We start from the raw sequence: 41,701 nt of genomic DNA, 5'->3' as shown, positions 1-41,701 counted from the left end.
AAGCCGCGCCCGCCTGGGCCGCCGGCGAGTACCGTTGGACCCTGGACGACCGCAACGGCGAACCGCCCTACACCTTGCGGCTGTACGTGCAGCCGCTGCCATCGGGCGACTACGCGCTGACCGGCAGCCTGCTGCTGGACGACGCCGAACTCGGCGCCCACGGCTCGGCGCGGCTGCGCGACGGCAAGCTGGTGCTGGACCTGATCGCCAGCGGCGGCGTGCTGCAGGCGCCGATGGACGAGGGCAAGCGCCGTCTCTATCCCAAGGGCAAGGCGCCCGCGCGGGTGGACTCGGCCGGCTTCGCGACGATGCGCGCGCTGCTCGATCCGCAATCGCTCGAAGGCGTGGTGCAGCGCTACCAGACCAACGTCGTCACCGGCCACCACGTGCAGGGGCCGATGTACGCCAACAGCGTGATCCGCCGTATGCCCTAGTCCGGCCGCGAGGCCGCGTCCGGTAAGGGAAAATACGCATGGCATGAGGCCGTGCGCTTCTTCAGAATGCCTTCCAGACGCAAGATCGTCTTCCAATTTTCGCCGACTGCCAGTGTTGCCAGTCAGGCGTGGGGCAAAAAGGCCCGAGCCGGAGTTTCCGGCTCGGGCCTTTTCGTTTTCCGTTTGCACATCGTCTTCTTTCGAATGGCGCAACGACGCGCCGTGGGCGGAGCTTTGCCCGAAGCAAGGTGCATGACGGTCGGACGGTTGTCGTCGTGATGTGGCTGCCTCTGGTGACCGCCCAATCCCGGGCGGCCAGGCCGCAGGCTTGCCTTCGGAAACGCACAGGAGCGTATCGATGAGCGCATACAACCGCCGCCGCTTTTTGCAGCACAGTGGTTCCATGGTCCTGCTGGGCGCCACGTCGGGGATGGCCGCATTGCCCCGCGCCGCGTTCGCGCAGGACGCCACCGTGAAACTTGGCCTGCTGCATTCGCTGTCGGGCACCATCGCCATCGCCGAGGCGTCGCTGGTGGATGCCGAGAAACTGGCGATCGAGGAGATCAACGCCGCGGGCGGCGTGATGGGCCGCAAGATCGAGCCGGTGGTCGAGGACGGCGCCAGCGAGAACGCCGTGTTCGCCGAGAAGGCGCGCAAGCTGCTGGACCGCGACAAGGTGGCGGCCATCGTCGGCTGCTACACCTCGGCCTCGCGCAAGGCGCTGCTGCCGGTGCTGGCGCGCAGCAAGGGCCTGTTGTACTACCCGACCTACTACGAAGGGCAGGAGCAGGATGCGCGCGTGTTCTACCCGTCGCAGGAGGCCACGCAGTCGGTGATCGCGGCGGTCGAGTGGATGGCGCGCGAGAAGGGCAAGACGTTCTTTCTGGTGGGCTCGGACTACATCTATCCGCGCACCTGCAACAAGATCGCCAAGCCGGCCATCGCGCACATGGGCGCCAAGGTGGTGGGCGAGGAATACGCGCCGCTCGGGCACACCGAGTTCTCGTCCATCATCAACAAGATCAAGGCCGCCAAGCCGGAGTGCATCTACAGCACGGTGGTGGGCGGTTCCAACGTGGCCTTCTACAAGCAGCTGCGCGCGGCCGGACTGGACGGCACGCGCGTGGTGCTGCTGTCCACCGTGGTGTCCGAGAACGAGATCGAGGGCATCGGCAAGGACAACGCGGCCGGCTACTACGCCTGCATGGGCTATTTCCAGAGCCTGAAGAATCCGGCCAACGAGAAATTCGTCAAGGCCTTCAAGGCCAAATACGGGCAGGACCGCGTCATCGGCGACCCGATGGAGGTGGCCTACAACAGCGTCCACCTGTGGAAGCTGGGCGTGGAGAAGGCCGGTTCGTTCGATCCCGACAAGGTCATCGCGGCCTCGGCCGGCCTGACGCTGGAGGCGCCCGAGGGCACGGTGCGGGTGCACGAGAAGAACCACCACGTCTGGAAGAAGGTGCGGGTGGGCCGCGCGCGGCCCGACGGCCAGTTCGACGTGGTGTGGGAATCGGCCGACCTGATCGAACCCAATCCCTTCCCGAAGCTGTAGGCCGGGCCCGCAGGACGCCGGCGGCCGCGCCGCCGGCGGTGGCAACGCGACATGGAACGCGATCATGAACATCGACATCGACATCGCCGCAATGCAGCTTTTCAACGGGATCAGCCTGTTCAGCATTCTGCTGCTGATGGCGATCGGCCTGGCCGTGGTGTTCGGCCTGATGGGCGTCATCAACATGGCGCACGGCGAACTGATGGCCATGGGCGCCTACACCACCTACCTGGTGTCGGTGGCGTTCCAGCACTGGGCGCCGGGGTGGATGGACATCTATCTGTTCGTGGCGATTCCGCTGGCGTTCCTGGTGACTTCGGCATTCGGCTACCTGCTGGAGCGCGGCTTCATCCGCTGGTTCTACAACCGGCCGCTGGACACGCTGCTGGCGACCTGGGGCCTGAGCCTGATCCTGCAGCAGGCCTACCGCTCGATCTTCGGCGCGCAGGAGGTCAGCGTGCCGCTGGCGTCTTGGCTGAGCGGGGCGTGGGAGCCGACGCCCGACCTGCAGTTTCCGCTGAACCGCATCTTCATCCTGGGCCTGACGCTGCTGGTGGCGATCGGCGTCTACCTGCTGCTGTACCGCAGCGCCTGGGGCCTGCGGGTGCGCGCGGTGACGCAGAACCGCGCCATGGCGGGGGCCGTCGGCATCAACACGCGGCGGGTCGACGCGCTGACGTTCGCGCTGGGCTCGGGCCTGGCCGGCATCGCGGGCTGCGTCTTCACCATGATCGGCTCGACCAACCCCGGCACGGGGCAGCTGTACATCGTCGATTCCTTCATCGTGGTGGTGTTCGGCGGCGTGCAGAGCCTGCTGGGCACGGCGTTCTCTGGGCTGGCGATCGCGCAGTCGCAGACCACGCTGGAATACCTGATGAGCGGCTCGATGGCCAAGGTCACCATCCTGGTGCTGGTGATCGTGGTGCTGTACTTCCGCCCCAACGGGCTGTTCGCCACCAAGACGCGAGGATGACGCGATGAAGGCATTGCACCGCAGGACCGAAGAGATCGCGCTGGCGCTGGTGGCGCTGCTGATCCTGGCCGTGTTGCCGCTGACGCTGGATCCGTTCCGGCTCAACCTGGTCGGCAAGTACATGGCGTTCGCCTTCGTCGCCATCGGCATCGTGCTGACCTGGGGCTACAGCGGCGTGCTGAGCCTGGGGCAGGGCATCTTCTTCGGCCTGGGCGGCTACATGATGGCCATGTTCCTGAAGCTGGAGGCGTCCGCGCCCGACCTGCCCGATTTCATGGTGTGGAGCAGCGTCGACAGCCTGCCGGTCTGGTGGCTGCCGTTCCATTCGCTGGGCTGGACGCTGCTGCTGATCGTGGCCTTGCCCGGGCTGGCGGCGTACCTGTTCTCGCTGGCGATCTTCCGCAAGCGGGTCAGCGGCGTGTACTTCGCCATCGTGACGCTGGCGCTGGCCATGACGCTGACGGTGCTCATCATCGGCCAGCAGGGCGACACCGGCGGCGCCAACGGCATCACCGATTTCCGCACGCTGCTGGGCTGGGACATCGTCGGCGATGACGGCAAGCTGGTGCTGTACCTGATCGAGGCGGCGGCCCTGACGCTGGCCATGCTGGCGGCGCTGGCGATCGTGCGCAGCCGGCTGGGCAAGATCCTCATCGCCATCCGCGACCGCGAGGACCGCGTGCGCTTCTCCGGCTACGACACGGCGCACGTGAAGGCCTGCGTGTTCTGCGTGGCGGCGGTGTTGTCGTCCATCGGCGGCGCGTTCTTCACCTTGCAGGTGGGGCTGATCTCGCCGGGGGCCATCGGCGTGGTGGCGTCGATCGAGATGGTGATCTTTGCCGCGGTCGGCGGCCGGCTGTCGATCCCGGGCGCGGTGGTCGGCGCGCTGCTGATCGGCTTTCTCAAATCCTATCTGTCCGAGACCTTCCCCGAGATCTGGCTGTATTTCCTGGGCGCGATCTTCATCGTTGTGGTGGTCGCCATGCCCAACGGCCTGGCCGGCGTGATCAGCCAGCTGCAGGCGCGCCGCGCCGCCGGAGGTGCGCGATGAGCGGCGCCCTGGATCTGACGGAGTCCCCCGCCATGGACATGCGCATCGACCGCCCCAGCGCCGGCGCCATCCTGAGCGTCGAGGACCTGACCGTGTCGTTCGACGGCTTTCGCGCCGTCGACGGCCTGAGCCTGAGCGTGGCGCAGGACGAGCTGCGCGTCATCATCGGCCCCAACGGCGCCGGCAAGACCACCCTGCTGGACATCATCTGCGGCAAGACCCGGCCGTCCGCCGGCCGGGTCATGTTCGAGGGCCGCGACCTGGTGCGCGTGGCCGAGTTCGACATCGTGCGCGCCGGAGTCGGCCGCAAGTTCCAGACGCCGTCGGTGTACGAAGACCTGACGGTGCTGGAGAACTTCGAGATCTCGCTGCCGAACGCGCATGGCGTGCTCCGTTCATTGCGGTTTCGCCGCACCGGCGAGGTGCGCGCCCGCATCGAGGCGATGGCGGCGCAGGTGTTCCTGGCCGACCGGCTGCTGGAAAAGGCCGGCCGCCTGAGCCACGGCCAGAAGCAGTGGCTGGAGATCGGCATGCTGCTGATGCAGGCGCCGCGCCTGCTGCTGCTGGACGAGCCGGTGGCCGGCATGAGTCCGCGCGAACGCGAGCAGACCGCCGAACTGCTGGCGCGCATCGCGCGCGGCAAGTCGGTGGTGGTGATCGAGCATGACATGGACTTCGTCAAGCGCATCGCCCACAAGGTCACCGTGCTGCACCAGGGCCGCCTGCTGAGCGAGGGCAGCGTGGCCGAGGTGCAGGCCGATCCGCGCGTGCTCGACGTATACCTCGGCCATTGACAGGGAGACCTCCGTGTTCCGCATCGACAAGTTGAATGTGAGCTACGGCGAATCGCATGTCATCCGCGACGTGAGCTTCGAGGTCGCGCCGGGTGAATCGGTGGCCATCATGGGCCGCAACGGCATGGGCAAGACCACCTTGCTCAAGGCGCTGATCGGCATGCTGCGTTCCGGTTCCGGCAGCATCCGGCTCGATGACGCCGAGCTGTCCGGACTGGAGAGCTACCAGCGGGTGCGCAACGGCCTGGCCTTCGTGCCGCAGGGGCGCATGATCTTTCCGTTCCTGACGGTCGAGCAGAACATCATGGCCGGCGCCGAGCGCAGCGGACTGAAGGCGGTGCCGGACTACCTGTACCGCTTCTTTCCGGTGCTGCAGGAGATGCGCCGGCGCAAGGGCGGCAACCTGTCGGGCGGGCAACAGCAGCAGCTGGCGATCGCCCGCGCGCTGATCTCCAATCCGCGGGTGCTGATCCTGGACGAACCGACCGAGGGCATCCAGCCTTCCATCATCAAGGACATCGCGCGGGCGCTGAACGCGCTGCGCGAGGAGCGCGGCTTCGCCATCGTCGTCTCCGAACAGATGCTGGGCTTCGCGCTCGACCTGGCCGACCGCTTCCTGGTCATCGACCGGGGCCGCATCGTGCACGAGGCCGGCCGGGCCGGCGTGGACCAGGACAAGATCAGGTCTTTCCTGACGGTATGACCGTCAACCAACGAGGAGCATTGTCATGAGACACGGAGATATCTCCAGCAGCAACGATTGCGTGGGCGTGGCCGTCGTGAACTACAAGATGCCGCGCCTGCACACCAAGGCCGAGGTGATGGACAACGCCCGCAAGATCGCCGACATGGTGGTGGGCATGAAGCGCGGCCTGCCCGGCATGGACCTGGTCATCTTCCCCGAGTACTCGACCCACGGCATCATGTACGACGCCAAGGAGATGTACGACACCGCCTCGGCCATTCCCGGCGAGGAGACCGCCGTGTTCGCCGACGCCTGCCGCCGCGCCAACGTCTGGGGCGTGTTCTCGCTGACCGGCGAGCGCCACGAGGAACATCCCAACAAGGCGCCCTACAACACGCTGATCCTGATGAACAACCAGGGCGAGATCGTGCAGAAGTACCGCAAGATCATGCCGTGGGTGCCGATCGAGGGCTGGTACCCGGGCGACTGCACCTACGTGTCGGAGGGCCCCAAGGGCCTGAAGATCAGCCTCATCATCTGCGACGACGGCAACTATCCCGAGATCTGGCGCGACTGCGCCATGCGCGGCGCCGAGCTGATCGTGCGCTGCCAGGGCTACATGTACCCGGCCAAGGACCAGCAGGTGATGGTGTCCAAGGCCATGGCGTGGATGAACAACGTCTACGTGGCGGTGGCCAACGCCGCCGGCTTCGACGGGGTGTACTCGTACTTCGGCCATTCCGCCATCATCGGCTTCGACGGCCGCACGCTGGGCGAATGCGGCGAAGAGGAAATGGGCATCCAGTACGCCGAGCTGTCCACCAGCCTGATCCGCGACGCGCGCAAGAACATGCAGTCGCAGAACCACCTGTTCAAGCTGGTGCACCGCGGCTACACCGGCAAGATCAATTCCGGCGAGGAGGCCACCGGCGTCGCCGCCTGCCCCTACAACTTCTACGCCAACTGGATCAACGACCCGGAGGGCACGCGCAAGCAGGTCGAGTCGTTCACGCGCTCGACCGTGGGCACGCCGGAATGCCCGATCGACGGCATTCCCAACGAGGCGCCGCAACACCGCTAGTTCCCTTTCGTTCGCCAGGTCCGGCCGCGCGCCGGCCGGACCGCTGCACAGGACCCGTACCGTGGCCGCTCCGCTCGACTCCTACCGGATTGCGCAAGAACCGTACTACCGTCCCAGTGGCCGGGAGGCCGAGCTGTACGCGCATGCCTATGCGCACCGGCTGCCGCTGATCCTGAAAGGCCCCACCGGCTGCGGCAAGACGCGCTTCGTGGAATACATGGCCTGGAAGCTCGGCCGGCCCCTGGTGACGCTGGCCTGCAATGAGGACATGACCGCCTCCGACCTGGTCGGCCGCTACCTGCTGGACGCCGACGGCACCGCCTGGCACGACGGCCCGCTGACGCTGGCGGTGCGCCACGGCGGCATCTGCTACCTGGATGAAGTGGTCGAGGCGCGCCAGGACACCACGGTGGTGATCCATCCGCTGACCGACGCGCGCCGCATCCTGCCGCTGGACAAGAAGGGCGAGGTGGTCCACGCCCATCCCGACTTCCAGCTGGTGGTGTCGTACAACCCCGGCTACCAGAGCAGCGCCAAGGACCTCAAGCCGTCGACGCGGCAGCGCTTTGTCGCGCTGGATTTCGACTATCCCGACGCCGAGCACGAAGCGGCGATCGTGGCGCACGAGGCCGGCATCGACGCCGGCCTGGCGCGCCGGCTGGTGCGCATCGCGCACAGTTCGCGCGAGCTCAAGCACCATGGCCTGGACGAGGGCGTGTCGACCCGTATGCTGATCTACGCCGGCGTGCTGATCCGCGACGGCGTCAGTCCGGCCGAGAGCTGCGACATGACCATGACCCGCGCCCTGACCGACGATCCCGACATGGCGGCGGCGTTGCGGGCGCTGATCGACGCCAACCTGGAATGACGATGCGCGGCCTGCATTCGCCGGGGCAAGGGGAGGGCGCGGCGGTCGCGCGCGTGCGTTCGGCCGCGCGAGATCCCGCCGAGCCGGAACTGTCGTGGCTGTTGTGCGGCCTGGCCGGGCGCGCCATGGCGGTCGAGTCGCTGGATCCGGCGGCGGCCGGCGCGTCGCCGCGGCCGGTGCTGACGGCCACGCATCTGTTGCTGCCGGCGGGCGCGCCGGGTGAGCCGGTGGCGGGCGCCACGGCGCGCGTCGATGCGCCGGACGCCGCCGCGCTGCGCCGCGCCGCCGTGGCCCACGCGGCCGCGCACCTGCTGTATTCACCGGCCGCCCAACCCGTGGCCAGCCTCAAGCCGATGGGCCTGGCGGTGGTGTCCGCCGTCGAGGACGCACGCGTGGAGCGCGTGCTGGCGGCGCTGTATCCCGGCGTGCGGCGCTGGTTCCGTCCGTTCATCCCGCCGCCGCCCGATCCGACCGATCTGAGCTTTACCGCGCTGGTGCGGCGCCTGTGCCGCCTGCTGATGGATCCCGCGCTGCGCGACGACAACCATTGGGTCAACAAGGCGCGCGACCTGTTCGAGGCGCAGGCCGCGGCCGACCTGGCGGACATCGCCGCCTTCCGCCGACTGGCCTCGCTGCTGGCCAACGACCTGGGCCAGATGCGGGTGCGCTTCAACCCGCTGCAGTACGTGGTGCCGGTGGCCTACCGCGACGACAACAGCTACCTGTGGGACTACGGCGACGCCGCCGAGCCGCCGCCCGCGCTGGCCCTGGGCAGCCAGGGCGCGGCGCCGCAGGCGCGCGAGGCGGCGCCGGGCGAGACCCAGGCGGAATCCGATGAGGACGTCGAGCTGGGCCGCTACGGCTATCCGGAATGGGACTACCGGCTGGCGCGCGGCCGGCCGGACTGGTGCACCGTGATCGAACGCCTGCCCGGCTGGCGCGCCGACGCCGCGCCGTTGGCGGGATTGCGCCCGCCGCGGCTGGCGCTGCCGCGCGCGCGCCGCCTGGACCGGGCGCGGCGCCTGCGGCGGCAATGGGAGGGCGATGACATCGACCTGAACGCCGCCATCGAAGTCATGATCGACCGGCGCCTGGACCTGGCGCCGGACGCGCGTTTCTTCCAGCGGCCGGGCAGCCAGCCCGGCGTCTGCAGCACGCTGGTGCTGCTGGACCTGTCGGCCTCGGCCAACGACCCGGCGCCGCAGGACGGCGTCACCGTGCTCGACCTGGAAAAGCGCGCGGCCGCGCTGCTGGTGGGCGCCGTGGCCGAGAGCGGTGACCGCATCGCGGTGCACGGCTTCTGTTCGGACACGCGCGCGGCCGTTCACTACTACCGCCTGCTGGATGCCGGCGCGCCGCCCACGGACGCGGCCCTGGGCCGCATCGCGGCGGCCCGGGCCCGCTATTCCACGCGCCTGGGCGCGGCGCTGCGCCATGCCGGCGAGCTGGCGCTGCGCGCGCCCGGCGAACGCCGCGCCCTGATCGTCGTCACCGACGGCGCGCCGTCCGATATCGACGTGCACGACCCGCGCTACCTGGTGGAAGACGCGCGCGAAGCGGTGCTGGCGCTGCGCCGCCGCGGCCTGCGGGTGCAATGCGTGGCGCTGGACGCGAAAGCCGAACCCCAGTTGCGGGCGATGTTCGGATTCCGCGGCTACCGCATCGTGCTGAACGCGGCCGCGTTGCCGGCCGCGCTGGCCCATGGCTACAGCCGCGCGACGCTTGGCTGACCCCCAGGAATCCACGTGTTGACGCCGCGCGCGCCTATGCTGAAACTGATCACCTCGACCGATTGACCTCTGTGCGGCGGCTGCTCCGACCATGGCAAACAAAGATCCTATCCGCGTGGGCGTGTTGTTCTCTGAAACGGGGGCCACATCGACCATAGGCCGTTCCCAGTTGCAGGGCACGCTCCTGGCGATCGACGAGATCAACGAGGCCGGCGGCGTCGACGGCCGCGAGATCGTGCCGGTGCGCTACGACCCGCGTTCCGACCCGGCCACCTACAGCGTGCTGGCCGAACGGCTGATCACCCAGGACCGCGTCAACGTCATCTTCGGCTGCTACATGTCCAGCAGCCGCAAGGCGGTGCTGCCGGTGGTCGAGAAATGGAACCGGCTGCTGTTCTACCCGACGCTGTACGAGGGCTTCGAGTTCTCCAACAACATCATCTACACCGGCGCCGCGCCCAACCAGAACAGCGTGCAGCTGGCGGAATTCATGACCGCCAACTTCGGCGCCCGCGTCTACCTGATCGGCTCGGACTACATCTATCCCTACGAGTCCAACCGCATCATGCGCGAGCTGGTGCTGCAGCGGCAGGACAGCGCCAAGCTGGGCGAACGCTATGTGCCGCTGACCGCGACCGAGCGCGACTACCGCGAGATCCTCGACGACATCCGCAACAAGCGGCCGGACTTCATCTTCTCGACCGTGGTGGGCAACTCCACCGCCTGCCTGTACCGCGCCTACGCCGACGCCGGCTTCGATCCCAAGACCATGCCGATCGCCAGCCTGACCACCTCCGAGGCCGAGATCTCGCAGATGGAGCCCGAGGTGGCCGCCGGGCATTTCACGTCGGCGCCGTATTTCCAGTCGATCGACTCCGAGGTCAACCACCGTTGCCTCGAACGGCTGCGGCGGCGCTTCGGCCAGGACTGCGTGCCCAACCTGTGCTGGGAGGCCGCGTACTTCCAGATGCACATCTTCGCCAACGCCTACCGCGACACCGGCACCGACGAGATCGCGCAGATCCTGCCGCGCGTGCTGCAAAGCGAATTCCAGGCGCCGCAGGGCCGCGTGCGCATCGATCCCACCAACCACCACACCTGCCTCTATCCGCGGGTGGGGCGGGTCAACGGCAAGGGCCAGTTCACCATCGTGCGCGAGGCCACCCGGCCGGTGCATCCCGATCCGTACCTGGTCACCCATTCGCTGGGCGACTGGACGGCGACCCTGAGCTCGCTGGAGATCTGACGGTGGAGCCGGCCAGCCGCCTGCGCGTGATGCGCGCGACGCCTTCGTTGCTCAAGGACCTGCGCACCCTGCGTATCGCCGTCTACCACCCGGACGACGCCGATGGCAGGCAGCTGACGCAGCAGCTGCAGCGCATCGGCTGTCAGGTGCAGACCTTCTGGCCGCCCGCGCCGACCCTGCCCGAGGGGCTGGACGCGGTGTTCCTGGCGGTGCGGCCGGACGTCATCGACCTGGGCTTCGAATGGGCCAAGAGTGACGACGCGCCGATGGTCATCGCCATCGTCACCTACGAGAACCCGACCATCGTCGAGGCGGTGCTGCGCATCGGCGCCAAGGCGGTGCTGCCGTCGCCGGTGAGATCGTTCGGCCTCTTGTCCACCCTGGTGGTGGCGCGGCAGGTCGACGACGACATCCGTTCGCACGCGCGCCGGCTGCGCAAGCTCGAAGGCAAGCTGCTGGGCGCGCGCCGCATCGCCGAAGCCAAGAGCATCCTGATGCGCACGCGCAACGTGACGGAAGGGCAGGCCTACGACCTGATCCGAGAACAGGCCATGAACAAGCGCGTCACCACCGAGGAAATCGCCGGCGCCATCGTCAACGCCAACGAGATCCTGTCGCTTGGCAAATAGCGCTCAGTACTTGCCGGTCAGCAGTTCGCCGGCGTCGGGCACGCGCGTTTCCAGGTCCAGCACCTTGAGCATGCGATAGACCGTGGCCGCGGCGGCGGTCACCACCGGCAGGCCCAGGCGGTCCTGCACCGGCTGGATCGACGCCAGCGACGGCATCTGCACGCAGGCCGACAGCACCACGGCGTCGACGCCGCGCGTGTCCAGGCGCGCGACATGGCTGGCGGGCGCCATCGGGTCCTGCGCGCCCACTTTCAGGTTGTCGGCGATCTCCAGCGACAGGCTGTCGTGCACCTCGATGCCTTCGTGCTCGATGTAGTCCACCACCAGCTTGGTCAGCGGCTTCATGTAGGGCGTCAGGATCGCGACCTTGCGCGCGCCGATGGCGTGCAGGCCCTCGACCAGCGCGCCGGCGCTGGAGACGATGGGCGCGGGCGCGCCGTTGTCCACTGTGGCCTGGTGCAGCCGTTCCTGCGAGGCGCGGTGGTAGCCCAGGCCCTGCGCCATGATGGCCACCAGGCAGGCGTAGCCCAGCACGTCGACGCGCGCGTCCGACAGTTCCTGCGCGCAGCGGTCGGACTCGCGGTCCATCGAGGCCAGCTCGGCCGCCGTCACCTGCTTCATGCGCATGCGGCTGGAGTGGAAGGTGAAGCGTTCGGGCGCGATGGTCTCGCGCCGGCGCAGCATGGCGGGGATCTCCGTTTCCATGGTGGTGTTGGAACTGGGAACGATCTGGCCGATGCGCAGGACGCGGGGCGACTGGGTCATGGCGGGTCTCCGGTAAGCGTTGTCTGCGCCCGGGTGGACGCGAGAAGCCGATTCTGCTCGCCGCGAACGATAGTTTCCAATATAGTTTTTGTCTGGTTTCATATCTTTCGCAAATCATTGGCCGCCATGGAAATCCGCCAACTCCGTTATTTCGCCGTGCTGGCCGAAGAGCTCAACTTCACCCGCGCCGCCGCCCGGCTGCATATCTCGCAGCCGCCGCTGAGCCTGCAGATCGCCCAGCTCGAACGCGAGCTGGAGGTCAGGCTGTTTGACCGCACCAACCGGCGGGTGACGCTGACCGAGGCCGGCGCCGCGTTCCTGAACGACGTGCGCGCCACGCTCGCCGGCCTCAAGGACGCCACGGTGCGGGCGCGCGCCGTCGACCAGGGCAGGGCGGGGCGGGTCGAGATCGGCCTGTCAGGCTCGCACTTCCTGGGGCCGGTGCCGGCGCTGATCGCGCGTCATGCGCAGACCCACCCGCAGGTGTCGGTGCTGCTCAACGAGATGAATCCCGCCGCGCAGCTGGACGCGGTGCGCGGCCACCGGATCGACGTCAGCATCTCGCGCACCGCCGTGGACGACGACGAACTGCAATCGCTGGCGCTGTGGCCCGATCCGGTGGTGGCGGCCCTGCCGCCCGGGCACCGCCTGGCCGGGCGCAAGCGCCTGGCGCTGGCCGACCTCAGGCAGGACGCGTTCGTGATGCTGCGCACCGAGACCTCGGCCTTCGCCCGCGAGTTGGCCGATACCTGCGCCCGCGCCGGCCTGTCGCAATCGGTGGCGCAGCGCGTGGCCGAAGTGCCGGCGCAGCTGGCGCTGGTGGCGGCCGGGCTGGGCGTGGCCCTGGTGCCGGCCTCGGCGTGCGGCCATTTCGGCGCGCGCATCGTGGTGTGCGCGCTGCCGGCCGCGGTCGGCAGCGGCACGGTCTACGCGGTCACGCGGCGCGACGACGGCAACCGCGCGCTGCAGGCGTTCCTGCGCACGGCGGCGCAGATCGCGGCACGCCCGCCGCGCTGAAACGATGCGCTCTTTTGCGCAGGCGAAGCCGCTCCTCCAGATTCCGGAATAGGCATTTCGCGGCATCGCGGCCACACTCTCCCGCACAAGTTGATTCGCACCAGGATCACGCAGGGAGACAAGCATGCCGCACCCGCAACGCTGGCTGGCCGCCAGCGCGCTGTCGCTCGCCATGGCGGGTCCCGCCCTGGCGGCGTGGCCCGAACGGCCCATCACCCTCATCGTGCCGGCTTCGCCCGGCGGCACCACCGACATCGCGGCGCGCCTGATCGCCGACAAGCTGGCCACGAAGCTGGGCCAGCAGGTCATCGTCGAGAACCGCGCCGGCGCCGCCGGCATCATCGGCGCGCAGACCCTGGCGCGCGCCAAGCCTGACGGCTACACGGTGCTGATGGGCAACATCGGCCCCAACGCCATCAACTACGCGCTCTACAAGACGCTGCCCTACAAGCCGGCCGACTTCGCGCCGGTGACGCTGGTGATTTCCGTGCCCAACGTGCTGGTGGTCAACGAGGCCTCGCCCGCGCACAGCGTGGCCGACCTGCTGGCGCTGGCGCGGCGGGACCCGGGCAAGGTGTCGTTCGGCAGCTCGGGCAGCGGCCAGTCGCCGCACCTGTCGGCCGAGCTGTTCAAGCAGCGCGCCGGCATCGGCGGCACGCACGTGCCCTACAAGGGCGCGGGCCCGGCGGTGGCGGCGCTGCTGGGCCAGCAGTTCACCTTCATGATCGACAACCTGCCCAGCTCCATGCCCTATATCCAGTCGGGCAAGCTGCGCGCGCTGGCCGTCACCAGCGCGCGGCGGCTGGCGGAATTGCCCGACGTGCCGACGATGGCCGAGGCCGGCGTGCCCGACATGGTCGTCACCGCCTGGTTCGGCCTGGTGGCGCCGGCCGGCACGCCCGCCACCGTCGTCGACACGCTCTATGCCGCCACCCGCGACGTGGTGCGCAGCCCCGATATCGCCGAGCGCTTCCGCGCCATGGGCGGGCAGGCCGGCGGCAACACGCCGGCCGAGTTCGCCGCCTTCATCGACCAGGAACGCACGCGCTGGAAACAGATCGTGGACGCTGCGGGCATCGCGCAGGAGCAATAAGTGATCGACAAGATTCAGGCTTGCATGAGGGACGCCGTGGCCGTCATTCCCGACGGCGCCAGCGTGCTGGTGGGCGGCTTCGGCGAGGCTGGCGTGCCGTACGAACTGCTGCACTGCCTGGCCGAGCTGGGCCGGCGCGACCTGACCCTCATCGCCAACAACGCCGGCACCCATGACCGCGGCATCGCCGCGCTGCTCAACCGGCGGCAGGTGCGCAAGATCATCTGCTCGCATCCGCGCCCGCCCAATTCCGAGGCCTTCGCCCGCGCCTTCCGCGCCGGCGAGGTGGAACTGGAATGCGTGCCGCAGGGCACCCTGGCCGAGCGCCTGCGCGCGGCCGGCGCCGGCCTGGGGCCGTTCTACACGCCCACCGGCTACGGCACCGAGCTGGCGCAGGGCCGCCGCCAGGAGGTGATCGACGGCGTCGGCTACGTGCTGGAACAGCCGCTGCGCGGCGACTACGCGCTGATCCGCGCGTACCAGGGCGACCGCTGGGGCAACCTGATGTACCGCCATGCCGCGCGCAATTTCAATCCGGTGATGTGCATGGCCGCCGGCCACGCCATCGCCCAGGTCGACGAGGTCGTGCCGCTGGGCGCCTTCACGCCCGAGCACATCATGACGCCCGGCCTGTTCGTGAAAACCGTGGTGCGGGTGGAGACCTGACATGCCGACGATCACCCCCATGACCCGCCAGCAGGTCGCGCAACTGCTGGCCGGCGATATCCCCGACGGCTCGGTCGTCAACCTCGGCATCGGCATGCCGACCCTGGTCGGCGACTACCTGCCGCCTGACAAGGACATCCTCTTGCACAGCGAGAACGGCATCACCGGCATGGGGCCCGCCGCGGCCGGCGACGCCGTCGATCCGGACCTCATCAACGCCAGCCGGCAGCCCATCACCCTGCTGCCGGGCGCTTCCATCACCGAGCACACCGTGTCGTTCGCCATGATGCGCGGCGGCCACCTCGACTACGCCGTGCTCGGCGCCTTCCAGGTCTCGGAACGCGGCGACCTGGCCAACTGGAAGACCGACGCGGCCGACGCCATTCCCGCCGTCGGCGGCGCCATGGACCTGGCGGTCGGCGCGCGCCAGGTGCTGGCCATGATGGAACACCGCGGCCGCGACGGCGCGCCCAAGATCCTGCGCCAGTGCCGCTACCCGTTGACGGGCGCGGGCGTGGTCACCCGCATCTACACCGACCTGGCCGTGATCGACGTCACGCCCGACGGCCTGCGCGTGCACGCCATGCTGCAGGGCGTCAGCGCCGAGGCGCTGCAGGCCGCCACCGAAGCGCCCTTGCGGTTTGCCGACACGCCATCGGTCATCGCGCTCGATGCCGCCGGCGCGCCGCGCTACGTCAGGGGCTGAGGCAACCCGCCCTGTCCGAGCCATTCCGGAGTCCGCCATGCACCGTCCCGTCCTAGCCGTCCTGGCAACCGCCAGCCTGTTGTTCGCCGCGGCGACGACCGTCCGCGCACAGCCCGCGGCGGCAACACCCGCCGGCGCCTACCCCGACAAGCCCATCACGCTGCTGATCCCGTACCCGCCCGGCGGCAGCGCCGACATCCTGGCCCGCCCGCTCGGCGCGGCCCTGCAGAAGAAATGGAACCAGCCCGTGGTGCTGGAATACAAGCCCGGCGCCGGCGGCGCCATCGCCTCGTCGCAACTGGCACGCGCCAGGCCCGACGGCTACACCCTGCTGATGGTCCTGGCCGCCCACGCCATCAACCCCAGTCTCTACCCCTCGCTGCCCTACGACACCCGCCGCGACTTCGCCCCGGTCTCCCTGGTGGCGACCCTGCCCATGCTGGTCTCGGCCCCGCTGTCCACGCCCGCCAACAGCATCCCCGAACTCATCGCCTACGCCAAACAGCATCCCGGCAAGCTCAGCTTCGCCTCCGCCGGCAACGGCAACACCAGCCACCTGGCCGCCGAAATCTTCAAGCACCGCACCGGCACCGACATGCTGCACGTCCCCTACAAAGGCAGCGGCCCCGCCGTCGTCGCCCTGCTGGGCGGCGAAGTCTCGCTGATGTTCGACAGCATCTCGACCTCGCTGCCCCAGGTCCAGTCCGGCAAACTCAAGGCCCTGGCCGTCACCGGCGAACACCGCTCCCCCTTGCTGCCCGACGTTCCCACCGTCGCCGAAGCCGTCCCCGGCTTCGTCATCAACGGCTGGTACGGCATCCTGGCCCCCGCCGACACGCCACCCGCCATCCTCGACACCCTCAGCACCGCCATCGCCGCCGCCATCAACACCCCCGACCTGAAGGCCCAGCTGAACAGCTACGGCTACGAAACCGTAGGCTCCACCCCCGCCGCCTTCGCCGACCACATCGCCAAGGAACTCGACACCTGGAAACAAGCCGTCGAAGTCTCCGGCGCCAAACTGAACTGACCCGGCAGGGCGCCTGGCGCCCACCGCGCGCAACCGGAAAAACCACCGCGCGCGCGACAGCGTCATCACAAATCGCAAGACACCACGTAAGCCGCAAAAGGCCGCCCGCGCGGCCGTCTTGCGGCGGGCCCCGCAAGACCCTCTCACCCCGCACCTTGATGGCAAAAAACGCCAAGCAAACAGCTCGCCCCAACAGCGGCCGTTAAGTCTCAACGCGAGCGTGTGGCGGGGCAGGCGGGGGAGGGCGGGGCGTGTAGATGCGCCCGAGGGAATCCGTAGGCAGCCGAAGGCGGACGAGGATGACAACGGGGCAGTCCGGAGCGAACGCTCCGGACCGCAATCGTAGCCCCGTCCTCCCCCGCCTGCCCCGCCACACGCGCCTCAAGAACCCCACCGCCCCAATACAAAAAGGGCCTTCCCAAAAGAAGGCCCTAAAAAAACAACCTACCCAAACGACAACACACAATCCAGCGCCTCAGGCTCACTCAACCGAACCTGAAATCCCCTCAACTCATCCCGCCTGAACACATGCACGTCGACGCGATCCCCCGCCCGGTACTGCCCCAGCAGCACCTCCACGCCGGCAGCCCCTTCGACCTTCAGCCCATCGATCGCCACCAGCACATCCCCGGCTGACAACCCACCCTTGTGTCCCGCGCCACCTTCCAGCACCGTCGCCAATACCAGCGACTCGCCCTGCTTGCGCGTGCGCACATCCAGCGAAGGAATATTGACCGAAGGCTTCCACTGCAGCTTGATTCCCTGCGGCGCCAGCAGCTCCGCCAGCGGCACATCCGCCGTTCCATAGGCATGCCGCGCAATGAAGCGCCGCGCGTCCACGTCCGTCGCCTCCTTGATCAGCGCCGGCAGCCCATCTTCCGCCAGCCCCTGCGCCTTGCCGCGATAGAAATCGCGCCCATAGCGCTGCCACAGCAGGCGCATCACATCATCGAGCGAATGCGTGCCCGCCGACTCCTGCCGGATCAGCAGGTCCAGCCCCAGCGCCACCAGCGCGCCCTTGGTGTAGTAGCTCACCAGCGCATTGGGCGAATTCTCGTCCTGCTTGTAATAGCGCGTCCACGCGTCGAACGAGCTTTCCGCCACCGATTGCTTGTGCCGCCCCGGCGTGCGCGCGACGCTGGTGATGGTCTTGGCCAGCAGGCGCAGGTAATCGTTCTGCGTGATGGCGTTGGAACGCAGCAGCAGCAGATCGTCGTAATAGGACGTGAAGCCTTCGAACACCCACAGCAGCCGCGTCAGGTCCGGCTGCGCCAGGTTATAGGGCACGAACGCCTGCGGCTTGATGCGCTTGACGTTCCAGGTGTGGAAATACTCGTGGCTCACCAGCCCCAGGAAGCCGCGGTAGCCTTCGCCCTGGCCCTGCTGGCCCAGCACCGGCAGGTCCTTGCGCGCCGTCATCAGCGCCGTGCTGGCGCGGTGCTCCAGGCCGCCGTAGCCATCGCCCGTCACCATCGTCATGAAGACATAGCGGTCGGCGCTGTCCAGGAACGGCGCGCGCTTGCTGCGCGGCTCGAAGAAGGCGATCTGGGTTTCGCAGATCTTGCGCACGTCGGCCGTGATGCGGGCCAGGTCCAGGTTGGGCGCCACGCCCGTGAACACCAGTTCGTGCTCGGCGCCATGCGCCGTGAAGCTGGCCACCTGCGGCGTGCCCATCTCGACCGGATGGTCGATCAGCGCGTCGTAGTCCGGCGCCAGGTACAGGCCGAAGCCGTGGCGCCGCGCCGCGCCCTTGTGGCCGCGGGCCTCGGGCAGGCTGGTGTAGACCTTCCAGCCCTCGATGCCGCGCGGCGGCGCCAGGTCCACCAGGCAGGGCAGGTGGTCCTGGCCATGCACGCGCAGGAACACGCTGGTGCCGTTGAAGAAACCGTGGGTCTCGTCCAGGTGCGCGCCGCGCACCGACAGGTCCCACGCATAGACCGTGTACTCGATCCGCAGCGGGCCGTCGCAGGGCGCGGCCTGCCAGGTGTGATTGTCTATTTTGTCGACAACCACGCGCCGGCTGCCCGAATAGGCCGCCACCGACTCGATCTGGCGCGAGAAATCGCGGATCAGGTAGCTGCCCGGAATCCAGGCCGGCAGCGATAGCCGCTGGCCTTCCGGCGCGGGCGTCTGGACGGTTAGGGTTATCCGGTAGCGGTGGCCGGCGGGGTCGTGCGGCGCAAGGCGGTAAAGTACGGGGAAAGACACGGGGAAAGCGGCAGTTTTTTCCATCCGTATATCTTATTTCATCCCATCCTCTGGAGACAGGTAATGAGCGAGTCGTTTGTGCTGGTCGAAACCCGCGGCCGCGTCGGTCTGCTGACGCTGAACCGCCCCAAGGCGCTCAATGCGCTCAACGATCAACTGATGAACGAGCTCGGGGCGGCGCTGCTGGCTTTCGAGGCGGATGCCGACATCGGCGCCGTGGTCATCACGGGCAGCGAAAAGGCCTTCGCCGCCGGCGCCGACATCGGCGCCATGAAAGACTGGTCCTACATGGACGTCTACGGCAGCGAATACATCACGCGCAACTGGGAAACGCTCAAGCGCATCCGCAAGCCCGTGATCGCCGCGGTCGGCGGCTACGCGCTGGGCGGCGGCTGCGAGCTGGCCATGATGTGCGACATCATCATCGCCGCCGACACCGCCAAGTTCGGCCAGCCGGAAATCAAGCTGGGCGTCATCCCCGGCGCCGGCGGCACGCAGCGCCTGCCGCGCGCGGTGGGCAAGGCCAAGGCCATGGACATGGCCCTGACCGCCCGCATGATGGGCGCCGAGGAAGCCGAGCGCGCCGGCCTGGTGTCTCGCGTGGTGCCGGCCGACAAGCTGATGGACGAGGCCCTGGAGGCCGCCACCGTGATCGCCTCGATGTCGCTGCCGTCGGTCATGATGGCCAAGGAATGCGTCAACCGCGCCTTCGAGGGATCGCTCAACGAAGGCCTGCTGTTCGAGCGCCGCGTGTTCCATTCGCTGTTCGCGACCGAGGACCAGAAGGAAGGCATGGCCGCTTTCACCGAGAAGCGCAAACCGGACTTCAAACACCGTTAAACCTTGTTACGCCCCTGCCGGCCCGCCGGCCGGGGCATGAAACGTCCCCACGCGCCCATCACGGGCGCGTTTTTTCTTGCGCCGCCCGGGGAGGGCGCGCGTTGCGCCTTGAAACTTTTGGGCAGCACCTTGTTGCAGTGTTCGGCCCTATCCTGAAAAGGCGTCACTCAAAAAGAAGAGGTGCCGCGCCAGAGAGGCTTGCCCGAACTGGTAAGCCCATGCGCGGCGGCTCGCCTGCAAACAATAGCAACAAGGAGCCTTGCATGCGTACTTCCCCTTTTACTCGCCGGTGCTCCGCCGCCGCGCTCGCGGGCGCCTTGAGCGTCTGCTTCGTGACCGCCACGCAAGCGCAATCGCCGCGACCGTCGATGCGGCTGGTGTCTGAAACGCCGTACCCCGCCGCCGCCGCGCCCGCGCCGCAGATGAGCGCGCAGGAACTGCGCGACATCGCGATCGACGCCTACGTCTACGCCTATCCGATGGTGGTGATGGAACTGGCGCGGCGCAAGGCCACTGCGGTGCAGTCGCCGCTGGAAGGCAAGGCGCCCGTCAACCAGTTCGGCCACAAGGCCGCCTTCCCCGACCCGCGCGCGGCCGACACGCCCTGGCCCAGCGCCGACGCGCTGTATTCGAGCCTGTGGTTCGATGTCTCGCGCGCGCCGCTGATCGTGCGCCTGCCCGACACCGGCAACCGCTACACCGTGCTGTCGGCGCTGGATATGTGGAGCGACGTGTTCGCCTCGCGCGGCACGCGCACCAACGGCCCCGGCGCGCAGTCGTTCGCCATCGTCGGCCCCAATTGGGACGGCGTGCCGCCGCCGGGCGTGGACCTGATCCGCAGCCCCACCTCGACCGGCTGGCTGATCGGCTGGACCCAGGCCGGCGGCCCGCAGGACTACGCCGCGGTCAATCAGATCCAGGCCAACATGTCGGCCAGCCCGATGGTGGCGCCGGTGGCGCCCGTGCCCGGCCGCCATCGCGGTCCCGGCAGCGCCACGCCCTATCCGCAGACCGGTCCGGGCGTGGGCACGGCCCCGATTGGCAGCGATGTGCCGATGCCCATGTCCACGCCCGTGGCGGTAGGCGAGGGCACGCCGGCCGAGCAGGTCGCGGGCATGGACGCGGCATCGTTCTTCACGCTGTTCTTCGACGTCATGCGCAACAATCCGCCGCATGCCAACGACACGCCGATCCTGGACCGCATGCGCCGCATCGGCCTGGACAACCGCCAGCCGTTCTCGTATGGCCGCCTCAGCCCCGCCGTGCAGCAGGCCCTGACCGAGGCGCAGCCGCTGGCTGGCCGCCGCATCGCCGACGGCGTCTCGCGCCTGGCCACGCCGATGAACGGCTGGAACACCGTGCTCACCGGCATCGGCACCTATGGCACGGACTACACGCGCCGCGCCGCCATCGCCTACGCCGGGCTGGGCGCGCCGACCGCGGAAGACGTGCTCTATCCGGTCACCGTCGCCGACAGCAAGGGCCGCGCGCTCAGCTCGAACGAGGACTACGTGCTGCATTTCGAGAAGGGCCAGTTGCCGCCGGCCAACGCCTTCTGGTCGCTGCATGTCTATAACGACAAGCACGGCTTCGCCGACAACCCGGCCAACCGCTATGCGCTGCGCAGCACCGACGGCCTGAAGTACAACGCCGACGGCTCGCTGGACATCTACATCCAGCGCCGCGATCCGGGCGAGCGCAAGCGCGCCAACTGGCTGGCGACGCCGGCCGCCGACGGCCCGTTCCTGCTCAGCATGCGCCTGTACTGGCCGCAGGACGTCGCGCTCGACGGTCTGTGGGCGCCGCCGCCGGTCAAGCGCGACTGACCGATCCGACGCCGCGCGGCCGCCGCCGGCGCGCGACCAACGGCCCCGCGAGGGGCCGTTTTTCTTCGCCGCGGCGCCGGCCGCGGGATCAGCGGCGCGCCGACGGCCTTCCCGATTTCGCGTCCCCAATTTTCACGCCGCGGGTCCGCCCGGCGGGCGCTGTTGTCGCCTTACAAACCGCCGAAAGTTCATTTGCTCGGGTAAAAAGAATCACGCTATACTCTGCGGGTTTGACGCTTGCGGGATAAGAACACATGGCAGGGATTTCGCCAGGGTTCTGACAGGGGCAAGGCTGGCGGTATAAGGCTTTAAGCGGGGAAGTTTGATGCAGCAGAACACAGTGCGGCACGAACCTGCGCGCGATTGGGACGAGAAAACCCGGGATCAGTCCTGTGGAATGGATCAGTCCCTTGCGCAACAGGGCGAAGCACGCCAGGTTCTGGCGGATCAGGATCCGGTGGACCGGGTGCTGGTTCTCAGCGACGCGGACCGCGCGGCGCTGAATGCGCAGGCTGGCCGCGGACTCTTGTTGGCACTGGCGGCGCAAGGCGCCATGGGGCTCGCAGCAGCAGTAATAGCGGGGGTTGTCGGAGGGGCGGCGGCAGGTTGGTCGGCGCTGGCGGGGGCAGGAGCGTATTTCATACCCAATGCGTTGTTCGCATTGCGCCTGGCTGTCAGTGTTCGGGCCGGTAAGGCCAGTCCCTTTACCTTTCTCTCTGGTGAGTTGATCAAGTTGTTCGCAACGGCGTTGCTGTTGTGGCTGCTTTCGCGTGTGGCGCAGGACAGCATCGTCTGGCCCGCCGCGCTGCTGGGTCTGATACTCACCCTGAAGGGATATCTCCTGCTTTTGATGTTCCGCAAGTTGTCATAGCGCTGCCGGTTGGGTTACGGCAAACGGAATCGTGGAATCGTCCGGCTCGCAAGGGCTCGGGCATACAGCAAATAGGGTAGGATTCAAATGGCTGCTGCCAGCGACGTGTCGCCTCAGTCCGCGTATATTCAGCATCACCTGGTGCATCTGAACAATACGGGCGAGAAACAGAGCGCAATTGCTCAGTTCGACATCATCAATTACGACTCGTTGTTCTGGTCCGGCCTGACGGGTCTGATCGTCATCTTCTTCCTGTGGCGCGCCGCCAGCCGCGCGACCGCCGGCGTTCCGGGCCGCTTCCAGGCCTTCGTGGAAATGATCGTCGACATGGTCGACGATCAGGCCAAGGGCATCGTCCACAACGCCAAGAGCCGCCTCTTCATCGCTCCGCTCGCGCTCACCGTGTTCCTCTGGATCATCCTGATGAACGCTCTGGACTTGCTGCCCGTCGACCTGCTGCCGTCGATCTGGCGCTGGACCGGCCTGGGCGCGCACCACGGCGACCCCCTCTACTACCACCGCGTGCTGCCGACGGCCGACCTGAACGTGCCGATGGGCATGTCGCTGGGCGTGCTGCTGCTGATGTTCTACTACGGCATCAAGATCAAGCACCCGGGCGGCTTCGTCAAGGAACTGTTCACCGCGCCGTTCCACGCGCACGGTATCGGCGCCATCGTCCTGGCCCCGTTCAACCTGCTGCTGAACCTGATCGAATACGCCGCCAAGTCCGTGTCGCTGGGCATGCGGTTGTTCGGCAACATGTTCGCCGGCGAATTGATTTTCATGCTGATCGCCCTCTTGGGCGGTGCCTGGACCGGTTTCAACGGCGCCAGCATCGGCTTGGGAATCGGCCACGTGCTGGCCGGCTCGATCTGGGCCATCTTCCACATCCTGATCGTGTTGCTCCAGGCCTTCATCTTCATGATGCTGACCCTGGTGTATCTCGGCCAGGCGCACGAAGGCCACTGATCCCCCGAATTTCCGGCGTCGGCCTCCCGGCCGGCGCTGGATAGCAAGATCATCTTGCATTGAGCAGTACCACCATTCTTTTTTGTTTTTTGACTTCAGATTTCTAACCAAGGAGTTGTCATGACCAACGTCGCTTTCGTTGCTCTCGCTTGCGGTCTTATCATCGGTCTGGGCGCTATCGGCGCTTGCATCGGCATCGCACTGATGGGCGGCAAATACCTGGAAGCTTCGGCTCGTCAGCCTGAACTGATGAACGCTCTGCAAACCAAGATGTTCCTGCTGGCTGGCCTGATCGACGCGGCATTCCTGATCGGCGTGGGTATCGCCATGCTGTTCGCCTTCGCCAACCCGTTCGTCGGCTAAGGCACGCCCGCCGGCGAAAAGGCGGGTCATGACGCTGGCGGCGATGAGGGCTTGAGCCCCGTCGCCGGTCAGCAAAGTATCGAGTGCTCCGCGTTGCCCGTCCCGGGTGCCGTCGGAGCCGCAAGGTGTTAAAGGAACGACCGTGAATCTGAACGCGACGATCATTTTCCAGATGCTCGTGTTCTTCGTTCTGGGCTGGTTCACGATGAAATTCGTGTGGCCTCCTCTGACGAAGGCGATGGACGAGCGCCGCCAAAAAATCGCCGACGGCCTTGCCGCCGCGGAGAAGGGCAAGGCCGATCTGGCCCAGGCCCAGGCGCGCGTCAGTCTGATCGAGGCTTCTGCCAAGTCCGAAAACCACGCCCGCATCATCGAGGCCGAGAAGCAAGCCGCCTCCCTGATCGAGCAGGCCCGCCGTGAAGCGGAAGCCGAGCGTGCCCGCATCGTGGCGCAAGCTGCACAGGATGCCGCGCAGGAAGTCCAGCGCGCCCGTGATTCGCTGCGCGACGACGTCGCCGCGCTGGCCGTCAAGGGTGCTGAACAGATCCTCAAGCGCGAGGTTGACGCCCGCGCCCACGCCGAGCTGCTGAACCAGCTTCGCGCGCAGCTTTAATCCGGGACCGTCATGGCTGAACTTTCCACTGTTGCCAGGCCGTACGCCGAAGCCTTGTTCGCCGCCGCGCGCGACGACAAGGCCGGCCTGCAGGCTTGGGCCGACCTGGTCAGCGAGCTGTCGCAGGTCGCCTCCAACCCCGACGTGCGCGAGGCCATGGCCGACCCGCGTCTGGGCGACAAGCAGCGCGTCGAGCTGTTCACTGGCCTGGTAAAGGCCGAACTGCCCCAGGCCGCCCGCAATTTCATCGAGCTGCTGGTCGAAAACGACCGGCTGCTGCTGCTGCCCGAGATCGCCACGCAATTCGTGGTGCTGCGGAACCGTCACGACGGCACGGCGCAGGCGGAAATCACCAGCGCGTTCGAGCTGAGCGATGCCCAGGTCCAAGAACTGGTCGCCGGTCTCGAGAAGAAATTCGGCCTGAAGCTCAAGCCCGTCGTCACCGTCGACCAGTCGTTGATCGGCGGCGTGCGCGTGGCCGTCGGGGACCAGGTGCTCGATACTTCCGTACAAGCCCAATTGGCCCGCATGCGCGATACGCTCGCCGCTTAAAGGCAGCACTAACAGGATTCCAGGAGTCAATATGCAACTCAATCCCTCCGAGATCAGCGAACTGCTCAAGAGCCGCATCGAGGGCCTGGGCGCTTCGGCTGATGTCCGTACTCAGGGCACCGTCGTGTCCGTGACCGACGGTATTACCCGCATCCACGGCTTGTCCGACGTGATGCAGGGCGAAATGCTCGAATTCCCCAACAACGTCTTCGGTCTGGCGCTCAACCTCGAGCGTGATTCCGTCGGCGCCGTTATTCTCGGTGACTACACCGGCGTGTCCGAAGGCGACGCGGTCAAGACGACCGGCCGCATTCTGGAAGTCCCGGTCGGCCCCGAGCTGAAAGGCCGCGTGGTCAACACGCTGGGCGAGCCGATCGACGGCAAGGGCCCCGTGAACGCCAAGGCCACCGACATCATCGAAAAAGTGGCTCCCGGCGTTATCGCCCGCCGCTCGGTGTCGCAGCCGCTGCAAACCGGCATCAAGGCTATCGACTCGATGGTTCCCATCGGCCGTGGCCAGCGCGAACTGATCATTGGCGACCGCCAGACCGGCAAGACCGCCGTGGCCGTCGACACCATCATCAGCCAGAAGGGCAAGGGCGTCACCTGCGTGTACGTCGCCATCGGCCAGAAGGCTTCGACGATCAACAACGTGGTGCGCAAGCTGGAAGAGCACGGCGCGATGGAATACACCATCGTCGTGGCCGCTTCGGCTTCGGACTCCGCCGCCATGCAGTACCTGGCCGCCTACGCCGGCTGCACGATGGGCGAATACTTCCGCGATCGCGGCGAAGACGCCCTGATCGTCTATGACGACCTGACCAAGCAAGCCTGGGCCTACCGCCAGGTCTCGCTGCTGCTGCGCCGTCCGCCGGGCCGCGAAGCCTACCCGGGCGACGTGTTCTACCTGCACTCGCGCCTGCTGGAACGCGCCGCCCGCGTGAACGAAGACTACGTCGAGAAGTTCACCGATGGCGCCGTCAAGGGCAAGACCGGCTCGCTGACCGCGCTGCCGATCATCGAAACCCAGGCGGGCGACGTGTCGGCCTTCGTTCCGACCAACGTGATCTCGATCACGGACGGCCAGATCTTCCTGGAAACCGACCTGTTCAACGCTGGTGTGCGTCCCGCCATCAACGCCGGTATCTCGGTGTCGCGCGTGGGCGGTGCCGCCCAGACCAAGGTCGTCAAGAAGCTGTCCGGCGGTATCCGTACCGACCTGGCGCAGTACCGTGAACTGGCCGCCTTCGCGCAGTTCGCCTCGGACCTGGACGACGCCACCCGTCGCCAGCTCGAGCGCGGCAAGCGCGTGGTCGAACTGCTCAAGCAGCCGCAATACCAGCCGCTGCAAGTGTGGGAACTGGCCGTCACGCTGTACACGGTCAACAACGGCTACCTGGATGACGTGGACGTGGCCCAGGTGCTGTCGTTCGAAAAGGCGCTGAAGGACCAGCTCAAGGCCAAGCACGCGGCCCTGATCCAGCGCGTCGAAGACACCAAGGAACTGTCCAAGGATGACGAAAGCGAACTCGCCGCCGCCATCCAGGAATTCAAGAAGCACGGTGCTTTTTAAGAAAGTGATGGGTTAGGCGTCAGCTGCGCCTCACCCATCCTTATCGGATGGTTGAGGCGCTAGCGCCAACCCATCGGCCAGTCTTCACAGGAAAGCGCAATGCCCGGAATTAAGGAAATCCGAACCAAGATCAAGAGCGTGCAAAACACGCGCAAGATCACCAAGGCGATGGAAATGGTCGCCGCATCCAAGATGCGCAAGGCGCAGGAACGGATGCGCGCGGGCCGTCCGTACGCCACCAAGGTGCGCGAGATCGCCGCGCACCTGATGCAGGCCAACCCCGAGTACAGCCACCCGTACCTGGTCGAGCGCGAAGTCAAGGCGGTCGGCGTGGTCATGGTGACGACGGACAAGGGTCTGTGCGGCGGCTTGAACACCAACATCACCCGCGTGGTGTTGACGAAGCTGAAAGAGTTCGAGAAGAACGGCATCGCCGTTCAGGCGACCGCTTTCGGCAACAAGGGCGTGGGTGTCCTGTCCCGTATCGGCGCCAAGCTGGTTTCCCAGGAAGTGCAACTGGGCGACAAGCCGCAACTGGACCGCCTGCTGGGCGCGATCAAGGTGCAGCTGGACGCCTACCTGGAAGGCCGCATCGACGCGCTGTACGTGGCTTCGACCCGCTTCGTCAACACGATGAAGCAGGAGCCGCTGTTCCTGCGTCTGCTGCCCCTGGCCAGCGGTTTGGAAGATCCGTACCAGACGGGCGCCGAAAGCCTGGCCAAGACTTCGGAAGTGAAATCGGATTACAGCTGGGATTACATCTACGAACCCGACGCTCGTAGCGTGATCGACGACCTGCTGCAGCGTTACGTTGAAGGCCTGCTGTACCAAGCCGTGGCCGAGAACATGGCTTCGGAGCAGTCGGCCCGGATGGTCGCCATGAAGGCGGCGTCGGACAACGCCAAGAAGGTCATCGGCGATCTGCAGCTGGTCTACAACAAGACCCGCCAGGCCGCGATCACCAAGGAAATTTCGGAAATCGTAGGGGGCGCTGCCGCCGTCTGAGGCAGGCAGCATCCCGTCAAAAGCTATCAAGCAAGGAATCGACATGAGCAACGGAACCATCGTTCAGTGCATCGGCGCCGTGGTGGATATTCAGTTCCCCCGCGATCACATGCCCAAGATCTACGAAGCGCTTACTCTGGTCGACGAGGGTTCCTCGTTCGCCGAAAAGGGTCTGACGCTGGAAGTGCAGCAACAGCTGGGTGACGGCGTGGTGCGTACCATCGCCCTGGGCTCCAGCGACGGCCTGCGCCGCGGCATGAAGGTCGCCGGCACCGGCGCCCCGATCTCGGTGCCCGTCGGCACCGGCACGCTCGGCCGCATCATGGACGTGCTGGGTCGTCCCATCGACGAAGCCGGCCCGATCCAGCACGAAGAAAAGCGTGGCATCCACCAGCCGGCTCCCCGTTTCGACGAGCTGTCGCCGTCGGTGGAACTGCTGGAAACCGGCATCAAGGTTATTGACCTGGTGTGCCCGTTCGCCAAGGGCGGCAAGGTCGGCCTGTTCGGCGGCGCCGGCGTGGGCAAGACCGTCAACATGATGGAACTGATCAACAACATCGCCAAGCAGCACAGCGGCTTGTCGGTGTTCGCCGGCGTGGGTGAGCGTACCCGTGAAGGCAACGACTTCTACCACGAAATGGAAGAGTCGAACGTTCTGGACAAGGTTGCGATGGTGTTCGGCCAGATGAACGAACCCCCCGGCAACCGTCTGCGCGTGGCGCTGACCGGCCTGACGATGGCCGAGAAGTTCCGCGACGAAGGCCGCGACATCCTGTTCTTCGTGGACAACATCTACCGCTACACCCTGGCCGGTACCGAAGTGTCGGCACTGCTGGGCCGTATGCCGTCGGCGGTGGGCTACCAGCCCACGCTGGCCGAAGAAATGGGCAAGCTGCAAGAGCGCATCACGTCCACCAAGACTGGCTCGATCACCTCGATCCAGGCCGTGTACGTGCCGGCGGATGACTTGACCGACCCGTCGCCCGCCACCACCTTCCAGCACTTGGACTCGACCGTCGTGCTGTCGCGTGACATCGCCGCCCTGGGTATCTACCCGGCCGTGGACCCGCTGGATTCGTCCAGCCGCCAGCTCGACCCGCAAGTCGTCGGCGAAGAGCACTACGCCGTGGCCCGTGGCGTGCAGCAGACGCTGCAGCGCTACAAGGAACTGCGCGACATCATCGCGATTCTGGGCATGGACGAACTGTCGCCGGAAGACAAGCAGGCCGTGGCCCGCGCCCGTAAGATCCAGCGTTTCCTGTCGCAGCCGTTCCACGTGGCCGAAGTGTTCACCGGTTCGCCCGGCAAGTACGTGCCGCTGGCCGAAACCATCCGTGGTTTCAAGATGATCGTGAACGGCGAGTGCGATGCGCTGCCGGAACAGGCCTTCTACATGGTCGGCTCGATCGACGAGGCCTTCGAGAAGGCCAAGAAACTGCAATAAGGAACCGATATGGCTACCCTGCATGTGGATGTCGTCAGCGCAGAGGAAGCGATCTTCTCCGGTGAGGCGAAGTTCGTGGTGCTGCCTGGCGAAGCGGGTGAGCTGGGCATTCTGCCCGGCCACACCCCGCTGATTTCGCGCATACGCCCCGGGACGGTCAAGATCGTTCGTGCCGACCAAGGCGAGGAAAACATCTTCGTCGCCGGGGGCATTCTGGAAGTGCAGCCGGGCAGCGTGACGGTCCTGGCCGACACCGCCATCCGTGCCGCCGACCTGGACGAAGCCCGTGCCCTGGAAGCGCGCAAGCGCGCCGAAGAGGCCCTGGCCAACGCCAAGGACAAGGCCGACATCGCGGTTGTCGAAGCCGAGCTGGCGATGCTGGCGGCGCAAGCCGTCGCCGCGCGCAAGCTGCGTCAAGGCGGTCGTTCGCACTAAGCGGCGATACGACCCGCCGGGGTTCGCCCCGGACTCGAAAAAAGCGGCCCTGGGCCGCTTTTTTCATGCCCGCCGTTCGCGCTCGTTCGGCGGCGCCTTCCCTCGGTCGACCGCAGTCCCGCTTGCGCTCACTACGAATGGCCGGGTGTGTTCTGCAACGGTAGCCTGCAATCTTTGGAACGCAAGCCGGGAGGAACTGCATGCGAGACACCATGGATTGCGGGGTGCTGCTCACCCCTGGCCACGAAATCGCCATGGGCCATTGGGTCGCCCGCGACCAGCCCAGGCTGGCGCGGGTGCGCCTGCACCTGGTGCCGCTGCGAACGCCGGGCACAGGCCCTGACGTCCATGCGCTCGCCGGGCTGGCCGTCGCCCTGCGGCGCTACGATCACTGCATCCTGCCGGTCGCGCCGGCCTCGCTGGCCTGGACCCGCCTGTCGCTGCAGCAGGCCGCAGGCGAGCTCGCGACGCCCATCCTGCTGTTGGTGCACGACATGACCGCGCCCGCCATCGAGGATCTGCTGCGGCTGGGCGCCTCGGACTTCCTGGCCGCGCCGTATTGCCTCGAAAGCCTGCGCGTGCGGTTGGGGCGGCTGGCGCGGCGCGCGCCCCTGCTGGCCGAAGGGTTGCGGGAACCCGAGACGGCCTATGCGGCGGGCGGCGCGCGGCCGGCTGGCCAGCCATGCACCCGGCCGCAGGTGCCGCGGCAGGTGTTGCAGCAGGGGTTGGCCGGGTTGCGCTACCAGCCCGGCCGCGACACGCAGGAGGCCTTCCGGCAGGCCAAGGCGCGGGTGGTCGATGGATTCGAGTCCGACTACATCCGGCTGGCGCTGTCGCGCCATCATGGCAACGTGGCGCGCGCCGCGCGCGCCTCCAGCAAGCATCGGCGGGCGTTCTGGGCGCTGATGCGCAAGCACGGCATCGATGCCGCGCCGTACCGGCGCCAGGCCGCGATGCACGCCGACAGCGCGAGCGGCGCCGGCTGAAGCCCCGTCGTTTGCGCGCCGGCAAACGCCGGGCGCGCCGCCGCCATGCCCTGTCAGCTTGGGGCAGTAAAATCACGGCTTCCGATCATCGAGGATAGTCGTGTCTGCTTCCGTCTTGAAGAACGATGTGTTCTTGCGCGCACTGCTGCGCGAGCCCGTGCCCTACACCCCGATCTGGCTGATGCGCCAGGCGGGCCGCTACCTGCCCGAGTACCGCCAGACGCGGGCGCGGGCCGGTTCCTTCATGGGCCTGGCTCAGAACCCGGACTACGCCTCGGAAGTTACGCTGCAGCCGCTGGAGCGTTTCGACCTGGACGCGGCCATCCTGTTCTCGGACATCCTGACCGTGCCGCACGCCATGGGCCTGGGCCTGGACTTCGCCGAAGGCGAGGGCCCGCGCTTCGCCCGTCCGGTGCGCACCGAGGAAGACGTGGCGCGCCTGGCCGTGCCCGACATGGACAAGCTGCGCTACGTATTCGACGCCGTCAGCACCATCCGCCGCGACCTGGACGGCAAGGTGCCGCTGATCGGCTTTGCCGGCAGCCCCTGGACCATCGCCTGCTACATGGTCGAAGGGCAGGGCAGCGACGACTACCGCCTGATCAAGACCATGCTGTATGCGCGGCCCGACCTGCTGCATCGCATCCTGGAAATCAACGCCGAGGCGACGCTGCAGTACCTGAACGCGCAGATCGCCGCGGGCGCGCAGGCCGTGATGCTGTTCGACAGCTGGGGCGGCGTGCTGGCCGACGGCCTGTTCCAGCAATTCTCGCTGGCCTATACCCGCAAGGTGGTGGCCGGCCTGACCCGCGAACACGAAGGCCGCCGCGTGCCGGCCATCGTCTTCACCAAGGGCGGCGGCCAGTGGCTCGAAGACATCGCCGCCTGCGGCTGCGATGCCGTCGGCCTGGACTGGACGGTCGACCTGGCCGCGGCGCGGCGCCGCACCGGCGACTCGGTCGCGTTCCAGGGCAACCTCGATCCCATGGCGCTGTTCGGCGGCGCCGACGCCATCCGCGCCGAGGCGCGTCGCGTGCTCGACGCGTTCGGCCCGGTGGGCAAGGGCGGCCATGTCTTCAACCTGGGGCATGGCATTTCGCGCTTCACGCCGCCCGAAGCGGTAGCCGAATTGGTCGACGAAGTCCACCGTCACAGCCGTTCGCTCAGAGGGTAAGTGAGTGAACGCTTCGGCCCGCAGGGCCGGGCATTGAGGGCCCCCAAGCGCAGTTGTGCACAGCAAGATTGCGCTCGGGGAAAACCCTTTAGAAGCTAGTTTACAATCTTGAAAGTTTGCTTAAGTCGATGTTTTTAATGGAATAAAATAGGTTTTCAACAGGGTTGCAAGAGTTGATGCAATCTTGCCTTATTCCAATTTCTAACGTTGCTCTCGCCTTTTCCCCAAAGTTATCCACAGGTAGGGGCTGGAGTCCCGGCAGGGATTGCGGCGACAATCCTTCCTCGCCCGGGCGCCGGCCCGGTCCACGCCTCCAGGCACCGTCATCGCGCCCGTTTCGGGCCCGTTCCGTTCATGTTCCGTTCCGTTCTCCATGTCTGAAGACTTCGCGCTGGTCGAATCCACGCCGGCCGCGCCGGCGGCGGTCTGCTGGGTGCGCGTCGCGCTCGACGTGCCGCTGCCCGGCCCGTTCGACTACCGTCACCACGAGCCCGTCGAGGCGGGCCTGCGGGTGATCGTGCCGTTCGGGCGCCGCAAGCTGATCGGCGTGGTGGTGGACAATCCGGCCGAGCCGTCCTACGAACCGAAGCAGATCAAGCCGATCGAGGAAGTGCTGCGCGACCTGCCGCCCTTCGACGAGGCCTGGCTGCGCCTGGCGCGTTTCGCCGCCGAGTATTACCAGCGGCCGCTGGGCGAGGTGATGCTGCCGACGCTGCCGCCGCCGCTGCGCAAGCCGACCGCCTATCAGGGCAAGCGCTCGGCCGGCGGCCCGGTGGCGCGGCTGGACGGACGCAAGCGCAAGGCGGTCCGCAACCCGGCCGAGGCCGACCAGCCGCCTGAACTGAACGATGCGCAGCGCGAGGCGGTGGAGACCATCGCCGGGCTCGCCAAATTCAAGCCGGTGCTACTGTACGGCGTGACCGGCAGCGGCAAGACCGAGGTCTACCTGCGCGCCGCCGAGAAAGTGCTGGCGGCCGGCCGCCAGGTGCTGCTGCTGGTGCCGGAAATCAACCTGACGCCGCAGCTGGAGGGCGCGCTGCGCGCCCGGCTGGAAGGCCTGGTGGGGCCCGACGGCCTGGCGGTGCTGCACAGCGGCCTGTCCGATGGCGAGCGCCTGCAGGCCTGGGCGCGCGCGCAGCGCGGCCAGGCGCGCATGCTGCTGGGCACGCGCATGGCGATCTTCGCGCCCATGGGCGAGCTGGGCCTGATCGTGGTGGACGAAGAACACGACGCCTCGTACAAGCAGCAGGACGGCCTGCGCTATTCCGCGCGTGATCTGGCGGTATGGCGCGCGCATGACCTGGACATCCCGGTGGTGCTGGGTTCGGCCACGCCGTCGCTGGAAACCTGGCAGCACGCCGAGCGCGGCCGCTACCTGCGGCTGGCGCTGCCGGCGCGCGCCCGCTCCAGCTCGCTGCCGGCCATGAAGCTGGTGGACACGCGCCGCCTGCCGATGAAGCACGGCATGTCGCCGCAGTTGCTGGAGGCGCTCGGCGAACGGCTGGCGCGCAAGGAGCAATCGCTGATCTTCCTGAACCGGCGCGGTTTCGCGCCGGTGCTGCACTGCCAGTCCTGCGGCTGGGTCAGCAATTGCCCGCGCTGCACCGCCTTCACGGTGCTGCACCGCACGGCCGGCCGCGGCCATCGCCTGCAATGCCACCACTGCGGCTACCAGGCGCCGGTGCCGCACGCCTGCCCCGAATGCGGCGACCAGGACCTGGCGCCGATGGGGCGCGGCACGCAGCGGGTCGAGGAACACCTGGCCGAGCTGTTTCCCGAGGCGCGCATCCTGCGCATCGACGCCGACAGCACCCGCAAGAAGGGCAGCGCCGAGGCGCTGTTCGCGTCCGTTCACGCGGGCGAGGTCGACATCCTGGTCGGCACGCAGATGGTGTCCAAGGGCCACGACTTCGCGCGGCTCGGCCTGGTGGGCGTGCTCAATCCCGATTCGGCGCTGTTCGCGCACGATTTCCGCGCGCCCGAACGGCTGTTCGCCCAATTGATGCAGGTGGCCGGCCGCGCCGGCCGCCACCAGGGCAACGGCCAGGTCATCATCCAGACCGGCTATCCCGAACAGCCCGTGTACCAGGCGCTGCTGCGCCATGACTACGCGGGCTTCGCGCGCCACGCGCTGCAGGAACGCGAAAGCACCGGCCTGCCGCCGTTCGCCTACCAGGCCCTGCTGACCGCCGAGGCGCGCGAGCTGGCGGTGGCGCAGGCCTTCCTGCAGCAGGCGCGCGCCCTGCCCGAAGGCGAATGGGCCGCCGACTTCCCGGGGCTGGACGCGGTCATGCTGTACGACCCGGTGCCGCTGCGGGTGGTGCGCGTGGCCAACGTCGAGCGCGCCCAGCTGCTGGTGGAAAGCACCAGCCGTCCGGCGTTGCAGGCTTTCCTGGCGTCGTGGTCGCACCATCTGCCGTACCTGGCCAACGAGGCCCGGGTGCGCTGGCAGCTGGAGGTCGACCCGCTGGAAATCTGACACGCGCCGCGCGCCCGTCCGATTACTCTATGTCGTTCCCCTTTCCCCGAATCCCATGTCCGCACACGAACCCATCGGCCACGGCCTGAACCCCGCGCAGAAAGAGGCGGTGCTGTATCTGGACGGCCCCTGCCTGGTGCTGGCCGGCGCCGGCAGCGGCAAGACGCGCGTCATCACGCAGAAGATCGCGTACCTGCTGCGCGAGTGCGGCTACATGGGCCGCAACGTGGTGGCGCTGACCTTCACCAACAAGGCCGCGCGCGAGATGGACGAGCGCGTCAAGACGCTGGTGGACCGCAAGCTGGGCAAGGGCCTGACTATCAGCACCTTCCACTCGCTGGGCGTGAAGCTTTTGCGCGAAGAGGCCCGCAACGCCGGCCTCAAGCCGACGTTCTCGATCCTCGACGCCGATGACGCCATGGCGATCATCCAGGAACTGCTGGCCACCACCGACAAGGGCCGCCTGCGCCACGTGCAGGGCATCATCTCGCTGTGGAAGAACGCGCTGATGGAACCCGACGACGCCGCGCGCGAGGCCATCACGCCGGGCGACGTCGAGGCCGCCAACGTCTACCGCAGCTACGCCGCCACGCTGGCCGCCTACCAGGCGGTGGACTTCGACGACCTGATCCGCATCCCGGCGCTGCTGCTGGCCAACAACGAAGAGGTGCGCACCCGCTGGCAGAACCGCGTGCGCTACCTGCTGGTCGACGAATACCAGGACACCAACGTCTGCCAGTACCGCCTGGTGCAGCTGCTGACCGGCCCGCGCGCCATGTTCACGGCGGTGGGCGACGACGACCAGGCCATCTACGCCTGGCGCGGCGCGACCATCGAGAACCTGGCCAAGCTCACCACCGACTATCCCAACCTCAAGCTCATCAAGCTGGAGCAGAACTACCGCTCGGTGCAGCGCATCCTGGCCGCGGCCAACCAGGTGATCGAGAAGAACCCCAAGCTGTTCGACAAGAAGCTGTGGTCGGACCTGGGCGTGGGCGAGCCGATCCTGGTGTCGCCGATGGACGGCGAGGAGCACGAGGCCGAGTCCATCGCCATGAAGGTCTCGGCCGCGCGCTTCGAGCGCCAGGCGCAGTGGAAGGACTTCGCCATCCTGTATCGCGGCAATCACCAGGCGCGCATCCTGGAGCAGGCGCTGCGCAATCTGAAGATCCCGTACACGATCTCGGGCGGCCAGAGCTTTTTCGACAAGGCTGAGGTGCGCGACATCCTGGCCTACCTGCGGCTGCTGGCCAACGACGAGGACGACCCCGCGTTCATCCGCGCCGCCACCACGCCCAAGCGCGGCATCGGCCAGGCTACCTTGCAGACGCTGGGCCAGTACGCGGCCAGCCGCGAGCTGTCGCTGCTGGCCGCGGTCGACGAGACCGGGCTGGAGAGCCTGCTGGCACCGCGGCAGCTGGAACCGCTGCGCACCTTTACCGAATTCATCCGCCGCATGCAGTGGCGCGCCGGCCGCGGCGCCGCGTCGGCCAAGGACGCCGCGCCGGCCGAGCCCGCCGGCGTGATCCTGGACGACCTGGTGCAGGCGATCCAGTACGAACGCCACCTGTTCGAGCTGTTCGAGGAACGCCCGGCGCAGACCCGCTGGCAGAACGTGCTGGAACTGACCGGCTGGCTCAAGCGCAAGGCCGAAGAGGACAACATGACCCTGTTCGAGCTGGTGCAGCACGTGGCGCTGGTGACCATGCTCGAGCGCGGCGAGGAAGAGGAGCTGGACGCGGTCAAGATGTCGACGCTGCACGCCTCCAAGGGCCTGGAGTATCCGCACGTGTACCTGGCCGGGGTCGAGGAAGGGTTGCTGCCGCACCTGGGCAAGGACGACGAGGATGGCGATCCGGCGCGCGCCGCCGAGAACCTGGCCACCCGCATCCAGGAAGAGCGGCGCCTGATGTACGTCGGCATCACCCGCGCGCAGCGCACCTTGAACCTGAGCTGGTGCAAGCGCCGCCGCCGGGCGCGCGAGGACCTGGTGCGCGAGCCGTCGCGCTTCATCGAGGAAATGGGGCTGGACGATCCGACCATCAAGGAAGACGAGACCACCGCCGCCATGAATCCCAAGGAACGCATGGCCATGCTCAAGGCCTTGCTGAAGAAGTGACGCCGCAATAAATTACAAGACCGGGAGGCGCGTCCAGGCTATACCTGCCGCTTTGCACCATGGCGTTACCGATGAAGGATGACGTGCGTTATCAACCGGTGCCCGGGACGCCGGGCCTGGTGCTGGGCGTGGCGCGGCTGGTCGAGTTCCAGTTCGACCGGCACTACCACGTCGATTACCACATCGGCCTGGTGACCCAGGGCGTGCAGCGCCAGACCTTCCGCGGCCGCAGCACCCTGCTGGGGCCCGGGGGCATCGCCCTGATGCCGCCAGGCGAGGTCCATGACGGCGCCGGCGTGGCCGATTATGGCGAGTCCTACACCCTGAAGACCTTCCGCCTGTCGCCCGACCTGATGCGCGATTTCATCGCCGAGGTCTCGGGCGGCGCGCCGGACGAACGCTTCCTGGGCACGCTGATCGAGGAACCCGCGCTGGCGGCCCGCTTCATGGCGCTGCACGCGTCCTGGATGGCGGACGCGGCCGCCGGGCCGCTGGCGCACGAGGCCGCCTCGCTCGCCCTGATGGGGGCGCTGTTCGCGCGCACCGGCGCGGTGACGCCGCAGGCGGTGCGCGGCGGCCTGGCGCTGGCGCACCAGCGGGCCGTGCTGGACTACTGCCAGGCCCATCTGGGCGACAAGATCGGTCTTGAAGACCTGGCGCGGCTGTGCGGCCTGAGCCGCTACCAGTTCCTGCGCCGCTTCGCGCTGTCGGTGGGGCTGACGCCGCACGCCTGGCTGACGCGGCTGCGCCTGGAACGGGCCTGCGGCGCGCTGGCGCGGGCGCGGGCCCCGATCGCGCAGGTCGCGGCCGACGTCGGCTTCTACGACCAGAGCCATTTCAACCGCGCTTTCCGCACTGCCTACGGCGTGCCGCCTTCGGCGTATCGGCGCGCGGCCTGAGCGCCGCGTCGCCTGAGCGTCGCTATCGCGCCAGCGCCCGCAACGCCGCCAGGAAGTGGTCGACATCCTGCTCGCGCGTGTTGAACGACGTCACCAGCCGCGCCACGCCCGGGCCCCAGCGGTCGTGATAGAAGCGGAAGCCCTGCGCCAGCAGGCCGTCGATGGCCGCCATGGGCAGCTGGCAGAACAGGATGTTGGCCTCGACCGGCCCCTGCAGGGTCACGCCGGGCAGGCCCGCCATGCCGGCCGCCAGCCGCGCCGCCATGGCGTTGGCCTGGCGCGCGTTGGCCAGCCACAGGTCGTCCGCCAGATAGGCTTCCATCTGCGCCGACAGCAGCCGCATCTTCGAGAACAGGTGGCCGCCGCGCTTGCGTCGGTAGGCCAGTTCGGTGGCGCGTCCGGGTTCGAACAGCACGATGGCCTCGGCGCCCAGCACGCCGTTCTTGGTGGCGCCGAACGACAGCGCCGCGACGCCCGCCTTCCAGGTCATTTCGGCGGGCGTGCAGCCCAGGCTGACCAGCGCATTGGCAAAGCGCGCGCCATCCATGTGCAGGGGCAGCCCGGCATCGCGGCAGACGGCGCCGAGGGCCTGGATCTCGTCCAGCGTGTACACGCTGCCGGTCTCGGTCGCCTGGGTGATGCTGACGCAGGCCGGCGGCATCGAGTGCACGTCGCCGGCTTTGCGGCGCGCTTCCACCGCCAGCCGGGCGGGATCGAGCTTGGAGGCGGCGCCATCGAGCAGCGCCAGGCGCGCGCCGCCGCTGTAGAACTGGGGGGCGCCGCATTCGTCGTTGGCGATGTGGCTGTGCGCGTGGCACAGCACGCTGCCCCACGGCGGCGTCAGCGCCGCCAGCGCCAGCGAATTGGCGGCGGTGCCGGTGGGCACCAGCAGCACGTCCACGTCGCGCTCGAAGATCTCGGCCAGGCGCCGTTCGACGCGCAGGGTGATGTCGTCGGCGCCATAGGCGGGGGCCTGTCCCTCATTGGCCCGCAGCAGCGCGGCCAGGATCTGCGGGCTGGCGCCGGCGGTGTTGTCGCTGGCGAAACCCAGCTGGGGCGAAAGGGAGGCGGGGGTGTCCAAAGGGCAGGCTCCGGGAAAGGCAGACAAGGTCCCACTATGCCCGCCGGCGCCGCCCCGGGCTTGTAGAAAATTGCGCCCCGCTCCTACACTGGGACGGACCCGGCGGCCCCGCGCCGGGTCGGTTTCCAAGGAGCGCATCATGTGCCGCTGGCTGGCTTACACCGGGAGTCCCCTGCAAATGGAGAGCGTGCTGTTCAAGGCCACGCACTCGCTGATCGACCAGAGCCTGCATGCGCGCATGGGCGCCACCACCACCAACGGCGACGGTTTCGGCCTGGGCTGGTACGGCCGGCCGCCCGAGCCGCCGTTCCGCTACCGCAGCGTGCATCCGGCCTGGAACGACCGCAACCTGCGCGAGGCCGCGCGCGCCATCCATTCGCCGCTGTTCGTCGCGCACATCCGCGCCGCCACCGACACGCCGGCCCAGGAAACCAACTGCCATCCGTTCCGCCACGGCAACTGGCTGTTCGTGCACAACGGCGTCATCCGCGACTATCCGCTGCTGCGGCGCGACCTGATGCTGATGATCGCGCCCGCTTACTTCGGCTCATTGGAGGGCTCGACCGATTCCGAGGTGATGTTCCTGCTGGCGCTGACCTTCGGCCTGGAGGAAGACGCGCTGCCGGCGCTGGCGCGCATGGTCGGCGCGGTCGAGGAGACCGGCCGGCGCCATGGCGTGGCCCGGCCGATCAACATGACGGTATGCGCCCTGGACGGCGAGCGCCTGATCGCGGTGCGCTATTCCAGCGAGCGCGATTCGCGCACGCTGTTCCACAACACCTGCGTGCGTCACCTGCGCGAACTCTATCCCGACGACCCGAAGGTCGCGGCGCTGGATGACGACGCCTTCCTGCTGCTGTCCGAACCGCTGACCGAGATGCCGGGGGCCTGGGAGGAAGTGCCCGAGTCCACCGCCATCATCGCCGCCCGCGGGCAGGTCGAGCACTATCCGTTCGTGCCGGTGCCGCCGGGCGCCTGAAGCCCATAGCGCGCCGCGGGCATGTTGCGCGACAGTTCCGGGCCGAGGGCCTGGCGCGCCGCTTCCAGGCGTTCCAGCAGGGCCGGGTCGGTCAGCGACGGGATGGTGACGAACTCGCCCTGGTCCAGGCCCGCCAGGGCGCTGCGCACCATGTCGTCCGCGCTCATCACCATGGCGGACGGCAACTCGCTGGCCGGCTTGCCGGCCAGGTCCCAGAATTCGGTGCCGGTGGCGCCCGGCAGCACCGCCTGGACGCGCAGGCCCTGGTCCGCCAGTTCGTGGCGCAGCGATTGCGAGTAGGCCAGCACATAGGCCTTGCTGGCGCCGTAGACGCCGTTGAGCAGCTCGGGGTGCAAGCCGACGATCGAGGCGATGTTGATGAGGGTGCCGCCGCCGCGCGCCACGAAGGCGGGCGCCGCGGCCATGGCCAGGTGGGTGAGGGCGCTGATGTTCAGGTCGATCATGGCCTGCATCTGGCCGGGATCGGATTGCAGCAGCGGCGCCACCGAGCCGATGCCGGCGTTGTTCACCAGCAGGGTCAGCGAGTCGTCCTCGCGCAGCGTTTGCGCCACGCGTTGCACGCCGTCGGCTTGCGACAGATCGGCCGGCAGCACGCGCACGTCGCGGCCGGTTTCGGCGCGCAGCCGCGCGGCCAGGGTTTCAAGACGCTCGACGTTGCGCGCCACCAGCGTCAGGTCGTGGCCGCGATGGGCCAGGTGATGGGCGTAGCGCGCGCCGATGCCGGACGAGGCGCCGGTGATCAGGGCGCGGCCCAGGGATTTGCCAGACGGGGTGTTGCTCATGATGGACTCCGAAAAGAGGGACGGCGGATCGTGCCGGTACGCTTGCAGAGTAGAGTCGGGATGGAATATCCTCAATGACATAGAAACGTCTTTTCAGGACATCCAGCGAAAACGGACGGCACGGCCATGAAAACCATCGCGATCCTGTTGCATCCCGGCTTCCAGCTCATGAGCCTGGCGGCCAGCGCCGTCTTCGAGATGGCCAACCGCCAGAGCGGCGAGCCGGCCTATCGCGTCGTCCTGGTGTCCGAGCATGGGGGGCCGGTGGCCAGTTCGCTGGGGTTCGCGCAGGACACCATCAAGCTGGGCCGGCGCGCATTCGACACGTTGATCGTCGCCGGGGACAACACCGCCGAGGGCGCGTCAGACAGCCTGTTGCGCGCGTTGCGGAGCGCCAGCTCGCGGGTGCGTCGCTGCGCCTCGATGTGCACCGGCGCGTTCGTGCTGGCGCAGGCCGGCCTGCTCGACGGCCGCCGCGCCACCACCCACTGGTTCTACGCGCGCCGCCTGCAGCGCGAGTACCCGCAGGTCAAGGTGGACGAGGACCGCATCTTCGTGGCCGACGGCCCGATCTGGACCTCGGCGGGCATGAGCGCCGGCATCGACCTGGCGCTGGCCATGGTGGAAGCCGACCTGGGGGCGGACATGGCCCGCACGGTGGCGCGCAAGCTGGTGCTGACGCAGCGCCGCGCCGGCGGGCAGTCACAGTATTCGGCATTGCTGGAGCTGGATGCGAAGTCCGACCGGGTGCAGACGGCGCTGGCCTATGCCAAGGCCAACCTGAAGGCCGAACTGTCGGTGGACGAACTGGCGCGCGCCGCGCACCTGAGCCCGCGCCAGTTCAGCCGCGTGTTCCGCCAGGAGACCGGGCAGTCGCCGGCCAAGGCGGTGGAGCATCTGCGCCTGGAAGCGGCGCAGGACATGATGCAGTCCGGCCGCCATGCGGCCGAGGTGGTGGCGCGCGAAACCGGCTTTGGCGACCGCGACCGGATGCGCAAGGCTTTTCTGCGCGCCTTCGGCCAGTCGCCGCAGGCGATGCGGCGGCTGTTGCACGCCTGACGCCGGCGTCGCGCCGATGGCCCATGACGGGCCCGCCCGATCAGTGCCCGGTGTGCAGCGCCGGATTCAAGGTGCCCCAGGCCGCCGTGCGCACCAGCGTCTCGACCGCGCCGCTCTGCGAGTTGCGGCGGAACAGCAGTCCGTGCTGGCCGGCCAGCTCCACCGCCTTGACCACCGCGCCTTCCGGCGTCAGCACGCGGGTGCCGGCGGTGACGTAGCAGCCCGCTTCGACCACGCAGTCGTCGCCCAGCGAGATGCCGATGCCGGAGTTGGCGCCGAGCAGGCAGCGCTTGCCGATGGCCACGACCTGTTTGCCGCCGCCGGACATGGTGCCCATGATGGACGCGCCGCCGCCGATGTCGGTGCCGTCATCGACGATGACGCCGGCGCTGATGCGGCCTTCGACCATGGAGGCGCCGAGGGTGCCGGCGTTGAAGTTGCAGAAGCCTTCGTGCAGCACGGTGGTGCCGGCCGCCAGGTGCGCGCCGAGCCGCACGCGGGCGGTGTCGGCGATGCGCACGCCGGCGGGCACGACGTAGTCGGTCATGCGCGGGATCTTGTCGACGCCGCGGATTTCAAGGATCTGCCCGGTGGCGCGCAATTGCCAGCGCAGCGCTTCGACCTGGTCGACGGCGCAGGGGCCGGCGGAGGTCCAGGCCACATTGGCGAGCACGTTGAACAGCCCGTCGAGGTTGGCGCCGTGCGGCCGGATGAGCCGATGGCTGAGCAGGTGCAGGCGCAGGTAGGCGTCGTGCGCGTCGGCGGGCGGCGCGTCGAGCGAGGCGATGGCGGTGCGCACGGCGACGATGTCGACTTTGCGCCGGGTGTCGCGCCCAAGCGAGGTGGGCACGTGCTCGCCGAGCGCGGCACGCGCTTCTTCAGGCGTGAGGTGCCGGGTGCCGCCGGCAGGCGTCTTGTCGGTCAGGGACGGGCGCGGATACCAGGTGTCAAGGACGGTGCCGTCGGCGGCGATCGTGGCCAGGCCGTAGGCGATGGCGCTGTTTTGGGGGTGTTCTTGCATGGGCTGTTTTTTTTGGGGGCTTCTCTTGGGAATATTCTAGGCGATGGGGGCGGGTCTTTCTATTCGGGGGCGGGGGGCG

39 protein-coding genes are annotated in these 41,701 nt (G+C 68.0%); 34 read left to right on the top strand and 5 right to left on the bottom strand.

From position 1 onward, the window contains the following. The 11 genes from AOZ53_RS34870 to AOZ53_RS27745 form a co-directional block, all read left to right on the top strand. On the top strand, positions 1 to 434 hold a 434-nt coding region (locus AOZ53_RS34870; protein ID WP_054490231.1), incomplete at its 5' end, for a hypothetical protein. A gap of 358 nt (positions 435 to 792) precedes the next feature. Beyond that, positions 793 to 1,989 carry an urea ABC transporter substrate-binding protein gene (gene urtA / locus AOZ53_RS27790; RefSeq protein ID WP_054490230.1) on the top strand — a complete coding sequence of 399 codons (1,197 nt, stop codon included), beginning with the start codon at positions 793 to 795 and terminating at the stop codon, positions 1,987 to 1,989. Positions 1,990 to 2,053: 64 nt separating this feature from the next. Further along, positions 2,054 to 2,962: an urea ABC transporter permease subunit UrtB gene (gene urtB / locus AOZ53_RS27785; RefSeq protein ID WP_156333554.1), complete on the top strand. Its 909-nt coding sequence runs from the start codon at positions 2,054 to 2,056 to the stop codon at positions 2,960 to 2,962. Between the two features lie 4 nt (positions 2,963 to 2,966). Continuing rightward, positions 2,967 to 4,013, top strand: coding sequence for an urea ABC transporter permease subunit UrtC (gene urtC / locus AOZ53_RS27780; protein WP_054434872.1), 1,047 nt, complete (start codon positions 2,967 to 2,969; stop codon positions 4,011 to 4,013). A gap of 32 nt (positions 4,014 to 4,045) precedes the next feature. Further along, on the top strand, positions 4,046 to 4,807 hold the full coding sequence (gene urtD, locus AOZ53_RS27775; protein WP_082380629.1) for an urea ABC transporter ATP-binding protein UrtD: 762 nt from the start codon (positions 4,046 to 4,048) through the stop codon (positions 4,805 to 4,807). Positions 4,808 to 4,820: 13 nt separating this feature from the next. Next, positions 4,821 to 5,510: an urea ABC transporter ATP-binding subunit UrtE gene (urtE, locus tag AOZ53_RS27770; RefSeq protein WP_054479299.1), complete on the top strand. Its 690-nt coding sequence runs from the start codon at positions 4,821 to 4,823 to the stop codon at positions 5,508 to 5,510. A 25-nt stretch (positions 5,511 to 5,535) separates the two neighbouring features. Then, positions 5,536 to 6,573 (top strand): aliphatic amidase, encoded by a 1,038-nt coding sequence (locus AOZ53_RS27765; protein WP_054434868.1) that lies wholly within the window; start codon positions 5,536 to 5,538, stop codon positions 6,571 to 6,573. Between the two features lie 61 nt (positions 6,574 to 6,634). Continuing rightward, positions 6,635 to 7,441, top strand: a complete 807-nt coding sequence (locus tag AOZ53_RS27760) for a CbbQ/NirQ/NorQ/GpvN family protein (RefSeq protein WP_180189120.1) — start codon at positions 6,635 to 6,637, stop codon at positions 7,439 to 7,441. Between the two features lie 2 nt (positions 7,442 to 7,443). Continuing rightward, positions 7,444 to 9,171: a nitric oxide reductase activation protein NorD gene (locus AOZ53_RS27755; protein WP_231690699.1), complete on the top strand. Its 1,728-nt coding sequence runs from the start codon at positions 7,444 to 7,446 to the stop codon at positions 9,169 to 9,171. A gap of 91 nt (positions 9,172 to 9,262) precedes the next feature. After that, positions 9,263 to 10,417, top strand: a complete 1,155-nt coding sequence (locus AOZ53_RS27750) for a transporter substrate-binding domain-containing protein (RefSeq protein ID WP_054434864.1) — start codon at positions 9,263 to 9,265, stop codon at positions 10,415 to 10,417. 29 nt (positions 10,418 to 10,446) lie between these two features. After that, positions 10,447 to 11,046 carry an ANTAR domain-containing response regulator gene (locus AOZ53_RS27745; RefSeq protein ID WP_082380628.1) on the top strand — a complete coding sequence of 200 codons (600 nt, stop codon included), beginning with the start codon at positions 10,447 to 10,449 and terminating at the stop codon, positions 11,044 to 11,046. Positions 11,047 to 11,049: 3 nt separating this feature from the next. On the opposite strand, the gene AOZ53_RS27740 is transcribed toward AOZ53_RS27745, so the two are convergent. Next, entirely contained in the window at positions 11,050 to 11,811 is a 762-nt protein-coding gene (locus AOZ53_RS27740; protein WP_054434862.1) for a maleate cis-trans isomerase family protein, read from the bottom strand. Positions 11,812 to 11,937: 126 nt separating this feature from the next. On the opposite strand from AOZ53_RS27740, the gene AOZ53_RS27735 reads away from it, so the two are divergent. The 5 genes from AOZ53_RS27735 to AOZ53_RS27715 all read left to right on the top strand — a co-directional run bounded on the left by AOZ53_RS27735 (position 11,938) and on the right by AOZ53_RS27715 (position 16,323). Continuing rightward, positions 11,938 to 12,828 carry a LysR substrate-binding domain-containing protein gene (locus tag AOZ53_RS27735; protein ID WP_054490233.1) on the top strand — a complete coding sequence of 297 codons (891 nt, stop codon included), beginning with the start codon at positions 11,938 to 11,940 and terminating at the stop codon, positions 12,826 to 12,828. Between the two features lie 124 nt (positions 12,829 to 12,952). Continuing rightward, positions 12,953 to 13,921 (top strand): Bug family tripartite tricarboxylate transporter substrate binding protein, encoded by a 969-nt coding sequence (locus AOZ53_RS27730; RefSeq protein WP_054434859.1) that lies wholly within the window; start codon positions 12,953 to 12,955, stop codon positions 13,919 to 13,921. Then, the gene (locus AOZ53_RS27725) at positions 13,922 to 14,587 is read left to right on the top strand and encodes a 3-oxoacid CoA-transferase subunit A (RefSeq protein WP_054434857.1); all 666 of its coding nucleotides are present in this window, start codon (positions 13,922 to 13,924) and stop codon (positions 14,585 to 14,587) included. A gap of 1 nt (position 14,588) precedes the next feature. Continuing rightward, positions 14,589 to 15,293 (top strand): 3-oxoacid CoA-transferase subunit B, encoded by a 705-nt coding sequence (locus AOZ53_RS27720; RefSeq protein WP_054434855.1) that lies wholly within the window; start codon positions 14,589 to 14,591, stop codon positions 15,291 to 15,293. A gap of 37 nt (positions 15,294 to 15,330) precedes the next feature. Continuing rightward, positions 15,331 to 16,323, top strand: coding sequence for a Bug family tripartite tricarboxylate transporter substrate binding protein (locus AOZ53_RS27715; RefSeq protein WP_054479286.1), 993 nt, complete (start codon positions 15,331 to 15,333; stop codon positions 16,321 to 16,323). Between the two features lie 444 nt (positions 16,324 to 16,767). On the opposite strand, the gene AOZ53_RS27710 is transcribed toward AOZ53_RS27715, so the two are convergent. Beyond that, a complete protein-coding gene (locus AOZ53_RS27710) occupies positions 16,768 to 18,555 on the bottom strand; it encodes a M61 family metallopeptidase (RefSeq protein ID WP_054490226.1) in 1,788 nt (595 codons plus the stop codon). A gap of 39 nt (positions 18,556 to 18,594) precedes the next feature. On the opposite strand from AOZ53_RS27710, the gene AOZ53_RS27705 reads away from it, so the two are divergent. From AOZ53_RS27705 to AOZ53_RS27630, 16 genes are all read left to right on the top strand, one after another. Further along, positions 18,595 to 19,371, top strand: coding sequence for an enoyl-CoA hydratase (locus tag AOZ53_RS27705; protein WP_006392527.1), 777 nt, complete (start codon positions 18,595 to 18,597; stop codon positions 19,369 to 19,371). Positions 19,372 to 19,634: 263 nt separating this feature from the next. Further along, entirely contained in the window at positions 19,635 to 21,197 is a 1,563-nt protein-coding gene (locus AOZ53_RS27700; RefSeq protein ID WP_054479475.1) for a DUF1254 domain-containing protein, read from the top strand. Between the two features lie 457 nt (positions 21,198 to 21,654). Further along, positions 21,655 to 22,068, top strand: coding sequence for an ATP synthase subunit I (locus AOZ53_RS27695; RefSeq protein WP_006392529.1), 414 nt, complete (start codon positions 21,655 to 21,657; stop codon positions 22,066 to 22,068). Between the two features lie 87 nt (positions 22,069 to 22,155). Continuing rightward, the gene (gene atpB, locus AOZ53_RS27690; protein ID WP_054434848.1) at positions 22,156 to 23,037 is read left to right on the top strand and encodes a F0F1 ATP synthase subunit A; all 882 of its coding nucleotides are present in this window, start codon (positions 22,156 to 22,158) and stop codon (positions 23,035 to 23,037) included. 120 nt (positions 23,038 to 23,157) lie between these two features. Continuing rightward, the gene (gene atpE / locus AOZ53_RS27685) at positions 23,158 to 23,400 is read left to right on the top strand and encodes a F0F1 ATP synthase subunit C (protein ID WP_003815363.1); all 243 of its coding nucleotides are present in this window, start codon (positions 23,158 to 23,160) and stop codon (positions 23,398 to 23,400) included. Between the two features lie 142 nt (positions 23,401 to 23,542). Beyond that, positions 23,543 to 24,013: a F0F1 ATP synthase subunit B gene (locus AOZ53_RS27680; RefSeq protein WP_006227275.1), complete on the top strand. Its 471-nt coding sequence runs from the start codon at positions 23,543 to 23,545 to the stop codon at positions 24,011 to 24,013. Between the two features lie 12 nt (positions 24,014 to 24,025). Beyond that, entirely contained in the window at positions 24,026 to 24,565 is a 540-nt protein-coding gene (locus tag AOZ53_RS27675; RefSeq protein ID WP_006392531.1) for a F0F1 ATP synthase subunit delta, read from the top strand. A 31-nt stretch (positions 24,566 to 24,596) separates the two neighbouring features. Continuing rightward, entirely contained in the window at positions 24,597 to 26,138 is a 1,542-nt protein-coding gene (gene atpA, locus AOZ53_RS27670; RefSeq protein ID WP_054434847.1) for a F0F1 ATP synthase subunit alpha, read from the top strand. Between the two features lie 99 nt (positions 26,139 to 26,237). After that, the gene (gene atpG / locus AOZ53_RS27665) at positions 26,238 to 27,143 is read left to right on the top strand and encodes a F0F1 ATP synthase subunit gamma (protein WP_006392533.1); all 906 of its coding nucleotides are present in this window, start codon (positions 26,238 to 26,240) and stop codon (positions 27,141 to 27,143) included. Positions 27,144 to 27,186: 43 nt separating this feature from the next. Then, on the top strand, positions 27,187 to 28,587 hold the full coding sequence (gene atpD, locus AOZ53_RS27660) for a F0F1 ATP synthase subunit beta (protein ID WP_054434844.1): 1,401 nt from the start codon (positions 27,187 to 27,189) through the stop codon (positions 28,585 to 28,587). Between the two features lie 9 nt (positions 28,588 to 28,596). Continuing rightward, positions 28,597 to 29,022 carry a F0F1 ATP synthase subunit epsilon gene (locus AOZ53_RS27655; RefSeq protein WP_049070837.1) on the top strand — a complete coding sequence of 142 codons (426 nt, stop codon included), beginning with the start codon at positions 28,597 to 28,599 and terminating at the stop codon, positions 29,020 to 29,022. 200 nt (positions 29,023 to 29,222) lie between these two features. Then, a complete protein-coding gene (locus tag AOZ53_RS27650) occupies positions 29,223 to 30,008 on the top strand; it encodes a response regulator (protein ID WP_156333552.1) in 786 nt (261 codons plus the stop codon). Between the two features lie 100 nt (positions 30,009 to 30,108). After that, positions 30,109 to 31,182: a uroporphyrinogen decarboxylase gene (hemE, locus tag AOZ53_RS27645; protein WP_054434842.1), complete on the top strand. Its 1,074-nt coding sequence runs from the start codon at positions 30,109 to 30,111 to the stop codon at positions 31,180 to 31,182. Between the two features lie 373 nt (positions 31,183 to 31,555). Beyond that, complete coding sequence (locus tag AOZ53_RS27640; RefSeq protein ID WP_054479477.1) at positions 31,556 to 33,661, top strand: primosomal protein N'; 2,106 nt, start codon at positions 31,556 to 31,558, stop codon at positions 33,659 to 33,661. Between the two features lie 55 nt (positions 33,662 to 33,716). After that, a complete protein-coding gene (locus AOZ53_RS27635; protein WP_054490224.1) occupies positions 33,717 to 35,780 on the top strand; it encodes a UvrD-helicase domain-containing protein in 2,064 nt (687 codons plus the stop codon). A 71-nt stretch (positions 35,781 to 35,851) separates the two neighbouring features. Beyond that, the gene (locus tag AOZ53_RS27630) at positions 35,852 to 36,679 is read left to right on the top strand and encodes an AraC family transcriptional regulator (protein ID WP_054479481.1); all 828 of its coding nucleotides are present in this window, start codon (positions 35,852 to 35,854) and stop codon (positions 36,677 to 36,679) included. A 22-nt stretch (positions 36,680 to 36,701) separates the two neighbouring features. Here the strand turns inward: AOZ53_RS27630 and AOZ53_RS27625 are convergent, their stop codons facing one another. Then, complete coding sequence (locus AOZ53_RS27625; protein ID WP_054490222.1) at positions 36,702 to 37,760, bottom strand: threonine aldolase family protein; 1,059 nt, start codon at positions 37,758 to 37,760, stop codon at positions 36,702 to 36,704. Between the two features lie 139 nt (positions 37,761 to 37,899). Here AOZ53_RS27625 and AOZ53_RS27620 point away from each other — a divergent pair, with 139 nt between their 5' ends. Beyond that, positions 37,900 to 38,739, top strand: a complete 840-nt coding sequence (locus tag AOZ53_RS27620) for a class II glutamine amidotransferase (RefSeq protein WP_054479485.1) — start codon at positions 37,900 to 37,902, stop codon at positions 38,737 to 38,739. Here the strand turns inward: AOZ53_RS27620 and AOZ53_RS27615 are convergent. Next, positions 38,706 to 39,542 (bottom strand): SDR family NAD(P)-dependent oxidoreductase, encoded by an 837-nt coding sequence (locus AOZ53_RS27615; protein ID WP_054490218.1) that lies wholly within the window; start codon positions 39,540 to 39,542, stop codon positions 38,706 to 38,708. The two genes, AOZ53_RS27620 and AOZ53_RS27615, sit on opposite strands and share 34 nt — an antisense overlap. Before the next feature lie 126 nt (positions 39,543 to 39,668). Between AOZ53_RS27615 and AOZ53_RS27610 the strand changes: the two genes are divergently transcribed. Further along, positions 39,669 to 40,601 (top strand): GlxA family transcriptional regulator, encoded by a 933-nt coding sequence (locus AOZ53_RS27610; protein ID WP_054490216.1) that lies wholly within the window; start codon positions 39,669 to 39,671, stop codon positions 40,599 to 40,601. Between the two features lie 40 nt (positions 40,602 to 40,641). On the opposite strand, the gene dapD is transcribed toward AOZ53_RS27610, so the two are convergent. Beyond that, positions 40,642 to 41,622, bottom strand: coding sequence for a 2,3,4,5-tetrahydropyridine-2,6-dicarboxylate N-succinyltransferase (gene dapD / locus AOZ53_RS27605; RefSeq protein WP_054434829.1), 981 nt, complete (start codon positions 41,620 to 41,622; stop codon positions 40,642 to 40,644). Between the last annotated feature and the right edge of the window lie 79 nt (positions 41,623 to 41,701).

The sequence above is a fragment of the Achromobacter sp. 2789STDY5608621 genome, from assembly GCF_001299375.1.
Lineage (GTDB): Bacteria > Pseudomonadota > Gammaproteobacteria > Burkholderiales > Burkholderiaceae_B > Achromobacter > Achromobacter insuavis.
The sequence above is the reverse complement of the archived record's forward strand: the minus strand, read 5'-3'. Positions and strand labels throughout refer to the sequence as shown.

Bases quoted from the DNA above. Each gene is read 5' to 3' on its own strand.
- urtA (WP_054490230.1), top strand. From the start codon at position 793: ATGAGCGCATACAACCGCCGCCGCTTTTTGCAGCACAGTGGTTCCATG.
- urtB (WP_156333554.1), top strand. From the start codon at position 2,054: ATGAACATCGACATCGACATCGCCGCAATGCAGCTTTTCAACGGGATC.
- urtC (WP_054434872.1), top strand. From the start codon at position 2,967: ATGAAGGCATTGCACCGCAGGACCGAAGAGATCGCGCTGGCGCTGGTG.
- urtD (WP_082380629.1), top strand. From the start codon at position 4,046: ATGGACATGCGCATCGACCGCCCCAGCGCCGGCGCCATCCTGAGCGTC.
- AOZ53_RS27765 (WP_054434868.1), top strand. From the start codon at position 5,536: ATGAGACACGGAGATATCTCCAGCAGCAACGATTGCGTGGGCGTGGCC.
- AOZ53_RS27755 (WP_231690699.1), top strand. From the start codon at position 7,444: ATGCGCGGCCTGCATTCGCCGGGGCAAGGGGAGGGCGCGGCGGTCGCG.
- AOZ53_RS27750 (WP_054434864.1), top strand. From the start codon at position 9,263: ATGGCAAACAAAGATCCTATCCGCGTGGGCGTGTTGTTCTCTGAAACG.
- AOZ53_RS27745 (WP_082380628.1), top strand. From the start codon at position 10,447: ATGCGCGCGACGCCTTCGTTGCTCAAGGACCTGCGCACCCTGCGTATC.
- AOZ53_RS27740 (WP_054434862.1), bottom strand. From the start codon at position 11,811: ATGACCCAGTCGCCCCGCGTCCTGCGCATCGGCCAGATCGTTCCCAGT.
- AOZ53_RS27735 (WP_054490233.1), top strand. From the start codon at position 11,938: ATGGAAATCCGCCAACTCCGTTATTTCGCCGTGCTGGCCGAAGAGCTC.
- AOZ53_RS27730 (WP_054434859.1), top strand. From the start codon at position 12,953: ATGCCGCACCCGCAACGCTGGCTGGCCGCCAGCGCGCTGTCGCTCGCC.
- AOZ53_RS27720 (WP_054434855.1), top strand. From the start codon at position 14,589: ATGCCGACGATCACCCCCATGACCCGCCAGCAGGTCGCGCAACTGCTG.
- AOZ53_RS27715 (WP_054479286.1), top strand. From the start codon at position 15,331: ATGCACCGTCCCGTCCTAGCCGTCCTGGCAACCGCCAGCCTGTTGTTC.
- AOZ53_RS27710 (WP_054490226.1), bottom strand. From the start codon at position 18,555: ATGGAAAAAACTGCCGCTTTCCCCGTGTCTTTCCCCGTACTTTACCGC.
- AOZ53_RS27705 (WP_006392527.1), top strand. From the start codon at position 18,595: ATGAGCGAGTCGTTTGTGCTGGTCGAAACCCGCGGCCGCGTCGGTCTG.
- AOZ53_RS27700 (WP_054479475.1), top strand. From the start codon at position 19,635: ATGCGTACTTCCCCTTTTACTCGCCGGTGCTCCGCCGCCGCGCTCGCG.
- atpB (WP_054434848.1), top strand. From the start codon at position 22,156: ATGGCTGCTGCCAGCGACGTGTCGCCTCAGTCCGCGTATATTCAGCAT.
- atpE (WP_003815363.1), top strand. From the start codon at position 23,158: ATGACCAACGTCGCTTTCGTTGCTCTCGCTTGCGGTCTTATCATCGGT.
- AOZ53_RS27675 (WP_006392531.1), top strand. From the start codon at position 24,026: ATGGCTGAACTTTCCACTGTTGCCAGGCCGTACGCCGAAGCCTTGTTC.
- atpA (WP_054434847.1), top strand. From the start codon at position 24,597: ATGCAACTCAATCCCTCCGAGATCAGCGAACTGCTCAAGAGCCGCATC.
- atpG (WP_006392533.1), top strand. From the start codon at position 26,238: ATGCCCGGAATTAAGGAAATCCGAACCAAGATCAAGAGCGTGCAAAAC.
- atpD (WP_054434844.1), top strand. From the start codon at position 27,187: ATGAGCAACGGAACCATCGTTCAGTGCATCGGCGCCGTGGTGGATATT.
- AOZ53_RS27655 (WP_049070837.1), top strand. From the start codon at position 28,597: ATGGCTACCCTGCATGTGGATGTCGTCAGCGCAGAGGAAGCGATCTTC.
- AOZ53_RS27650 (WP_156333552.1), top strand. From the start codon at position 29,223: ATGCGAGACACCATGGATTGCGGGGTGCTGCTCACCCCTGGCCACGAA.
- AOZ53_RS27640 (WP_054479477.1), top strand. From the start codon at position 31,556: ATGTCTGAAGACTTCGCGCTGGTCGAATCCACGCCGGCCGCGCCGGCG.
- AOZ53_RS27635 (WP_054490224.1), top strand. From the start codon at position 33,717: ATGTCCGCACACGAACCCATCGGCCACGGCCTGAACCCCGCGCAGAAA.
- AOZ53_RS27630 (WP_054479481.1), top strand. From the start codon at position 35,852: ATGAAGGATGACGTGCGTTATCAACCGGTGCCCGGGACGCCGGGCCTG.
- AOZ53_RS27620 (WP_054479485.1), top strand. From the start codon at position 37,900: ATGTGCCGCTGGCTGGCTTACACCGGGAGTCCCCTGCAAATGGAGAGC.
- AOZ53_RS27615 (WP_054490218.1), bottom strand. From the start codon at position 39,542: ATGAGCAACACCCCGTCTGGCAAATCCCTGGGCCGCGCCCTGATCACC.
- AOZ53_RS27610 (WP_054490216.1), top strand. From the start codon at position 39,669: ATGAAAACCATCGCGATCCTGTTGCATCCCGGCTTCCAGCTCATGAGC.
- dapD (WP_054434829.1), bottom strand. From the start codon at position 41,622: ATGCAAGAACACCCCCAAAACAGCGCCATCGCCTACGGCCTGGCCACG.